This window comes from Bacillus sp. PSXD-155, assembly GCF_049310765.1.
Lineage (GTDB): Bacteria > Bacillota > Bacilli > Bacillales > Bacillaceae_G > Bacillus_A > Bacillus_A cereus.
Genome location: NZ_JBMOWC010000022.1, coordinates 1 through 57,671, shown reverse-complemented (window position 1 = coordinate 57,671; position 57,671 = coordinate 1). Strand labels below are relative to the sequence as shown.

Below are 57,671 nucleotides of genomic sequence, written 5' to 3'. Positions count from 1 at the left end.
AGAGGCTTTAATTATAGAAGTCTCTCCTTCTATTTTATTCCGCATTCATGGTAGATCGACTGATTAAAGTTTTCTTAAGAAGCTTTATTTTCTTGTAATTGCTTAGCGTATTGTACAGCCTTATATGCATTGACTCTACCGTTTTTCCAGTACGTACCTGTACCACTAATTTTATCAGAAGTTGACTCAATAATTTGGCGGATTTGTGTATTACTATATCCTTGATTTGCTAAAAGAGCAGCGACTCCTGCAACATGAGGTGTTGCCATAGATGTACCACTTAATGATTGATACGTGCTTCCTTTATATGTTGAATATATATTTGAACCTGGTGCTGCAACATCTACCCAGCTACCATAAGTAGAAAATGAAGATTTTCTATCTGATTGATCTGTAGAACCAACTGCAATTACTTCGCTGTAATAAGCAGGGTAATTAGCTTTTGTATTTCCAGCATTTCCAGCAGCTGCAACTATAACAGAGCCTTTATTCCATGCATATTGAACGGCTTGTTGTAATGCAGTACCACCATTTGGAGCTCCTAAACTTAAACTAATTACTTTTGCACCCGAATCAGCAGCTTCTCGAATACCTTGCGCTACAGCATCAAGAGTACCACTTCCTTGATTATCTAATACGCGGACAGCATAAATTGAAGTTTGTGGGGCAACACCAGCAATTCCGACGCTGTTATTCGTAAGTGCTCCAGTAATTCCAGCGCAATGTGTACCATGACCATTACCATCATCAGATGTATTGTCGTTATCAACATAGTCATGCCCGTAAATTACTTTCGAAGCCAAATCAGGGTGTGAGCCTTGAACTCCTGTATCAATAATAGCTACTTTTACACCAGGATCACTTCGTTGGCTATCCCAAGCTTGTGGAGCTTGAATCTTTTGTAATCCATATTGATTATTAAAATATGGGTCGTTTGGAGTCCAAAAGGCGTGAACGTAATAATTCGGTTCTGCATATTCCACATCTGGATTATTTTTATAACTCTTTATTTTTTCTTTTACAGTACCTTTTGAAAATTGTACGACTTCAAAACCTAACTTATCATCTTTAGATAAGACATTAGCTCCGACAGATTTATGAAAAGATTGCACATTACTTAAAGATGTATTTTGTTTGAACTTAACGATTAATTGGTTAGGAACGTAATCAGTAGATGATGTTTCAGCACTTGAAGTATTCGTGTTAAAGAAGAAACCACCAATAATAAATGATAAAACAGATAGGAAAACAATGATTTTGTTTTTCAAAAGATTTTTCCTCCCTTTTCTTGGATGAGTTTTTCAGCGACACTTTAATGTCGCATTCCTTTTCAACTATATAGTTAGACCATACGATTTATGACATTTATGTGAAAAACTTTTGGAGGAATAAAAAGGAGTAAACATTGATATAAATATATTTTTAATGATAGTAATTAAGTAAAAGAGGGGATGAAAAAAGGAATGCCCATCATGTATGAGTCATTCCTTTTTTCATAGATTAACTTGCCTGTTTTTTATTATTTTCTTTCAATTTCTCTGCTTGTAAAAAGCGATTCGTTTCAGCAACAACAATACTACTTAATCCAATTAGACCAATTAAGTTTGGAATGGCCATAAGTCCATTTGCAATATCAGCAAATGTCCATACGATTCCTAGCTTTAAATTAGCACCAATTGCAATCATGACGATAAAGATTGCTTTATAATATTTAACAGCACTTTCTCCGAATAAATAAGCTACACATTTTTCTCCATAATACGACCAGCCTAAAATAGTAGAGTAGGCAAATAAAATAATTGCGATACCGAGAATCATACTACCAGCAGTACCAAATACAGATTGGAATGCAAGTGTTGTAGCTTCAACGCCAGTTTTACCAGATTTCCAAGCACCTGTAGTAATTAATACTAGTCCTGTAATTGTACATACAATAAACGTATCTAGAAAAGTACCAGTCATTGAAACTAAAGCTTGTTTTGCAGGGGAATCAGTTTTTGCAGCCGCAGCAGCAATTGGTGCACTCCCTAAACCAGCTTCGTTCGCAAATACACCACGCGCCATTCCGATTTGAATAGCTGATGCAACTGTTGCCCCAATAAAACCACCAGCAGCTGCTGTACCATTAAATGCACCAGAAAAAATAAGTGAAAATGCTTCAGGAATTTGGTCGTAGTGATAGAAAATAATTATAAGACCAGCAATTATATAAAAGAAAGCTTTAATAGGAACGACATATCCCGTCACTTTCCCAATTTTTTTTACACCGCCTAAAATAACAATTGCGATTAAAAATGCCATTAGTATACCAGTTAAAGCAGGAGGGAAAGAGAAATTAATTCGCATTGCCTCTGCAACTGAATTAGATTGCACCATATTACCAATACCGAAAGAAGCAGTTGTACCGAATATAGCGAATAATACTGCTAGCCATTTCTTACCTAAACCACGTTCTAAATAATACATTGGCCCACCTGAATATTCACCATTTTCATTACTAACACGGTATTTCACTGCAAGTATTGCTTCAGCATACTTTGTTGCCATACCGAACAATGCGGTAATCCACATCCAAAATATTGCACCAGGTCCACCTATAGTAACAGCTGTTGCAACGCCAGCTATATTTCCCATACCAATCGTTGCGGCCATAGCTGTCATAAGTGCTTGGAAATGACTAATATCTCCAGAAGAAGAAGTATCTTCTGATTTTTTAAAAGCTAGTTTGTGAGCGTATAATAGTTTACTAAACTGTAAACCTTTCAAACGCACTGTGAGAATGATACCTGTTCCAACGAGTAGCAACAAAGTTGGTAATCCCCACACGTATTGATTCATTTGTTCTAATACTTTACTTACTGTCTCCATCTTTATTCTCCTTTTTTAGAAAAAATAAAAACCACTTCAAGTAAATGAAATGGTCTCTGGAGAAACAAGGGATAGAAAAATAAACCGATACAATCGGCTTTTTCTTTCGCTTGTCTCTGTCCTTTTACCTGAGAGATTATCCGCTAAAGTAGCGGATTTGCTCCTTCGGTGCTCGTTTTCCTCCGCGCTCTATAAAAGCGAGAGGGAGTCTCTCCAGAGATTCGTCCCCATGCAGTTCTACTTGTAACCAAGACCTGAGAGTTTCAAAGTTGGTATAACAACTTTTTGCCCCGTCGGTAGATCAATAGACCTTCTCCTGAATGGTTCATCCGAATTATAAAATTTACAAACACATTGATTGTAAATCAATAAAAACATTATAGACATACAAATTGTGAATTGCAATCATTTTTTATTTTAAAATAGTAAATAGTTTTATTTTTTTGTAAGTCCTAATTTATCTTCAACTTCATTTAAAGTAGATAAAGCAATGACAATATGTTGATCCGCAAGTCCTAAAGCTTGTTTTGTTTTTTCAATAGTTTCATTGGTTGGAGTAGAGTTATTTGCTCCGTCTATAATCAAATTTGCTGCATTTTTCATGAAATTTGATGCGGATTTAAACTGATTTGTGAATTGAAGTAGTTGTTTTTGTATATCTATATTTGTTATGTTTTCTTCAATTTTAAGCGTGTCTATTTCGTTCATAATTGTTTCATACCGCTTGGAAACGGCATTCATTGTAACTAATAGTTTATTTCGATCTACTGAATCTCCATTCGTGTTAATCTCTTCCCAGGCAGGCAACCAATCTTTTTCGATGATGTTATTATAAGTAGTAGTCAATTCATTAATTTTAGGTTGTAATTTCGTTTTGAAAGTTTTTGTATCCGCTGTTTCTACAGGTGCTTTTTCGTTGTTATTTTTAACATTAGTAACGTAGAAAATTGTACTGAAAATGATGAAAATAGAAATAATAACTGTCCATTTAGTAAAAAGTAATTTCTGCAATATGTAACGCCTCCAAAATTTAAAAACTTATAATTATAATATATAACAATAATGTTGTTTGGAGTAGAGAAAATAGGTTGGAAATGATTTAAATTATATCTTTTCTATACATAAATAATTAAAGTTAGTAAAATGATGAAAGTTATATGTGAGAAAAGAGGGTTTTTAGTGAAAATGAATAGAAGAAAACTAGTTTCAAGTATTTCAATGGCTATGTTATTAGTTGGTGTAATTGCATTCATATTTATGAATAAAGAATCTAAAATTAATGGTTTTCCAGTACCAATGTCAGCAATCTATATTAACGATGACAAGGAAGAGGACTATCAATATATAAGTGTAATGCCAATTACAAAGGCGAGTGGATGGGAGAACTTAGGGGAAAACGGGCATACTGTTAGTTTTAAAAAAGGGGAGCGGAAGGTAGCAGTAGTACATTATCCAGGAGACATTACGTATTATTTATTTGAAAAATAATTGATGATAAAAGGGATAGGGAGTAGATGATAATGTAAGATTGTTTACTTTCTATCTTTTTTGGATTTTAATTCTGAATTGTTTGAATTAAAATTATTATGCGTATAGAATAAAATAATATGTTTTATTGAATGATATAGATAATAAGTAATATATAATAATGTTATGTAAACTATAAACAGGGGAAGAAAGCAAATCAAGAGATTTTAATTTTTATATTTTAGATGTATTTTTACACGGTAAGTATTCCAATAATCAACTTACAACATTTACGGAGGGCATCAAACTTTGAATAAGTAATGGAGTTGATAACAAAATAAATTAACGTTTGTGTATATGGAAAAATAGAAAGTATGGCGAGTGGGAAATGTATCGGATCATAAGGGGGAATTAAAAATGTTACTAAAAACAATCTACTGTAAGGTGGAAGAAGAGAAAAAGGAATTGTTTTCAAATGCGCAAGAAAAATGGCGTGATATACAGCACCTAGATGGTTTTCATGGACAATTTGGTGGATGGAATGAAGATGAGGCATGTGTATTTACTTTATGGGAAGATAGAAGTGTATATCAATCATTTATGAATGGTGCTCACGATACAATTTATTTAAATAGTAATCAAGAGGATACGTTTCTTTCATGTGAAATTGAATTATTTCAAACGTTGTATGATATAACTGATATGCATTTGAAAGACGTTGTAATAGAGGGAGCATTCGTAAGAGTTGCTATATGTGATGTAAAGTTGGAAAAGGAAAAGCATTTTTTACATAAGCAAGAAACAATTTGGAATAAAGGAATGGAAAAAGCAAAAGGAATGCTAGGTGGGGTAGTTGGGAAGTCTTTAAAAAATGAAAATCGTTACATAGTGTTAACGTATTGGAAAGATGAAATAGCGCACCAACATTATGTGGAAGAGATTTTCCCAGATTTATATAAATTAGCTAATATTCATGAAGATATAGAAAAGATACAAGGAAAACAAGCTGTATGTAAGGAAGAATGGCTTGTATATTAAACGCTGAAAAAGTGCATAAATGATTGTATAATAACGATATTTTCTTATAAACAAGCAATTAATAGAAGACGTTATATACCCTTTCATGTTAATATATTTAAGTTATAATAGGAGGCTTACCCTTTTGTATTGTACGGTAGAAGCAGTGTGAGCTTGAAATTTTTTTTAGAAAAGGATGTGCCTAATTTGCGTATTAATAAATTTATTAGTGAAGCTGGAAAAGCGTCTCGACGTGGAGCGGATAAACTAATTAATGAGAGAAGAGTAATTATTAACGGTAAGGTTGCAAAAATTGGTGACCAAGTAAATCCAGGTGATGATGTACGAGTAAATGGAGAGCAGCTTCGAATTGCTCGAGATCACGTATATATCGCTTTAAATAAACCAGTAGGTATTACATGTACGAGTGAAAAAGCTGTAAAAGGTAATATTATCGATTTAGTGAACCATCCTTTACGAATTAGTCACATTGGACGTCTTGATAAAGACTCAGACGGTTTAATTTTATTAACGAATGATGGTGATATTGTTAATGAAATTTTACGTGCTGAAAACAAACATGAGAAAGAATATATCGTTTCAGTAGATAAGCCAATTACACCTGATTTCTTAGAGAAAATGGCAGCGGGTGTTAAAATTTTAGGAACAAAAACGCTTCCTTGTGAGGTTACACAGTTATCAAAATATGAGTTCCAAATTATTTTAACACAAGGGCTAAATCGTCAAATTCGCCGTATGTGTGAAGCTTTAGGTTATCAAGTATACACGTTAAAACGTACGAGAATTATGAATATCGAATTGAATAATTTACCAGTTGGGCAGTGGAGAGATTTAACGAAGAAAGAGAAAAGACGTCTATTTGCAGACTTAAATTACGAACCACAAGATTGGTAAAATTGTGAAGTGAAACCAAAAAAATTTGGTTTCACTTTTTTAATTAAATAAATAATTTTTTTAAACACTTGCAAAAATAAAATGAATAAGATATATTAAATAACAATAAATGGATGTTTTACAAAAAGCAAAGAAAAGGACACGAGTTATTTTACCCGGTTATACAGAGAAGGAAGGAAAGCTGAGAACTTCCTAACGCAGAAAAATAACTTACCACCTTAGAGCTGCACTAGGGAAATTAAGTATCTAGTGCCGTGTATGCGACGTTATCGCAAAAGAAGCCATTATGTTTTTTGTGATGGGAATCTGGGTGGAACCACGGATATAAGCATATTCGTCCCTATATTTAGGGATGAATATGCTTTTTTGCATTCAATTTCATAATAAGCGAAGAAAAGGACACGAGTTATTTTACCCGGTTATACAGAGAAGGAAGGAAAGCTGAGAACTTCCTAACGCAGAAAAATAACTTACCACCTTAGAGCTGCACTGGGGAAATTAAGTATCTAGTGCCGTATAAACGACGTTACCGTAAAAGAAGCCATTGCATTTTGTGATGGGAATCTGGGTGGAACCACGGGTATAAGCACGCTCGTCCCTATTTTAGGGATGAGTGTGCTTTTTATTATGAAATGGAGAGATGAAAAATGAAAGAACAAATGATTGAAATTAAATTTCCAGATGGTAGCGTGAAAGAATTTGTAAAAGGAATTACTTTAGAAGAAATTGCGGGATCCATTAGCAGTAGTTTGAAAAAGAAAGCAGTCGCGGGGAAAGTGAATGATGGGTTATATGATTTACGCCGAAATATTGAAGAAAATGCGGAAGTAGAAATCATTACTATAGATTCAAATGAAGGTGTAGAAATTGCAAGACACTCTGCGGCACATATTTTAGCGCAAGCTGTAAAAAGAATGTATGGTGATATAAATCTTGGGGTGGGGCCTGTTATTGAAAATGGATTTTATTATGATATGGATCTTCCAAGTAGTGTAAACATAGAAGATTTACGAAAAATCGAAAAAGAAATGAAAAAGATTATAAATGAAAATATAAAGATAGAACGAGTTGAGGTCTCTCGAGAAGAAGCAGCAAAACTGTTTCAAGAAATGAACGATCGCTTGAAATTAGAACTTTTAGAAGCAATTCCTAGTGGGGAAAGTGTAACACTATATAAACAAGGTGAATTTGTAGATTTATGTAGAGGGCCACATTTACCATCAACAGGTTATTTGAAAGCATTTCAATTAACTCACGTTTCCGGTGCATATTGGCGAGGTGATAGTAATAACCAAGTGCTTCAGCGCATATATGGTGTTGCATTCTCTTCTCAAAAAGAATTAGAAGAGTATTTACATTTCGTTGAAGAAGCAGCAAAAAGAAATCATCGTAAGTTAGGCAATGAGCTTGAGTTATTTATGTTTTCTGAAGAGGCTCCGGGAATGCCGTTTTATTTACCGAAAGGACAAATGATTCGTAACGAATTGGAAGCATTTTTAAGAGAAATTCAAAAAGAGTACAATTATCAAGAAGTACGCACTCCGTTCATGATGAACCAAGAAGTATGGGAGAAATCAGGGCACTGGGGACATTATAAAGATAATATGTATTTCTCTGAAGTAGATAATAAAAGTTTTGCATTAAAACCGATGAACTGTCCAGGGCACATGCTTATGTTTAAAAATAAATTGCATTCTTATCGTGAATTACCGATTCGTATGTGTGAATTCGGTCAAGTACATCGCCATGAATTTAGTGGTGCGTTAAACGGATTATTAAGAGTACGTACTTTCTGCCAAGATGATGCACATTTATTTGTAACTCCAAAACAAATTGAAAATGAAATCAAATCCGTAATGGCGCAAATTGATTACGTATATAAAACTTTTGGATTCGAATATGAAGTAGAGCTTTCTACTCGTCCAGAAGATTCAATGGGTGACGATAAATTATGGGAGCAAGCAGAAGCAGCATTAGAAAATGTATTACAATCGCTAAATTATAAATATAGACTAAATGAAGGTGACAGTGCATTTTACGGGCCGAAAATTGATTTTCATATTAAAGATGCTTTAAATAGAAGTCACCAGTGCGGAACAATCCAGCTTGATTTCCAAATGCCAGAGAAATTTGATTTAAATTATATAGATGAAAATAATGAAAAGAAAAGACCAGTTGTTATTCACAGGGCAGTTTTAGGGTCATTAGATTGCTTCTTAGCAATATTAATTGAGCACTTTGGAGGGGCGTTCCCGGCATGGGTGGCACCAGTTCAAGTGAAAGTAATTCCAGTTTCAAATGCAGTACATGAACAATATGCCAATGAGATTACACTTAAATTAGCACAAGCTGGCGTTCGTGTTGAACAAGATGCACGAGATGAAAAATTAGGATATAAAATAAGAGAAGCACAAATGCAAAAAGTACCGTATGTTCTTGTTATTGGGGATAAGGAAATGGAAAACGGAGCTGTAAATGTACGTAAATATGGAGAAGAGAAGTCAGAAGTTGTTGCGCTAGATGTATTTGTGGCAAGTATTGAAGAAGAAATAAAGAATAGAAAATATTGATTGTAAAGAAAACACACTATTAGAAATTAGTGTGTTTTCTTTTTTTATCTTACAAAAATGTAAGGTAAATGTAAGCGAAATCGAGGGAACGAGTTGTAGAAAAATGAGAATATGAAGTAGGAAATAGGATCATGTTAAGGGTGTAAATCTTATTGGATGAATAATTAAAAAATTCTTAAGAATTTACATGACAAAATAATAAGAAATATGTGAGAAATTGATTTTATACAAAAGGGATGGAGTGAAAGAGATGTCAACAAATGTAGTTACTGTAGAAAGTGTAGAAAAAACGTATGGGAAAAGAAATGAGAATCAGTCAAAAGCATTAAGAGGCGTATCGTTAAGTATTAAAGAAGGAGAATTTGTCGGGATCATGGGGCCTTCTGGATCTGGAAAAACGACATTACTTAATGTGATAAGTACACTTGACCAGGCGACAGGTGGTAGTGTGACGATAGCTGGTACAAATATTACTTCTATGAAAGGTAATGCATTATCAGATTTTCGATCTCAAAAATTAGGTTTTATCTTTCAAGATTTTAACTTACTAGAAAATTTATCAATTTATGAAAATATCGCTTTACCACTTTCTTTGCAAGGCGTCCCATCAAGTGAGATTACTGGAAAGGTAAATGACGTTGCGAAGAAATTAGGCATCACTGAAATTTTAACAAAATATCCGACGGCTGTTTCTGGGGGACAAAAGCAAAGAACAGCGGCGGCAAGAGCTTTAGTACATAATCCAGCAATTGTATTAGCAGATGAACCGACAGGCGCGCTTGATAGTAAAAATGCAAAAAGTTTATTAGAAGCGATGCAAGATTTACATGAAAATCATAATGTAAGTATTTTAATGGTTACACACGATGCATTTAGTGCAAGTTATTGTGAGCGTATTTTATTTATTCAAGATGGTCTTCTTTATAAAGAATTAAATCGTCAAGGCACTCGAGAGAATTTCTATCAAGACATTTTAGGTGTGCTCGCTCATATGGGCTCAGCTGCTGAGTCTAAGTAGGGGGCGAAACTATGTTATTTAAATTATCACGTCATAGTATGAAAAAGATGTTAAAAGATTATATGGTTTTACTTATTGGCCTAGTTATTAGTATTAGTATTTTCTACATGTTCCAAACGATGGCGATGAATAGTGAATTTACGAAAGATAATAGCCTAATTAGTAGTATTAGACTCGTCTTTTGGGTAGGTGCAATACTATTATCTTTCATTACTGTATTTTATATTATATATGCCAACTCTTTCTTACTCACGTTAAGAAGAAAAGAACTCGGTATGTACATGATGCTTGGTGCAAAAAAGAAAAAAGTAGCACAGTTATTATTTATTGAAACATTCGGTATGGGTATTGTCAGTATTATTATCGGTATTTTAGTAGGGATGTTACTTGCAAGTGTAGCAGGAAACTTTTTAATGAATGGAATGGAAATTTCAGCAAAAGGTAGTTATGCATCTGTATACACACCAGCAATTTTAGTTACAGCTATTTTCTTCTTAATACTATTTTTCATTACTGGCTTAATGAACAGTGTCCGATTGTTACGTAAAACTGAACTAGAGTTAATTCGTGAAGATGAAACACTAGATGAAGTGAAGAAAAGTAAAACTCGCATTATTATAATGACAGTACTTGGTGTATTACTAATAAGTACAGGGTACTATTTTATGATCAATGTAAAAATATATGCTGAATTAGGTTTTATTATAGCAACCATCGTTACAACACTTGGAACATATTTTATCTTTAGTTCATTACTCCCGTTTTTTGTGATGAAAATTAAGGGGAATAAAAAACGAAATGAAACGGGCTTAAATAGTTTTACATATGCACAGCTACGCTTTCGAGTAAATAGTTTATCGAGAGTATTAGGTACTGTAGCAATGTTAATTGCATTAGGCGCAGGTGCGATGACGGCAGGTATGGCTTTCCAAAAAAATGTAGGTATTATGACAGACTTTTCTCGTGTATATGATGTTGTAATTCATGATCCGAATGATCAAGACAAAGCTGCCTTAAAAGAAATGGAAATTGTTGAAGAAAGCAAGTACAACTATAAAGTAGATGGAGAAGCGGTTTATTATTTACGTAACGACTTAACTGCGAAACCACCACTTGTTTCAGACCATTTTGATACAAAAACGTTAAAAGAGCCTGTTCGTAAACGTGTGACTGAACCTTTAACTGAACCTGTATATTCAGCTTTAGAGGCTCCTGAATTAGCAAAATTCCCTCAAATGCCAAAGGATTGGGAAGACGCAGTTGTAAGAGAGATACAAATTACGCATAATCAATTTAGCGGAAAACCAGTAAGAATTGCAGACGAAGAGCATTATAAAGGAATTCAAGGAACAGAACACACTGTAACATTAGCAAAAGTAGATGATATGAAAAAATATAAACCGTTATTGATCGAAATAGACAAGAGACAAAAAGCACAAATTGAAAAAGCAACAGGTGAAAAGGTAGACTTATTTACGAAAATGACAATTTATCAGTTTATGAACAGCTTCATGAGCGGAACAATGTTTATGGGATTTTTCCTCGGAATTGCCTTTTTAGCAATGATGGCAAGTTCCCTTATGTTCAAAATATTAACAGGTGCTTCTCGCGACGTACGCCGTTATGAAATGTTACGAAAAATTGGTGTGAGACGCAGTATGTTAACGAAAAGTATATATAAAGAAATTTCATATTTATTTATCTTCCCAGCGATCATTGGCATTTCTCACGTTTTAGTAGGGCTTAACTTATTTAGCTTTATATTAGTTGACCCGTTTGTGAAAGTGTGGGTGCCAATAGGAATTTTCTTAGTCATTTATTTCATTTATTACTGGATAACTGTTCAACTTTATAAAGGTATGGTAATGCCGAAAGAAGAGGTAGCTAAATAGTTTATGAAAAGAGTCCTTGTTTAAAAACAAGGGCTCTTTTTTATTTGTTTTTATAAAAATGTGTATGTGAGATGTTTTTAATCTTTCTGTAATAAATATATAGAAAATTAAGAAAACGTTAAGGTTTTATGTAACGAAAAGTTAAGAAGTGTATGGGAGACTAATAATGTACAAACAAATTAATATTTTTATAAATTAAAAAGAAAGGAAATGTCTTATGAAGAAAATAAGAAAGTAATAAAACTTATTGGAGTCATCACTATACTATTACTAATTGTAGCACTAATATTTCCTAAATGGACCTCGCAAATAAAGGGAAACAACAGTACAAGTAGAGATAAATGGAAGTGATCATGAAATTATGATACGCGGCAAAGATAAGCGGAATCCAGTTATCATCTTTGTCCATGGTGGGCCAGGCTCTTCAGAAATACCATATGCTCAAAAATATCAGGATTTATTGGAAGAGAAATTCACGATTGTTAATTACGATCAAAGAGCAAGTGGGAAATCGTATCATTTCTTTGAAGATTATTCGAATCTTTCATCAGACTTACTCGTAGAGGATTTATTAGCAATGACAGATTATGTTTCAAAACGTCTCGGCAAAGAAAAGGTAATATTAATTGGCCATTCTTACGATACATATATTGGAATGCAAGCGGCCTATAAAGCTCCTGAAAAATATGAAGCATATGTTGGGATAGGACAAATGAGTGATACAGTAGAAAGTGAGATGGATAGTTTAAATTTTGTAATTGACCAAGCGAAAAATGCAGGAAATGAAGATGAAGTTTCCTATTTAAAAGGGCTAACTGAAAAAATCAAAAATGGTGATACATACACTCCGCGAAATTATGTTGCGAAATATGGTGGAACATCAAGAGTCATTAAAAATCCAGATAGTGATAATGTTGGTATGTTATTCATTAATGAATATAACTTGTTAGACGTAATTCGTTATAACGTTGGATTATCACATTCTCAAACTGTCTTATTAGAAAAGGATTTAAAAAATCCATTGCCTACTAAGGTGATTGAAATGAAGCTACCGTTTTATTTCCTTATGGGGAAATATGACTATAACACTTCATTGCATGCAGCAAAAACATATTTTGATACGATAGAAGCAGATCAAAAACAATTTATTACTTTTGAAAAATCAGCTCATTATCCACAATTTGAAGAGAAAGAAAAATTTTATAAGTGGATGTGCGATACATTCATAAAATAAAGTATATCCGAACTTTAGAGAACTAAAATAGTTAGCGAGATGTATAAAGATTTTTAGATGCATAGTATTAACTGAAGCGAAATTAAATAAAAAGACTCTTGATAAAAAATATGAGTCTTAAGTACAACATACTATGAATGACTTTTCTTTTTATAGAGAGATACAAAAATAAAAAAAGATAGCTGAAGACAAATTGTTTTCAGCTATCTTTTTTCGTTTAAAGTGGAGGTAAATCAATCTTACCTTCTTCAAATAATTCTTTTATCATATGCTTCGTATAACCAGCGGCTTGACCAAATGTGATTTTTGCTGGCATTGGTGCTTCGTTAGCATCTACAACTACATCAATAATACACGGTTTATTTTGTTTTACTGCACTTTCGAAAGCGGGAAGTAGTCCATCTAAATTCTCAACACGGTATCCAATACCTCCACACGCCTCTGCATATTTTGCAAAATCAGGGTTCGTTAAATCTGTTTCGAATTCGATATTACCCATAACTTCTTGCTCGAATTTAATCATCGCAATTTTATTATTGTTTAATACAACGACAACGATTGGTAGTTTATATTTTACAGCTGTTACGAAGTCATTCATCGTCATTCCAAATCCGCCATCACCACAAACTGCAAATACTTGTTTATCTGGGAATGCAATTTTTCCAGCAAGAGCACCAGGTAAACCGCAACCAAGTGTTGCGAGCCAGCTAGAAATGACAAATTGCTGGTTTGTCATACGGAAGTGCCTTGCGGTCCATACTGTTACATTTCCGACATCGACTGATAGAATTGCATCATCATGTGCTACTTGCTGCAGAGCATGCATAACGCGTTGTGGTTTAATTGGAATGGAAGAGTCTTCTTCTTGCTCGTGTAATTTTTCTTCCCACTTTTTCATCATTTCTTGATAATGTTCTAAGAAGGAATGGTCTGTGTGTTTTTCAACATTTTCAATTAACCATCGCAATGTTTTATCAGCATCACCAGCTAAACCAATATCTGTCGCGTAACGTTTCCCGATTTGGGCAGGATCTGTATCGATATGAATTGTTTTTGCTTTTTCAGGTAAGAAGCCGGTGAACGGATAAGAAGTACCGACCATAATTAAAGTATCTGCATGCTTCATTGCTTCATAAGAAGGTTTCGTTCCAATTAATCCTAATCCACCAATACAAAGAGGGTGTTCATCAGGAATAATTCCTTTAGCAGGTAATGTAAGTACGATTGGAGCACCAATATGTTCTGCCAATGCAAGTAAAGATTCTCTCGCATGTTTTGTTCCTTTTCCAGCTAAAATCACAGGCTTTTTCGCTTCATTTATTGCGAGTTTCGCTCCATCTAAATCTTCTTTTTGTGGAAACAACTCAGGCAAAGTAAAAGAAGTATTTGTAATACGAGCACCATTTTTCACTTCGAATTTCGGGACATCATCTGGAATTGTAAGAACGGATACACCTTTTTTCGTATAAGCCATTCGAATTGCTTGATTCACTACGGCAGGTAGTTGCTCTGCTGACATAATACGCTGGTTATAAACCGCAACATCATCAAACATTCTTTCTAAATTTACTTCTTGGAAAAAGTCCGTTCCAAGTAAATCGGTTTCTACTTGACCTGAAATTGCTAGAACAGGGGCTTTATCGAGTTTCGCATCATATAAACCATTTAATAAATGAATAGCACCAGGTCCTGCAATTGCCATACAAACGCCAAGTTTTCCTGTTAATTTTGCATAGGCAGCCGCTGCTAATGCACCAGCTTCTTCATGGCGAACTTGAATGAATTTAATTTTATCTTGTTTTTTTCTTAAAGCTTCAATGATAGAATTGATGGAATCTCCAGGCATACCGTATATGTGTTCTACTCCCCAGTCAATTAATAAATCAACTAATGCTTCACCGGCCGTTTTCCCAAACATAATTGTTCCTCCTTAAAAGTAGGTAGATAACATTATGTTTTGGAGAAAGAGGAAAAATATACAAATGATAAAATATATTAGTTTTAATGATGACCAGTAAATAGTGTAAATACTGTTATTAATAAAAATCCACTAGTTGCCCACATTAGAAATGTAAGGAAAGAGAGCTGTTTCTTAGCTTTCCAAAGCATTTCATGAATTGTGACATATCCAAGTGAACCAATAGCACTTCCCATAATGAGGCCTTGCAGGTGAAGAGCTTTTCCTTCCATCAAAATGCCAAAAACTGTGCCAGTACCGAGAATAAGAGAAAGTAATAAAGTCGTTAATAAAAAGGAAATATATTTATGTTTTGTAAAAAGAAATGGAATAATTAAAGCTAATCCTTCTGGAATATGGTGAACGACGATTGCTATTAAAAAGGGAATGGCAGAGTCATTATGATTTATAAAAGCTGTACCTAACGCAAATCCACTCGGTATATTATGAATAAATATAGCGAAAGAGAGAAAAAGAAAGGTTTGCCATGCTTGTTGATCTTTTTTATGTATCATTGGATGGTGACAATAGTTATCTAATAAGCCCATAACTAAAATACCGATAGCTATACCAAGTATAGGTCCAATCATTTCATAGCTTGAAAATGTTTCAGGAATAATTTCAAGTGACAATAACCCAAACAAAATACCGCCACATAATGCGTATAAACGATGCATCTTTTCTTCAATGAGTTGGCGTGTTGCTACTCCAACAGCACCTCCTAAAAGTAATCCACCGAACGAAAAAAATGTTACAATCATTGGAATCCATAAACGTTCCATAGTATCACACTCCGATTCTATTCCCTTATTTTTAGCTTACGAAAAGGAAAGTTAGATTAGTCCAAGTAATTGTGTTTGATTATAGAGAAAAAAGTAGTGATTCGTTATAATTTATATATTAAATTTAAGTGAGAAAATGAAAAGGGGAATTGGTTATGCAACAAATTAAAAAAATAGGAAACTCATTTTGGTATATGACACCTGTTTCTGAAACAGATAGACCTATCTTAGGAATGGTCGTTGGACAAGAAAAAACGTTAATGATTGATGCAGGGAATTCAGAAGAACATGCACAATTATTTTTAGAAATGTTAAAAGAAAAAAATGTATCGAATCCTGATTTTGTAGCACTAACGCATTGGCATTGGGATCATATTTTTGGATTGCCTGTATTACAAAATGCTTTAACTATTGCGCATATTGAAACGAAAAAAGAAATGCAGTCACTAGTATCTTATGAATGGACAGATGAAGCGTTGGATGCACGCGTAAAAGAGGGTACTGAAATTGCATTTTGTGCGGATTGCATAAAAAAAGAGTTTGAAGAAAAAGCGAGAAATATTAACATTATTCCTCCGACCTTAACGTTCCAGAATCAAATTGAATTAGATCTTGGTGAAGTGACATGCGTGTTAAAACATGTGGGCGGAGATCATGCACATGATTCAGTTGTTATTTACGTGAAAGAAGAAAAGATATTATTTTTAGGAGACTGTATATATGCAGATATTTTTTCTTCGAAGTGGAACTATACGACGAAAAGAACGTTTAAATTGATAGATGAATTAGAGAAATTTGATGCTGAGACATATATTCTCTCTCATGGGGAAGCGATAAATCGAGAGGAGTTTTTACAAGAGATTCGTATGTTAAAAACAGTAGGAACTTATACAGAAGCTCATAAAGGTGATGAAGAGAAGATAAAGGCAGCGTATAAACAAGAACTAGATAGAGAATTAAATGAAGATGAGTTAGAAACAATAACTTATTTTGTCAATGGTTATGAAATGAATAATCAATAAGACACTACATTAATCCAATATAATTAAATTGCACAAAAAGAGTATTGAAATTTAATTCAATACTCTTTTCAATAGTTAAATATGTAGTTTCAACCAAATTCTAAATATGGGGGTTCATCGTCTGAAGTGATTTCAATCTATTTATTTTTCGTATAGATAGTGATTCAAGTAGAAGCTTTCTTTGCTAATTCAGTAATATACTCGAAGAAAGTATCATGTTTTACATCGTAAACGACATTTACAGGTCGTCCATTAGCAGTTTCCTCTGTACGTCCTTGGCTTGGTCCGTATGTATGAACGATACTATTAATCGTTTCAGTTTTTGCAAGGCTAGTGTTTCCGACAAGCGCGGTAGTTAGTACATCCCATAAATAGTAGGTAGAGTTCGTTGAGAAGTGAACGAGGGGGGGAACCATTGCATAGCATTGACCAAGGAAATCCATACCAATATACTTTCGTTCTTTTGCCCACTGTTCACGTATGTCTATAGTTAACGGAACTTGGTTTGTACTTTCTAGTGTCACTAAGTCGATTTTAATTTTTGCATCCCATACACGAGCTACTGCTTCAGGGTCCCAAAACGAATTCCACTCAGCTGTTCCATCATGCTCTGGTTCATGTACATTGCCTGCTGTAAGAAATGTACCACCCATCCAAACGAGACATTCAATTTTATCTTCAATTATGGGAGCTTCATATAACGCACGAGCAAGGTCAGTTAGGGGCCCGGTAAATAATAAAGTTGTTTTTCCTTCCGTTTGTAGAAGTGTTTCTATTAAATGGTGATGTGCAGGCTTTGCTGCCATGGGTGTTACAACTTTTCCAGACTCATTTAAAATTGGTAAAGCATCTACATAAAATGCATGCATCCGCCAGTCTTTCGGAAACGGGTTTTGCCCGCGAGAGTTTGAAGCGGCTACTGCAATATTATCTTTGCTGAAGCGATTAATAATTTTACGACTTGCAGACATTGCGGGTTCTAAATAGCAGTCTGCTGGGATAACAGATACACCGGTAAGTTCAACGTTTTCCATTTGAAGTAATAAAAATAATGAAATTAAATCATCTACGCCGCCATCATGATTGAAGTATACTTTTTTCTTCATTGTAATCTCCATCCTATATGATTTAGTTAGAAATTAAATATGAATTGAGGAAAAGTCATCAATAATTTCCACCACTTCAATTTCTCCATTAATCAGTAGCTCAGGAAGCTCATTTCTAATATTTCCTTTCCAATACTTTCTAGCTTGTTCGATTTTTTGAGAAAAAGGAATACCATCTTCTTTCGGTAAAAGATTCCCGTCACCTTCAAAAGAACTTCCGATTACTCGTAGTTTAACAATCTGTAAAACTTCTCGATTGTAAGAATCAAATAATGCTTTCCATTTTAAAGCATCTTCATAGCTTTTTGAAGCGTATAAACAAGATAACCTGGAAGGGTATTCAGGGAATTCTTGTAGTCTAACCATTTCTACAATTGTTTCTCTAACTGCTCTAATTGTTTGATCCATATAACTCATAACTACTTTAGCATTTTCATTATTTATATGTAATTCGTCATTTTTATAGTGATTATTTAAAATTTGTATGCCATCTTCACCATTAGCATTTAATTGTTCTCTTTCAAAAAAGAAGTGATATAGAGTATTTTGTTGATTTTTGTTAAAAGGAATCATTTGTCCAATATGCATTTTTTTCCTTGTTACGATGTGATATGCGTAAAATTCTGCTTCATTCATGGTTATCCTCCTAGTAATAATGTAATGCAATGTTAAATTTAGTAATTCAACATTGAAATATATAAAACCTTTATAAGTAAAAGTGAGAATTTGAGTTGAAAGTAAAGAAAACACATGAAAACGTTTTAAATTTGTTCACAAAATGTTCACTTACGAAGGGGGTTCCAATGTCGATATAATGACAAAGACTCAAAGAGAGAGGATGATGAAATTTGCCAACAACAAGAAAAGAAAACCTCCAATTTGGCATGATGATGTGCCTTGGAATGGTTATCGTAATGACGTTTTACAATTTACTAATGAATGAAATAGGAGGACCAATTTATATTAAAGAGATTGCATTAGAACTATTAATTGGCTTTATTATTGCGCTATTAATTGAAATAAGTATAGTTGGACCTTGTGCGAAAAAAATTGTATTCATGTTGCCATTTGATAAATCTAAGAAAATAAATATTATCGTTGCAATGGCGACAACTATGGTAATCGGAATGGTGTTCTTTATGTCATTTTTCGGTATGGCTATGATGCATTTACATGGTGGACTACAAGGAGATTCATTTGTTTCAATTTATTTTTCGATTTTTATTAAAAATTTCATAATGGCATATCCATTACAATTAATTATTATGGGACCGCTTGTACGTTTCTTATTTGCAAAGTTTGTTATGAAAAAGAAATCTTTTAATGTAGCGTAATTTTATTTATAAAACATTATATACAAATAATTAAAAAACGCATCTCGCATTTTTGAGGTGTGTTTTTTTCATTCCAAGTTATTTTCATAGTGATGTGACATTTGTCCTTTTGCCATTATAGGATGATGGTTTTTAATTAAGTCAGAAATAAAGGATGAGGAGATGATTTTTTGAAAGGTATTCTATTTGCTGTTTTTGCGGGGATATTTATAACACTTCAAGGAACCTTTAATGCGAAACTTAGTTCACATATCGGTATATGGTCGACGAGTATTATAACCCATTTAATTGGATTCATTATTGCAACAACTGTATTTTTGTTAAAGAAAGAAGAGAAAGTAACGGATTTAAAGAGTGTAAAAAAAATATATTTAGTAGCGGGTGCATTTGGTGGATTCATTATTTGTGCAGAAACTATGGCGATATATTCACTAGGAGTTACATTGACAGCTGGCACACTAATGGTTGCTCAATTGTTAACGGCAACAGTTATTGAAATGAAAGGACTGTTTCATATAAAAAAGATACAGATGGAGAGATATCATATTGTGGGAACAATAGTAATGATTATAGGTATTGTTGTATTTAATATGTAAATGAAAGGAGGAAATGAATATGGAGAATAGATCAGGTTTAATTACGCATTATTTGAAAATCAATAAAACGCTCGAGGTTTTTTCAGAAATAGATACAGCATATTTTCAATTAAATCATTTTGAAAAAGGCGAGCTTATTTGCAATATAGATGACGAAATGGATCGTTTATATTTTGTTGTTAAAGGTAAAGTAAAAGTTTATACGATTACACCTGAAGGGAAGAAACTAATCCTTCGCTTTATCAATCCACTCGCAATTGTTGGTGATATTGAATTAATTCAAAATAGCAAAGCACATAATGTCGTTGAAGCTTGTTCAGATGTTGTAGCGATTTCCATTTCTAATACGGTTATTAGAAACAAGTTATTACATGATCCTATATTTATGAAATTCTTACTTGAAAACATTGCGAACACGTTAAAAATATCGACTCGTTTTACTGCTCTTAATTTACTTTATCCTGTAGAAGTACGTGTAGCTAGTTATTTACTTTCAATTTCAACAGATAGTAACGGAAATATGTACAAAGGGGATTTGGATACGACTTCGGTAACGAGTATTGCAGACTTTATAGGGGGAAGTTATAGGCACGTAATTCGGGTATTACAAAGATTTTATAATGAAAAATTAATTGAAAAAAGTAATGGAGTTATTGTCATTAAAGATTTTTCTAGAATGAAGGAAGTCGCTAAAGATAATATATATGAGCAATGAAAGGGAGAGGAAGATTTTGATTGGATTTAGTTTAGCTATATTAGCAGGAATATTAATTAGCTTACAATCTGTTTTTAATGCAAAAGTAAATGAAAATGTAGGACAGTGGTTAACGACTACATGTGTCCTTGGAATAGGTCTCATTAGTTCTATTCTATTTTATATCATTACAGAAAACAGTATTAGCATTAAAGTGTATACTGCAAATTATTTGTTTTATGTAAGTGGACTGTTTGGCATCGGGTTAATTATTTGTATAATGGGTGCAATAAAGAGTTTAGGTCCAGCATATACGGTGCTAATTAGTCTTATTACTCAATTGGTCGTTGCGTTATGTATTGATACATTTGGATTATTTGGAATGGAGAGCATTCCATTACAAATAAATAAATTAGTTGGTATAGGTTTATTAATTGTGGGAGTAGGAATTTTTAAAAATATCTTTTCGAACAAGAAAGCTATTAGAATAACCGAGGATGAGATTAAAAGGTTATAAGGATGTTGATAATCAGATTATAGATGTTTATGTAGTGAGAATACATTTCATATATGTCTCTGTTAGTGAAGGGTCTATATATATTCGAAAAAAACGTGAATTAGCTATTAGTGTAGTTGAAAAGAAGACGTCAATAAGTTGAGGTCTTCTTTATGTATTGTTCTGAAGTTATCAGAACTTAAGTATAAGGGAATGGGAAGTGGTTTAAGTTAAGCAGAATATACCCGAAAATAAAATATTACTTAACATATATAACTAATGAATACAATGTCTTTTTCAGTTATTAAGTTGTAAATCATTTTATGATAAAATCTTTTACATAATTTAATAAAGGGGTAGTATTTAATGGGTTATTTCTCAAATGGTTTATTAGTTTTGTTTGTGCTAATCGTATGCAGTTGTATATTTTTTGGTTGATAATATAATGAGAGTCTTATATAAAAGAAGTTATCTTAAGTGAGATAACTTCTTTTTATTTTATATTGAGAAGGAATTCTATCTTTCTTATTGAAGTTTGTTCTAGTTATTTTTACATCGATCAGATTTGTGTAAAGGAAATTTTATGAAATAAAAACAAGCCTGAGAATAGGGAGTATTGACATGGAAAATAGTATACGCTACACAAGTGAACATCCTACAGATTTTAATGGATTATTATTCTTATACGAATCTTTAGGATGGAATTCTCTTAAATTAACAGTTAATGAATTGGAACAAATGTGTAAACATAGTTGGTATGCAATATATGCATTTAAAGAGGAACAATTAATTGGGATGGGGCGTGTTATATCCGATGGAGTAATAACAGGCGTTATTTGTGGTGTATGTGTATTGCCAAAATATCAGTCCATTGGTATTGGGAAAGAAATAGTGGAACGATTAATCCAGCACTGTGAACAAAACAAGGTTATTCCACAACTTATGTGTGTAGAAAAATTGCAATCTTACTATGAATCTATAGGGTTTGAGGCATTCTCTATTGGTATGACAAAACATATTATAAGATAGAGGAGCTTTATCACGCTATTTGCCGGGTAGTAAAACCCCCACTGATTAAAGTTTCACTTTATATTTTCAGTTTACTCGTACATATTTTCAAACTTTAATATAAAGGAGAATGGCTGTATGGAGATCGCTAAAGGGATAGAAATGTTACAACTTGAATTTCAAGAATTTGTTATTCATCCAATTCTTTTATGGGATAATGAAATGGCAGTATTAATAGATACGGGTTTCCCAGGACAAATTGAAGATATACAAGTAGAGATGGAAAAGGTTGGGGTATCATTTGATAAGTTAAAAGTCGTGATTTTGACGCATCAGGATATTGATCATATAGGTAGTCTTCCGGAGTTGTTGCAGCGCTGTCGAAGTAATATTAAAGTTTATGCGCACGAACTAGATAAGCCATATATCGAGGGGGATTTACCTTTATTGAAGGACGGAAATATAGAGAACCGACCAAAAGGAAAAGTGAGTGATACTGTGATTGACGGGCAAGAACTTCCGTATTGCGGTGGAATACTAATTCTTCATACTCCAGGGCATACTCCGGGTCATATTAGTTTATATTTGAAACAAAGCAAAATTCTTGTCGCTGGAGACTCGATGTATAGTGTGAATGGAGTGTTAGGAGGAATTCATGCCCCAACAACTTTAAATATTATGGAAGCACGGCAGTCTTTGAAGAAGTATTTAAATTTACATATTGAATCTGTAGTTTGTTACCATGGGGGATTAAGTAAGCGGAATATAAAGATTCAACTTCAAAATTTGTAAAAGGTAAAGATAATAATTTTTTAATAATGGATGCTAAAGTGTAGTCTAATTGTTGGTATATAAATAAAACACTTAAATGATAAAAAAGCATGTTTGAAAAAATTCAAACATGCTCTTTTATTAAAGCAAATCAGTTTAATATGAATGACCTAATCCGTTCCAATAAAAAGAAACGATTTCTTGTGCTAATTCATCTATATTTGCAAGAATAGGATTGTGATTTTCATCTTTAAAATTCCCAATTGATAATAAAGATACGAAAGCATGAGCCGCAAATTTAGCGTTTCCTTTCGGAATTTCTCCGATGTGCATCGCATTATCGAGTGCTTTTTCTAGTACTTCATACATATTATCTTCAGCATTTTTCAATTGTTTCAATTGTTCTTCAGATAACGACAGTTTTGCATCTTTCATAAAATTTTTCATATCAATATCCATCGTTGCGTGTAAGTAAACTTTAGCGAAGTCTAATAATCTTTCTTCTAAAGTTTTGTTTGTAGAGAGTATTTGAGACATATTCTCACGTATACGTACCATCATTTCGATCATAGTAGCGGTAAATAAATCGGCTTTTGTTGAATAGTAATAGTAGACAGTTGCTTTCGTAACACCACAAACTTTTGCGACCTCATCCATAGAAACGACTTGATAATTTTGTGTAAGAAATAAGCGGGTTGCTACTTCTAAAATGGTTTCTTTTGTAGATTTTGTATTTTTATTTTGACGCGGCCTTCCGAGAGGACGTTGTTTTTGTTCCAAATACATTCGCTCCTGACATTTATAATTGAGATAATTATAACATAATTTTCAATCATTCTTGATTAATTAACCGACCAGTATATATAATTAATAATGGAGGAAAAAAGGAAGGTGGGTTTTTATGAAAAAGCACCCGTTACATATGTTAGGGAGGCTTGTAGCAGGGAGAAATACGCAGTGGATCACTTTATCGGTGTGGATTCTTATTACATTATTACTTTCATTTACGTTACCACAAGTAAACAGTACGAAAGAACCGAATCCGAAAAATTTACCTGAAACAGCTATGTCACAGCAAGCGGAAGCGCTTATGAAAAAAGAGTTTCCGAATAATGCAGGGAATCCGTTGTTAGTAGTATGGTATAGAGATGGTGGATTACAGTCACAGGATTATAAACTCATACAAGATGTTTATAAGGAGTTAAAAGCTAGTCCTTTAAAAGAACAATCAACGTTACCACCATTTGATACAATCCCAGAGCAAGTATTATCAAAAAGTGCATCAAAAGATGGTACATCATTTGTTACACCGGTATTTTTTAATAAATCTGCTGGTACAGATATATTAAAAGGAAATCTTGAAGAGTTTAGAAAAATAGTGAATAGTAAGGTGGATGAAGATCCATTTAAACAAAAAATAAGTGAATCTGGTTTACATGTTCGATTATCAGGACCTGTAGGTATTCAAACGGATGCAGTTAGTTTATTTAGTCAAGCAGATGTGAAATTGTTAGTGGCTACTGTACTACTAGTGTTAGTTTTGTTAATTTTACTGTATCGTTCACCAATTTTAGCGATTTTACCTATACTTGTTGTTGGCTTTGCATACGGTATTATTAGTCCTACACTCGGTTTTTTAGCTGATCACGGATGGATTAAAGTAGATGCCCAAGCGATATCAATTATGACAGTATTATTGTTTGGCGCTGGAACGGACTATTGTCTATTTTTAATTTCGAGATATAGAGAGTACTTGTTAGAAGAAGAAAGTAAATATAAAGCATTGCAACTTGCGATTAAAGCATCTGGCGGTGCAATAATAATGAGTGCGTTAACTGTTGTACTTGGATTAGGAACATTACTACTTGCTCATTATGGTGCCTTTCATCGATTTGCAGTACCATTTAGTGTTGCTGTATTTATAATGGGAATCGCGGCTTTAACGATTTTACCAGCACTATTATTAATTTTCGGTAGAATTGCATTTTTCCCGTTTATACCGAGAACAACTTCAATGAATGAGGAGTTTGCAAGAAAGAAAAAGAGAGCTGTAAAAGTTGAAAAATCAAAAGGCTCCTTTAGTAAAAAACTTGGAGATATTGTAGTACGAAGACCGTGGACAATAATTATGCTAACTGTATTTGTATTAGGCGGATTGGCTTCATTCGTACCACGTATTCAATACACATATGACTTATTAGAGTCGTTTCCAAAGGATATGCCTTCTCGTGAAGGGTTTACGTTAATTAGTGATCATTTCTCAGCTGGTGAACTAGCACCAGTAAAAGTTGTTGTTGATACGAAAGGCAAAGAGCTTCCTATTAAACAAGAACTAGAGAAATTTTCTTTCGTAAATACAGTGAAAGAGCCAAAAGAGGGAAAAGAAAATAAGCAAATACAAATGTATGAAGTTTCTTTAGCGGAAAATCCATACTCAATTGAAGCGTTAGATCAAATTCCTAAATTGAAAAGTAATGTAGAAAAAGTATTAAAAGATGCTGGGATTAGTAATGCTGAAGAGCAATTGTGGATTGGTGGAGAAACAGCTTCATTATATGATACAAAGCAAATTACGGAACGTGATGAATCAGTAATTATTCCAGTAATGATTAGCATTATCGCTTTACTATTACTTGTCTATTTACGATCGGTTGTTGCGACGATTTATTTAATTGTAACTGTTGTCCTATCATTCTTCTCAGCGTTAGGAGCAGGATGGATATTACTTCATTACGGTATGGGAGCGCCGGCCATTCAAGGTGCGATACCGTTGTACGCATTCGTATTTTTAGTTGCTTTAGGTGAAGATTATAATATCTTTATGGTTTCAGAAATATGGAAAAACAGAAAGACACAAAATCACTTGGATGCAGTAAAAAATGGTGTAATACAAACAGGTAGTGTTATTACATCGGCAGGTTTAATTTTAGCAGGAACTTTTGCTGTGTTAGGTACACTTCCAATTCAAGTATTAGTTCAATTTGGTATTGTAACTGCAATTGGCGTATTACTAGATACGTTTATCGTAAGACCGTTACTTGTACCCGCGATTACAGTAGTTTTAGGTCGATTTGCTTTTTGGCCAGGTAAACTTTCAAGAAAGAGTGAAGAAATACAAAAGGTGGATGCATAGTGAAAAAAGCCAAGGATATTTCCCTTGGCTTTTTTCAATGTAGTTAATTAATTTTTTGAAGTCAAATCATCAGCTGCAGCGTGATCAGCATCTTCAATTGTTGTTTCGGGCATTCCGTATAAGCCGTTCATTGCTTGTTCTTCGATAGTAAGGTTTGCAGTATTATTATTTTGAATAGATGTAGTGTTTTCAGTAACATGTTCTTTTTTATTCATATTTTTGTCATTCATGTATGTATCCTCCAAATTTCATTTGATTTATCTATAGTATGTGGATGGATTTCCAGAAATATGTGAATTGATTCTTACATATGTTATATAAATAAATAATTAGGGTCAAATGTAAACTGTTAGGAGTGAACAATTATGGTGAAAGCAAGGGAATTAGCCTTCTAAAATAAAAAGAAAATTTTAGGAGGCTATTAGAATGAAGTTTCATGTAATTGATAGAGAAGATTGGAATAGAGAGCAGCATTTTGAGCATTATTTAAAGTTGAAATGTACATTTAGTATGACTGTGAATGTTGATATCACGATGTTATTAGGGGAAGTATATCAAAAGGGAATAAAATTTTATCCCGTTTTTATATATTTAATTTCTAGAGTAGTAAATAATCATAAAAAATTTCGAACATGTTTTAACGATGAAGGAGTTGTAGGCTATTGGGAGGAAATGATACCGAGTTATACAATCTTTCATAAAGATGATAAGTCTTTTTCAAGTATATGGACGGATTATTCAAGTGATTTCCGCACTTTCTATAATAATTATGAAGACGATATGAGATGCTATGCTAGTGTTCATGGTCTTTTCACGAAAGAAAATATTCCGCCTAATGTATTTCCGATTTCTAGCATACCTTGGACTAGTTTTACTGGATTTAATCTTAATATTAATAATGATGAAAATTTTCTATTGCCAATTATAACTTGTGGGAAATATTTTAACGATGGAAACAAGGTTATGCTACCAGTTTCATTACAAGTACATCATTCGGTTTGTGATGGATATGATGCGAGTCAATTTATAGAAGATTTACAGCAGTTAAGTAATACTTGCAACGAGTGGCTTAAGTAATATCTAATTTTTAATTATATAAAGTGAAACTTTAATCAGTGGGGTGTCAGCCCCCGCTGATTATTAGCCCGACCCCCACCTAACTTCTTTGCTTTCGCTGAATTTTGAGGTGGGGGTCTTACTGCCCGGCAAATAGCGGGATAAAATTGAAAATGAATAAAAGAAGAGACCATGTTTATATTACATGGTCTCTTTTTATTATTCATTAATACTAAGTAATCGTGGAAAATATAGGGTGATTTGTAGTTTAATAGTAAAGAGGGTGATTAGTGTTAATTTTCTTTGTTTTTAAAAATTTAAGGATATAAATGTTTTAATAGGGGGTAATAAAGTGAAGTTCATAAGCATTGAAAAAGATGAGATCCTAATTGAGAATATGGCAAATTTGTATTGTAAAGTATTTGAGAAAACAAATTTCAATGAAATGATCGAGAGAATGAACAGGCATATAGAATATACAGGTTTTAAAGGTATAGTAGCAATAAATGATGAAAATGAAGTAGTTGGTTTTACTTATGGTTATCGCTCAATCGAGGGACAGTACTATAATCAATTAATGAGAGAAGCGTTACATCTAGAGCAAGTAGACGAATGGTTACAAGATTGTTTTGAATTTGTAGAGTTAGCAGTCCACCCACAATATCAAAATGAAGGTCTTGGAACGAAATTACATAATGAATTATTAGAAGGGATTCCAAATAGAACGAGTGTTTTAACAACACAAATAAACAATGAAAAAGCACGTTCGTTATATGAAAGATTAGATTGGGTAAATGTATTAGAACCATTTCATCCAAGTAAAAATGATGTTCCATATGTAATAATGGGAAAAGCATTAAAAACAAAAGTGAATTGATAATTATGCCATTCACAAAAATGGTTGGTTTGTAATAATGAAGGGGAAAACGAAAATGACGAAAATATCTATAGAAAAAGCTACAATTTTAGATGCTGAGAAATTAACAGAAATAATGAAAAGAACATTTGATGCAGAAGCAAAACAATGGCTATACGGCCAAGATGATGTCATTGATTATAACATTCAACCGCCAGGATATTCTTCAGTTGAAATGATGGAATATTCCATTGAAGAATTGGATTCTTTCAAAGTTGTAATGGATAAAGAAATAATCGGAGGGATAATAGTTACGATTTCTGGTAAGTCGTACGGTCGAATTGATCGTATTTTTGTAGATCCTGTTTATCAAGGAAAAGGAATTGGATCACATGTTATGAAATTAATAGAAAAGGAATATCCGAACATAAAGATTTGGGATCTCGAAACATCTAGTAGACAAATTAACAATCATCACTTTTATAAAAAGATGGGTTACCAAATGATTTTTGAATCGGAAGATGAGTATTGTTACGTGAAAAGAATAAAAACAAGCTCAAACAAAGCGAGTGTAGTTACAAATAAAGATATGAAAAATAGTCAATACGAAAACTGTAATTTAGCAAATACAGAGTATTATCAAGTGAATTTAAAAAACAGTTCATTTGTTGGTAGCATTATAATGAATATGAATATGAGTAATTGTAATGTAAGTCAATCCAAGTTTAGAAATATAAATTTTAGAAGGTCATCATATGCAGATTTAAATCTTTCTGGCAGTAAATTTAATTTGGTGACTTTAGGTGGAGTGCAATTTAAAAATACAAGTCTCGGAGATGAGAAGGAACCTATTGTATTCGATAAATGTGATTTGGAAGGTAGCACTATAAGTAATAGTAATCTGAAAAATATTGAAATAGAAAATTGTGATATAGTCGGCATGAAACTAAATGGTATTCTGATTGAAAATTTGCTTGATTTATATAACAAGGTGAAAAGTTAACCAAATCCATATAGTCGTTAATCTTTTTGGAAATTAAGTATTATATCGAAATAATTATGTAAAAATGACATAAAGAAATACGGACGAGAAGGTCATTCATGAACGTTTCTAGAATACACACAAATATATTGTTATTTATATGGAGGAGAGCAAGATGGAGATCAATGTTAGAGCAGTAGAAATACAAGATGCTAGAGCAAGTCATCGTATATGTATACAGGATGACGTTTTACCGTATATGGTTTTCTTACCTAGCATGCGTGTAGAAGCTATGGAAAATAGAATTCGAAATTTAGCACCAAATCAATTTGAATTTGTTGCAGAATATGATGGAGAAATTGTTGGGTTTGTAGGTTTAACACAAAGTCCGGGACGAAGATCTCATTCAGGCGATTTATTCATTGGGGTTGATAGTGAATATCATAATAAAGGAATTGGGAAAGCACTTCTTACGAAGATGCTTGATTTGGCTGATAATTGGTTAATGTTAGAGAGAGTAGAACTAGGTGTGTTAGAAACGAATCTAAAAGCAAAAGCTTTATATGAAAAATTTGGATTTGTAGAAGAGGGAGTAAAGATAGGGAATTTGAAAGCTCACGGAAAGTTTATTAATGAAATTATGATGAGTCGTTTTAGACCGGATGGTTTAATTGTACATAATTAGTAGTTAAAAGCATGACAGTATACTGTCATGCTTTTTTATTAGAATTTGGCTGCAATAAAAATAATACTAAACCAATAAAAATAACGGTAATTCCTAGTCCTTGTTGTAAAGAAATGGTCTCATGTAATATAAAGTACGCTAGTATACAAGTGCCAATTGTTTCACCTAAAATACTCATTGAAATTACAGTAGCACTTATCCATTTTAATAACCAATTAAAAATGGTTTGTCCTAAAATTGTAGCAATGAAAGCTAATCCAATAAAGCACAACCAAGTTTGTGTAGAGTAATGGATGAAAGATTCTTGTTGCGTGAAAGCAAATATGCCAAGAAAGCCAGCACTACTTCCATAACTAATTACCGAATATGGTATAAGTGACAAATCTTTACGAACGTGTTGGCTAATGAAAAAATAAGCAGTAATGATACCGGCAGCGATAAGTGCTAAAATATCTCCATATAAAGCTTCTCCACTAATTTGGAAATCTTGCCAGCCAATGATGATACTACCTGAAATAGCGATGAGGCAACCAATAACTGCTCCTTTCGTAAATCTCTCCTTAAATAAAAAATAACCACCAATCATTGAGAACAAAGGTTGTAACGTTACGATAACTGTAGAGCTTGCTACAGAAGTATATTGTAATGATTCAAACCATAGTACATAATGTGCAGCTAAAAATAGCCCAGATACGAATCCAAGTGCCCATTGTTTTTTCGTTAAAGTTTTTAGCTCATTTCGACTATTTTTATTAAATAGTAATAACGGTAACAGAATTAGTGTGGCAAAGAATAATCGGTAAAAAGCAATGATTGTCGCAGGAGCATCTGCCAATTTTACAAAAATAGCTGAAGTTGATAAGGCGAATACACCAAAAAATAAGATGCAATATGAAAGAATAGGTGATTTCAAAGTTTGGCCCTCCGATAGAATGTTTATTATAATAAACTTAATACGATATAATGTACAAAGGTAAGTATATAAGTCCCGGAGATAATAGGGAAGGGTTATTTGCCTTTGTTTAGTATGTCAGCACAAAGACAACGAAACATGCATTATGATGGACGAAAGGAAGTTTTACTATGGTACATGATAGGCTTGGACAAACAGTATTAAGTTATCGTAAGAAAAATAATATGACAATTCGTGAATTCGCTGATTATGCAGGGATTAGTACGTCGTTAATTAGCCAAATTGAAAGAGGACATGCTAATCCTTCTTTAAATGTTTTGGAATTAATTGCAAAAGCATTAAATGTACCGCTGTTTACACTTTTTATTAACGATATTGATACAGATTCGCTCATTTCTAAGAAAAAAGATCGAAAAAAAGTATATCGGGAAAACAATGATCACATTGTATATGATGTATTAACACCTGATTTTATGAAAGCACGTATTGAAATGCTAATGATGGATTTAAATAAACAAGCAAACACAACAGAAAGCCATTATTCCCATGAAGATAAGGAAGAGATTGCTGTTATTATGAAAGGGGAAGTGTATGTGGAATTGGAGGGAAAAGAATATTTTTTAGAAGAAGGCGATGTTGTACGTATTCCACCGAATGTGAAGCATCGATTTTTGAATAAAAGTGATGAATCGAATCACATTTTATTTGTCCTGACACCATCTTTAGGATGAAAATATAGTGATTTTTATTAGGGGAGTAAGAAAATGGGAAAAAGTATTTTAAAAGGCGGTCTTTCAATTATTTCTCAATGTAAAAAAGAAACAAATGATATTTGGCATGCACATTTTGGAGCAGCTGCAATTGCTAGTTATTTTTTTATGAAAGATAATAATATTGATGAAGAAGCAGCTCGTAATATGTATTCGCAAACAAGGATGATGCTGAACAAGAAAAAAATTGGTGAGATGATTGATGATAAAAAAGAAATAGATTTTAAAATTGCGGAAAATATGATTATAAAATCTTTAGAACAAACGATTGATGAGCTTCATTGGGTGGGGCATAACGTCATTTATGCGTCATTAAGTTTATTAGCTATGAAAGATCTACAAAAATGGGGTGATAATCAAGCAATTGAAGGGATTACTACTCTTATTTTATCATTTCGAAAAACAATTCCAGGTAGATCGTGGATTGGTTATACGACGAAAGAAGTAAAACAATTAAGTTTTGAAGAGGAGATACAAAGTGAATTGAGTAATCCAACACAAGTATCTCAGTTCATTTTAAATGAGTTATCGAAATTTAATAGTATTTATCGAGCGGAATCACATCATGATTTAATTGGGCATTTGCTTACATACTCCCACGCAATTAATATAATGTACGATTTAGGACATATAGATATATTTCAACGAGGGATACGTCCGCTGTTAAAACTAGTGTACGTACTAAGAGCTAGCCAAAAGCTCAAGCTGAATACGGAAATAACTTTACACTCACCTATAGATCGATTACCTTTAATTCAATCTAAACGTGCAAATATTTTACCAACTGAAAATATATTTTGGATAAAAGACTATAGTGAATTCGATTGGGATTTTGGTCATGTATTTAAATTCTCATATAGTTATTTTAATCATATACAGAGAGCTCCAAATTATAAAGATATCACATTAGAAAAATTCCGTTATGTTATTAATTCTTAATGAACGTTAATGATCTGTAAAAGGATGTTTAATCTAGTTTCTTTTTTTGTTAGTAGTATATTATTTTTTCAAATATGTAAGATTTTACATGCGTATTTTACTTTTACTAATTATGTAAGTAGGCTATACTGAAATACATACATTTTATTTTTGGAGAGATGTAAAACGACATGGAACTAGCGAAATTGGAAAAAGTAATTGAAATAAAAAAAGAAGAACTTTTATATTTAGTATCGGATTATGGAATTCAACATGAAAAAGTATTGGCATTGAGTCAAGAACTAGACAAATTAATCAATTACTTTATGTTTTTAAAATAAAGAGAACTATGACGGGGTTTGTAAATGTTATAGTTCTTTTTTATTAGGTAATTTGAAAATATATTAAAATATATTGTCTAATTTCTTACAGAATGCGCAACTTGCTAGTCGAATATAAGGACTTTTGGTTATAATAAAAAGGAATTATTAATTGTATCGGTTAGGAGCGCAGCACATATGAAAACAGTTGTTGTTATCGGTGGAGGTATAACGGGACTTTCTACTATGTTTTATTTAGAAAAATTAAAAAAGGATTATAATATCGATTTAAATTTAATTCTTATTGAGAAAGAAGAGTATTTAGGTGGTAAAATCCATAGTGTGGAAGAAAAGGATTTCATTATGGAGTCAGGGGCGGATTCAATCGTTGCTCGTAATGAACACGTTATGCCACTTGTAAAAGATTTAAATTTAGAAAATGAAATGGTATATAATGAAACGGGTATTTCTTACATATATTCTGAAAACATGTTACATCCAATTCCTTCTGATACTATATTTGGGATACCGATGAGTGCCCGGTCGTTGTTTAGCAGTACGCTAGTCTCAACGAAGGGGAAAATCGTAGCTTTAAAAGATTTCATAACGAAAAATAAAGAGTTTACGAAAGATACATCACTTGCTCTATTTTTAGAAAGCTTTTTAGGGAAAGAGTTAGTGGAAAGACAAATTGCTCCTGTGCTTTCAGGCGTATATTCTGGTAAATTGAATGAGCTTACAATGGCATCTACATTACCGTATTTACTGGATTATAAAAATAAGTATGGAAGTATTATTAAAGGTTTTGAAGAGAATAAAAAACAATTTCAATCAGCAGGAAATAAAAAATTCGTATCATTTAAGGGTGGACTATCTACGATAATTAATCGCTTAGAAGAAGTGCTGACTGAAACTGTCGTAAAAAAAGGTGCTATAACGATGGCTGTAAGTAAACAAGAAGATCGATATGAGATTTCTTTTGCAAATCATGAAACAATACAAGCAGATTATGTTGTTTTAGCAGCTCCACATGATATAGCGCAAACTTTATTACAGTCTAATGAGTTAAATGAGCAGTTTAATACATTTAAAAACTCATCTCTTATTAGTATTTATTTAGGATTTGACATACTAGATGAACAACTACCAGCTGACGGTACGGGGTTTATTGTAACGGAAAACAGTGATTTACATTGTGATGCTTGTACATGGACAAGTCGAAAGTGGAAACATACATCGGGTAAACAAAAATTATTAGTTAGAATGTTTTATAAGAGTACCAATCCGGTATATGAAACAATCAAGGATTACAATGAAGAAGAATTAGTACGAGTAGCTTTATATGATATTGAAAAGAGTCTCGGAATTAAAGGTGAACCAGAAGTAGTTGAAGTTACAAATTGGAAAGATTTAATGCCGAAATATCATTTAGAACATAATCAAGCGGTTCAAGCATTGCAAGAAAAAATGACAAATCTTTATCCAAATGTATATTTAGCTGGTGCCTCATATTACGGTGTTGGAATTGGTGCGTGTATTGGAAATGGAAAGAATATTGCCAATGAAATAATGGCTACATTAAATAAATAATACTGTAGAATAAATAAAAACTGTTCCTTCAGCAAAATGAAGGAACAGTTTTTATTTATTTTATTTGAATGGAAATTTTATTGTTTTTTACATTGTTTTCTTTTATTGTTAATGTTATTTCTCCAGATTCTTTAAATGAATACGGTGATAGTTGATAAATATCTTTTATATCATGTTTTTCTTGTAATTTACTTATCGGTATTAATACGATATTTGGCTTCCATGTTTCTTGTTTTCCTGAAGGATATTCTATAAGTATTACCGGATTTTTTAACTGCATTTTTTTCCAAGAGACGAAATATAGTTGAACTTCAGTATCTTTTTTTAATAATTCTTCGGAGAAATAACCGAATTCGCCTACATTACCGAAAACAGTGTAGTTTTGATTTTTTAATTTAATATCTAAATAACTAGGTTGATATGTTACTGCATGATAAGTTCCATATGAAAGTGAGAGTATGGCAGCGATTAAAATACCGATTGAAAATGTCTTAAAGCTATTGCCTTTAAAGTTAGTCATCATGAAAGAGTTTGGTGTGAATTTTTTTGCGAATAAAAAAATAAGTAATATGAGTAAGAGGGATAAGCCGATGAATATATACATAGGAAATTTACACCTCCACAATAAAATAATATATTAACTATATTTTACCATAAATGTATGGGGTAGGGTGGTTGTTTGGAAGGAGAAAATGAAGAAACAATTTTTTTTACAGTTCTTGATAATTTGAAATTCGATTTATGGAAATTATAGCGTAATGTTTGAGTAGTAATCAGAAGGTATCCAATTCGTGTATATAGAATAAAGAGGGAATGCGTCATTAGAAATGTTTGATTTATGGAACAATAAGGACTTTAGTAATTATAAATATTTTTTCTGATATAATGAATGAGTAGAGAGAAAGGAGTGATCCTATGGCATTTCCTATATTAGAAACAGAACGCTTACGTTTAGTTGAAATAGAACAATCTTATTGTCAAAAAATATATGAAATCTTTTCATTGGATGAAGTAACGTGTTATTACGGTATGAATTCTTTTACGGAGTTTGGACAAGCTTCACGTATGATCGAATCTTTTTCGAAAAATTACTTTGAGAAAAAGGCAATACGATGGGGAATTGTGTTAAAAGAAACGAACGTTTTAATAGGAACAATTGGACTAAACAATTTACAATTATGGAGTAAACGATCTGAGATTGGATATGACCTGCATCCTCGTTATTGGGGAAATGGTTATGCGTCAGAAGCGTCTCGAGAAATTATTGATTATGGGTTTAAAGATTTGGGTTTGTTTAGAATTGGAGCTATTACATATCCTGAAAATGTTACTTCTTGTAGAATGTTATCTAAAATCGGCTTTCAAAAGGAAGGTCTATTGCGCGGATATATTCATCAAGGAAATAAGCAACACGATGCATTATTGTATTCTATAGTGCGAACTGATATTGAAGACATAAATTTATAATAAAAAAAAACCTCTTAATTAAAAGAGGTTTTTTTTATTATAAATTAACCTAATTTAGGTAATAAACGTTCTCCGCTTTTCATGCTACTTTTACATAAAGGGCATTTAGGCTCTTCTTCAAATGAAAAGTTCTTTCTCATCCATCCTAAACAATCCTCTGATTCACATTCCCAAACAGGGGTTTGTTCTGGTGGTACTTCTGCTACATCGTTCTTTCGATTGCGATACATGTAACCACTCCTTTTATGTAAAAAATTTTAGTTATATATTAAAAAGGTTGTTAACCTTGCTGGTAACAACCTTTTTATTGTTTGAATTATAGCTTTACAACGTTTTTAGCTTGAGGTCCGCGGTTACCTTCTTCAACTTCGAAGCTAACTTCTTGACCTTCGTCAAGAGACTTGAAGCCGTCGCCAGTGATAGCTGAGAAGTGAACGAATACGTCGTTACCGTCTGCAACTTCGATGAAACCGAAACCTTTTTCGCTGTTAAACCATTTTACTTTACCTGTTAATGTCATGGTAATGCCTCCTAAAAGTAGAAAAATTACAATATGATCGGCCTTATTTGAATGAAAATAAAAGTTCACATATTATCAAAAACCCATAAGGAGTACAAAATGTCCCTGATTGATACTTGATAATATGCAAAGAAAATATAGTGTTAAATTGACCTTAATTACTATCTTACAACAAATGGTGGGAAATAGCAAGTGCTGGTAATACCACTGAGTAATCTGGGTGATAATAGTAAAGGCACAAAGGCACCTCTTTTATTTATATATTATTCCTAATTTGGATTTATGCAAAATCATGTAAGAAAAACTTAGAGTAAATATTAATATCGCATTTTTTGTGGTAAAATATGGTTGTTAGCTGTTAGTAGTTAAATATTATAAAAGGAGAAAAGAAAGTGAAAAATAATTCATTTATAATAATTGAAGCAGCAAAAGCAGGGAGAAAAAAGGTGCATCCAGTCTTTGCTGTAATATTAGCCATTATATTTTTGACTTTAGGCGAACTTTTTATGTTATTTATGTTATTTTTACCAAAAGCTGAAACGATATTCATGAAAGGTATTTATGACAATGTTAGAATGGTGTTAACGTTTGGCGGAGCTATATTTATTTTATTTATATGGGTTCGTTTTGTAGAAAAAAGACCTTTTTCATCCATTGGCTTTTGGAAAGAGAAATGGATGAGAAAGTATTTAAAAGGTGCGTTAATAGGGTTTGTATTTATTTCAACGCCAGTTATTCTACTATTATTAATGGGGAGTGTGAAATTGCAAGTACAACATATTACCTCAACAGTAATAGTAGGAATAGTAGGATCTCTAGTTGCATTTTTAATACAAGGGGCAACGGAAGAAATTATTGTACGAGGTTGGTTATTCCCGGTTCTTTCTGTTAGAAGTCGTATATGGGTTGGAATAATTGTAACTTCATTTTTATTTGGATTTCTTCATCTACTTAATCCGGGAATTACAATATTATCTATATCGAATATAATATTAGTGGGTGTTTTCGCAGCTTTATACGTATTGAAAGAAGATGGTCTGTGGGGAATATGTGCATGGCACTCAATTTGGAACTGGGCTCAATATAATGTATATGGCTTTGCAGTTAGTGGCACAACTGTATATTCTACTCCAATTTTTAAGTCTATAACAAATGGACCAGAAACATTGCATGGAGGCACGTTCGGAATTGAAGGTAGTATCATTACAACAATCATGCTCACTATCGCTTCAATTGTTTTATGGAGAAAGTTATGGGGAAGAAAAGCGAAACAACGAAATTTTAGTTAATGAAAGAGGGGGAAACTATGGGGATAATAGCATTTGAGGGAGCAAGCGCTGTTGGTAAAAGTACCACGTGCCGTGAATTAGAAAAGAATTATGGTGCTTATATAATACCTGAAGTGAATTCTTTATTTGAAAGGCCAAAAAATGAACATAGAACATGGTATTTTGAAAAACAAGTTGAGCGCTGGAATATAGCTGTTCAGAAGTCAGAGCAATATGAATTAGTAATACTCGATGGGGATATATATCAACCACTTAGTTATAATTGGTGCTTTCATTTTGATATATTTAATCAGCCATTATCTTTAATAGAAAATTTTTATAAAGAAAAGATGGTAAATAGGGAAATTGGTTTTCCGGATCAATATTTTTATTTATATACGAACGATGAAGAACTTAGAAAGCGGAAAGTATCTGATGAAACGAAAAGAAGGAGAAACTTTGAAAAACATTTACATATATCAAAATCGTTTCAGCGTTATTATGAAAATTTAAATACTGTTACAGATGGGTATTGTAAATTAATTGAGGCGAAAAGTGTAAGAAATAATGAATTAGAAATAGTGAGAAACTCAAAAAATTTGAACGTGTGTGAAGAAAGACGTTTTGATGTTTCGAGGTTAGATGCTATTACGAAATGGTTAAAAGAAAATCGTGCATAAAGTAAAAACAACGAGTGTTGTAGAACGCGCTCGTTGTTTTTTTGTTTCTTTATAAATATAAAGGAAAAATTTGTAGAATATTTTCGTTATTTAACAGAATATTCTTTCAATTTTAAAGAAAAAGAAATACAATATGAGGAAGTATATATAAATAATATGATAGGGGATGCGATATTTTGAATGAAGTAACAGTTTTTATATAAGAAATAATTAGGTAGTCAGAACAGAGATATTTGGGAGGAAACAAGCGAGATGAAAACATTTTTGAAAATAATAGGTGTTATAGCTGGTATGGCGGTAATCGGAGTAGGTTTAACATATGGTATTCTGCATTATTTAAATAATAGTAAACCAGCTGCGAAAAAGACATCACCAGCTGCTCCAGCAGTAGAAGTATTAGCTGATAGTAACGTAAAAGTAGAAGATGCAAAGCTTTTAGAAAATGGCAATTATTCATTGCCAAATAGTGGTTTTAATAAAAATTTTAAATGGACAGATGAGAACATACAGACAGCATTACATGAAATGGCACATCAAAAAGCGAAAGCTGATCAAAAGTGGGGCTATATTTTTATTACACAAGAGCGGATTGAAAGCTTAATTGATATTGTAAAGAGTAATGATCTTGTGCAGGGAAGTACATATGTAGAAATTTTAGAACGATGGAAACAAGGGAAATATGAAAAGGTTGATGCAGATCACAATAAGATTTGGAAATTACAAAGTGGGAATTTAGGAGAAGGAAAAGGAGTAATGTCGGAAGCTGAGCAAAAAGAATTAATTAATCAAGTGTTTATGAACAAAGGTACATATTCAGGTAGTAAATTAATTGCAGGTGGGGGACAGACTAATAAATAGTATACTAATTAATGAAAGAGAGTAATTGCTTATTAGGCAATTACTCTTTTTATATGTACGTCTTAATATTTTAGTCTCGTTCAAGTAAGGAAAGAAACGACTGTAACACCGGGGAAATCCATCTGGATTTATGATAGATTACATGACTTTGAATAACTGTTGGAGTTTCGATAGGCTGAAAACATAGTTGTTCTTTTTGACAACTTTCTTGTACAACGATATAAGGAAGAATTGAAATGCCTAACTCACACATAACGGATTGTTTAATGACTTCAACATTGGAAGTTTCAAATGTTTTATCTGGAATATTCCCGCTTTGACGTAAAAAACGATCTACCATTGGCCTATAGCCGCAGCTTTGTTCTGTAAAAATGAACTGGGTGTCCTGTAATAACTGGAATGGATTTGCATGTGCAGAGGAATAAGCTGGTAAAATCCATCCAAATGTTTCATTACTAAAAGTACGCGTAATAAAATCATTATGTTCTATACTTTCTCCAATTATGAAGACAACGTCTGTTTCTCCTTCACGTAATTTTTGTAATGCTTGTTCATTTGTGTTCGTTTCAAGTACGATATTTACTTTCGGATTTTTCTGTTTGTAAGTACGTAATAATTGTGGTAATCGGTATACCGCTAATGATTCATTAGATGTAATACTTAATGTACCTTCTAAATAATCTGTATTTTGGGGGATTTCTTGCGCTTTTTCATATATTGAAAGTAATTCTAATGCATAAGGATGAAATTGATGACCTGCTTTTGTAAGTAGCACTTTTTTCCCTAACCGATCGAAAAGAGGAATATGTAAATCGTTCTCTAAAGCTTTCATATGTGCTGTAACAGTAGATTGCGCATAACCTAGCGCGTGCGCAGCTTTAGAAAAATTACCATACTTCACAATGGCGCAAAATGTTTTAACATGTCTCATTTCCATAAGCGATCCCTCTTTTATTATCATGATTTGTGAATGATTATATCATGTATTTTAATTTTCCAAATGATTAAATTCTGTATAAAATGAAATTGTAGAAATATTCATTCAGGTGATATTGGAGGAGAAAAGATGATCAAAAAGGGCTATCATGTAGCTGTTGTTGGGGCTACAGGTGCGGTAGGGCAAAAAATTATTGAACTGTTAGAGAATGAAATGAAGTTTAATATAGTTGAAGTTACATTGCTTTCGTCAAAACGATCCGCTGGTAAGAAAGTAAGATTCAAAGGACGAGAGATAATTATACAAGAGGCAAAAACAACTAGCTTTGAAGGTGTAGATATTGCCTTTTTTAGCGCTGGGGGAGAAGTATCTAGACAATTTGTAACTCATGCAGTTTCTAGTGGTGCGATTGTAATTGATAACACAAGTGAGTACCGAATGGCGCAAGATGTACCGCTCGTTGTTCCGGAAGTGAATGCGCACACTTTAAAACAGCATAAAGGTATCATTGCAGTTCCAAATTGTTCAGCATTACAGATGGTAACAGCACTTCAGCCGATTCGAAAATCATTCGGTTTAGAAAGAATTATCGTTTCAACATATCAAGCTGTATCGGGTTCTGGCATTCATGCGATTCATGAATTACAAGAGCAGGCTAAGTCTATACTTGCAGGTGAAGAAGTGAAGAGTGATATATTACCGGTGAAAAAAGATAAAAAACATTATCCAATAGCATTTAATGTACTGCCTCAAGTAGATATATTTACAGACAATGATTTTACTTTTGAAGAAGTCAAAATGATTCAAGAAACGAAGAAAATATTAGAAGATGAAAACCTGAAAATGGCAGCTACTTGTGTACGTGTTCCAGTTGTATCGGGGCATTCAGAATCGGTTTATATAGAACTGGAAAAAGAAGCAAGCGTTGTGGAAATCAAGGAAATACTAATGGATGCACCAGGTGTTATTTTGCAGGATAACCCTAGTGAACAGCTGTATCCAATGCCATTATATGCAGAAGGGAAAATAGATACATTTGTCGGAAGAATACGTAAAGATCCTGATACGCCAAACGGATTCCACCTCTGGATTGTTTCCGATAACCTATTAAAAGGTGCGGCTTGGAATTCAGTTCAAATCGCAGAGACTTTAGTGGAAAAGGGGATACTTTAATATAGTTTAAAAAACTGGGGAATCGTTAATGATTCCCCAGTTTGTATTTCATAATTGTTTTCTTTATTTCGGCCAACTTTAATTAAAATTAGTCGTTATTGAATTTTTATAAATATCTACTTTATGTGCAGTGAAGCGTAAGGTTTTGGATTCTGCATGAATTGTAAGATTAATAATAATCGATAACGGCATTTCGACCGTTTTCACAATATCTTCTATAGCAATATACTCATTTTTTGCTTCCTTATAATAAACAACAGAACGAATTACGGCCTCGTCACCTTCAATATCAATTTCACACATCATAGGGAATTTTTCACCATTATGTAAGAATAATTCGCCTAGTACGATTGAACCGTTTAATTCTTCTGTAAAATTAGTAGTTGCCGCTGGTTTTACCCATGTTTCGTCATGTTCTTCGTTTTCCTCTTCATCTATTGCCCATTCCCAAATGGGGTTTTGTTTTAGGTCCTCAATAGTTAATTTATCAATTGGTTTGCAACTACTCATACATAAATTCTCCTTTTATTTTGATAAATAAGTTTTTTGATTTCATGAATTAGATGATTGCTTATAAGTGGGTTTAACAAAGTATTTTGCTCATTTGATATCCAAACTACTTTATTTTGAAATAAAGCTATTACAGCAATATTAACAAAACTTTAATTGTCTAGTAAATAATTATTAGTGGAGATATTAAAATGGGATGGTGTTAAAGAAAGATAGTAAAAAACATCAAGGATGAATGAAATCCATTTGGTACGATATGGATATATCCAATGTGAGGGGGAGTTTGATGTATCAAGTAAAGGGGTATTTTTCATCATTAAAAGGAAGTTATTATGAGATTGGAAAGCAACAAGGGGAATTCGTGAAACAAAATCCGTATCTCATCCCGCAATTTATACACGAAGAAAATGTAATATCTAATAACCATTGGACAGAATCGAGAAATATACTAAACAAACATTGTCCAGGCATAAATGAAGAAATTGAGGGGTTTTGTGAAGTGTTAAAAATTCCTTCAAAAAATATGATGTATTACTATCAAACACTATTGAAAGCAGGTTGTAGTCATTGTGCAGTATTACCTAAAAAGACCGATTTAGAGCACACATATGTATTAAGGAATTATGATTTGTCACCAGTAATAGATGATATGCGTTTTTGTTCAACTCATGTTGAAGGTGCGTATGCACATAGTGGCTTTTCTACTCAATATTTTGGCCGAACGGAAGGGATAAACGAGCATGGATTAGCTGTTACATTTTCAGCATGTGGTCAACCAGTAGGAAATATTGCAGGTTTAAGAAAGCCAATGGTGGGTGGTTTACAATGTTTTGCGGTAATTCGATTGTTGTTGGAGAAATGTAAAAATGTGCAGGAAGCTAAGTTACTAATAGAAGAAATCCCAATTGCTAGTAATATTAATTTAATAATAGCTGATCCTTTAAATGCAGCATATATTGAAATATTTGACGGTCATAAATCCACAATAACGATTGATGGTGAAAAACAAGCTTTTATTGTATCAACAAACCATGCAGTTAGTTCATCAATTCAGAAATTAAATAATAGGAAATTAGAACAATCAACAAAGAGATATCACCTTTTACATGAGCATTTAAATAGATGTGAACAAGTAAGCATAGAGTCTTTAAAAAAGTTAGTAGAAGAAGAATATCCTGCTGGACTTACTGTGCATAACTATGAAGAATGGTTTGGAACTTTACATTCTGTATTATTCGATTTACATGATCGTACAATGAAGATTTGTTTCGGATCACCACTTTTAAACGACTGGTATTCATTGAAAGTTGGAGGAAGTATGCCGTTTTCTGAGGTGAACGTGAACTTTAAAAATAAAACTTATACTGACTTTTGGAAGGAAGATAAGAATGAATTGATACCTAAAAGATAAATGGGATAAGATGGTGATGTAAAGAGTGCATTTATACTGGAGGGATTATCAATACTAAAAGTTATGTTACCATTTGTTCTTATCTTTTTTCTTGTCATTGCGATGTATATTGCTTATCAAAAGAGAAAAAAGTCTGGGATAAAAGGATTGAAAAGTGCGGTAACTTCTATTTGCTTCTTTTCACTTGCAATCTTAAATATGTTTGCATATTGGTTTCATTTTGGCGGTGCTTTTACTTGGTTATTTTCAATTGTATTATTGCTAGTTGGTGCATATTTTACTAAATATATTCCAATATCTAAAAAGGTACATTAAAGTTTATAAGAGTTAAATATAATGTTTACTTTGTTTTGAAAAGAGATTATTCTACTAAATTGTTGTGAAACGGTTTCATAGGATAATCTCTTTTGCTTAGTTTTGGAAAGAACGTACTGTGATTTTTAGTTGCTCAATAAATTCTCGAGTTGCAGCACACATATATTTATCTTTTCTATAAATTAGCCCTATTTCAATTATTGGAGTAGGGTTTTCTATTTTAATAGCTTGAATGTTTTTATTTTGTAAAAAGTCTATATATGGTTTGGGTAACACTGTAATTCCCATTCCTTTGGAAACCATTTGGATTAAAGATTCCATCGTACTAATTTCTAAAATTGGCCTTGGTTTAAAGTTTAACTTTTGACAATGAGATGTAATTAGTTCGGTTAAAAAGAAATTTTTAGGTAAAAGAATTAAAGGGTAGTTCTGTAATTCAGCAATAGATACATGATTACGTTCAGCTAATCGATGACCAGTGGGCACGACCAATGTAAGATCGCTTTTGTATAGAGGGATGGAGATAATCTCTTTATCTTGCACCGGGAGAAATGTAATTCCAATATCTAGTTCGTTTTGTAATAATTTTTCACGAATATCTCCTGTACGAAGCCCTAATACAGAAAGCTCTATATTAGGATATAAATTATTAAAATTTAAAATAGCTGTTGGTAGTAAATAATTTACGACGGTTAACAAAGCCCCTATTGTTAAGGAACCTTGCTGTAATCCGTTTAGGTCTTGAATAGCTGAACGAGCTTGTTCGACTTCATGAAAAATGGTTTTACTATGTGATAATAAAATCTTCCCTGCTTCAGTTAATGATATTTTTTTACCAATTCGATCGAAAAGTGGCATTCCTACTTCATGCTCTAATGCACGTATTTGTTGACTTAGTGAAGGCTGTGAAATATTTAATTTTTCAGCTGCTTTTGTGAAATGTAATTCTTTTGAAACAGCTAAAAAGTATTCAAGTTGTCGTAATTCGATTGGAATCACCTCAAGTATAATGATAGGTTATACCTATCATTATTATATAAATAATTGAATTGAACAATGATTTTAGAGGTTTTATAATCATCTTTATGTAACAGAGAGGGTTGTAAAAATTAATCGAGAGAAAATACATGTAACACCTTTAAAGGAGGAAATAGAATGGCTAATGAATATCAATTATTATCTTTAAATATAGGATTACCAAAAGAGGTTATATACGGCGGAAAAGTAATTCATACAGGCATAAATAAGAAACAAGTAAAGGAACCGGTATATTTATCCTTTGTAAGATTTAATGGAGATGGACAGGCGGACTTAGTTCATCATGGAGGAGTAGATAAAGCAGTTTGTGTTTATACTGGTGATCACTATCCATACTGGGAAAAAGAATTGAATCAAGATCTTGTATATGGGGCTTTCGGAGAAAATATAACAGTTAGTGGTATGCGCGAAGAGGATGTTTGTATTGGTGATACGTTTGAGCTCGGAGAGGCAATCGTACAGGTAACACAACCAAGGCAACCTTGTTTTAAATTAGCAAAAAAATATAATATTCCAAAGTTACCACTATATTTTCAAGAAACAGGATATACAGGATTTTATTTTCGTGTATTAAAAGAAGGATGGGTATCATCAGTCGATACATTAAAAAGTCTACAGTCTGATCCGAAAGGTGTTTCAATAGCGTTTGCTAATCGTATCATGCATAAGGAAAAACAAAATATTGAAGGGGTAAAAAGAATATTAGAAGTAAATGCACTTTCAAGTAGTTGGAGAAAGTCTTTTGAAAAGCGTATAAGTGGAGAAGAAATTAATACGAAGGAAAGACTTGAAGGGATAAAAGAATAAAAATATTTTATTATAAATAGTGTATTTCTATTAGTAAAAGCTAATTAGAAAGCGCTATTTTTATATAATAAACTAATTAATATCAAGAAATCTTAATATTGTTTTATTCGACTTATTTTCAAATAGTCAAAACATAAAATTAATTAGACTTTTTTTTTATGTTTTATGATAGTATATTGATTGGTAAGACCTCTATTTTTAAGAGTAGGTCATATAAGTATATCTAATTTAATGGAATTTAACATTTGGAGGTACAACATGGGGAATGTTGAAAAATTGGCAAGTCTTCTAATAGAAGAACCGAAAAGAGAGCAGTTATTTCCTTTATTTGAAGAAGTGTTTGGAATTAAAACTCAAACATTGAATGATTTTTCGGATAAAGGATATTGGGATGATACATATAAAGCTTTATCGTTTTTACAAGAAGATAAAGTGATTGCAAATGTTGCGGCATTTTCACTCCCATTATTAATTAATGGTGAAAAAATAAATGCGGCGGGTATTCAATCAGTAATGACACACCCTAATTTCCGTAGACAAGGGTTAATGACACAATTAATGGGTAAAATGATAGAAGAAATCGATAAGAAATGTGAATGTGCATTATTGTTTACGGAAAACCCTGAACTATATACAGCATTTGGATTTAAAGTTGTGCAGGAATATTTGATGACTATACCATATGATAAAAATATTAATAATAACGATTCACTACTTAAAAAGTTAGATTACTATAATATAGAGAATAGACAGTTAATACATGAAACTATTGATAGTAGCCAAAGACTTTCAAATAGTTTTTCAACTTTAAACTTCCATCCTTCATTTTATATGAATATGTATGATTCGGAATGGAATGAGAAATTGTATTATTCAGAGAAACTAGATGCTCTAATCGTTTATGAAGTAGAAAATGAAAAGTTGAAATTATTTGGAGTATTTGCGCCAGTACTTCCGGTTTTAGATGAATTATGTGGAGAAATCAATGAAAGGTTTACGGAAATCGAATTTTATTTTTCTCCGGATCAATTAGGGGTTGAGGATGTACAGTTTACAGAAGTACAGTCTAGCAAGTATTTAATGGTTCGAAGTGATAAAGAGTTAGATTTTAAAGGTTATAAATTCCCAGTATTAGCGGAGTTTTAAATGTCTATATAAATGCTTTATTATGGAGGAGCTATGAATATATCGTATATACCAGAACGTATTGAGCAACTCACTATAATGAATGTACCTGAATATTATAAGATTAATGATAATCATGCGTTTATTGTCCGTTCGAAAGCAGAAACCGATTTTTGGCTTAAAACACATTATGGTTTTGAAGTAATGAATGGTCATGTATTTTATAATGAGATGATGACAGACTTTCAAGCTGAAGTTCAGTTACGTATGAATCCAAATTCAAAATTCGATCAAGCAGGTCTTTTTGTTATGATTTCGGAGAACTGTTGGTTAAAAACATCTTTAGAATATATCCCTGAAGGGCCATCTCACTTAGGTGCTGTCGTAACGAATAATGGATATTCTGACTGGTCAACGCAAGATTATCCAACTGAAGCAGCTAAGCAACAACTTCGTTTTCGAATTATTCGAAAACGCGGTGATTATACAATATATGTGAAAAAGAGCCATCAATGGGAACAAATAAGAATCGCTCATTTAATGGAGGATATAGGGAATGAGCCTATTAAAATAGGTTTTTACACGTGTAGTCCTTCTAAAAATAAGGGATTTGAGACTGAGTTTTTAAATTTTACAATTGAAGAAATATAGATTAAAAACCGTATTCTTTTCATTAAGAATGCGGTTTTTGTATTTACATAATATAAAGCACATTTATTGACCAGAAAGTCATTAATACTTATCATTTAATAATGTTAAATATTAATTTACATAATATAATAGAAGTAATGAAGAAATTACAAAAAATATCGCTTAAATAAGGAGGGATATGAATTATTCAGTGGTAATTTCATGGGAAAAGGAGATTATGTATGAAATCATTTCGTAAGTTATTACAGTATTTAAAACCATACATGTTCTTCGCTATTATTGGGCCGCTATTTATGGTACTTGAGGTTGCGATGGACTTAATTCAACCGACTATTATGCAACATATCATTGATGTTGGGATTGCAAATCGGGATTTAAATTATGTAATAAAAATGGGGCTTCTTATGATAGGAGCAGCAGCACTCGGTTTAGTTGGAGGGCTTGGGTGTATGATGTATTCTACAAAAGCAGCTGTTAATTTCGCTACAGACATACGAAAAGATGTGTTTGCGAAAATAGAAACATTTTCTAGTAATAATCGGGACTCATTTGGAACAGGTAAATTATTAACAATCGTGACAAATGATATCACTTCCATTCAATCGGCAATGACGATGACATTACGTGTTCTCGTTCGTGGTCCACTGTTATTTATCGGAAGTATAATTATTGTTTTTGTAACAGCGCGAGAGTTATTTCCAATATTACTTGTAGTTGTTCCGATTTTATTACTTGCGATTATTTTAATTGCAAGTAAAGCAAGTGGTACATTTAAAAAGGTGCAAGAGGCATTAGACAAAGTGAATACAAAGCTACAAGAAAATTTATCTGGTGTGCGTGTTATAAAAGCGTATGTAAGACAAAAATACGAAATCGCTCAATTTGGAAGTGTAAATACAAATTTAACGAAGATAAATATTCGAGCTGTGCAACTTATTTCTTTAATGATGCCAATCATTATGCTAGTTGTAAGTGGCGGGATTGTCGCAACATTATGGATTGGTGGAGAAAAAGTATTCGATGGAACGCTTCAAGTAGGAGCGATTTTGGCATTTATTAATTACTTGAATATCATTTTAATGTCACTTATGTCGATTAGCATGGTATTTATTCAAATTGCGCGAGCTTTTCCATCTGCGGATCGTGTACAGCAAGTGTTAAATACCGAGGTTGATATTATAAGCGAGGCGAATGCGATCGAACCTGAGAAAATTGAAGGAAATATTGAATTTAAAAATGTTAGTTATAGCTATACGAAAAATAATGAATACGTTTTAAAAGATATTTCGTTTAGCATACAAAAAGGTGAAAAAGTAGGGATTATTGGATCAACTGGAAGTGGTAAATCTACCTTAGCGAAACTGTTACCACGTCTATATGATGTGGATCATGGTGAAATATGTATAGATGGAATAGATGTTAAAACATATGATTTGCAAAAACTTCGTGCTTCAATAGGGTTTGTACCTCAGAAGGCTTTGTTGTTCTCAGGTAGTATAGAAGAGAATTTACGTTATGGTAAAGAAGATGCAACACCTGATGAGCTGGAAGTAGCAGCTGCATCAGCTTGTGCGACTGAGTTTATCAATAAGCTGGAAGAATCTTATCAATATAAGTTAACACAAGGTGCGACAAATCTATCAGGTGGACAAAAACAACGTGTATCAATTGCAAGGGCACTTGTGAGAAAGCCACCGATTCTCATATTAGATGATTCTACATCAGCAGTTGATGCGAAATCAGAGGCTACTATTCAAACAGCTTTAAAAACAAAATATAAAGGCACAACGACTTTATTAATTGCGTCCAAAATTTCTTCCATAATGGATGCGGATAAAATACTTGTATTAGATAATGGTGAATTAGTTGGCAATGGTACACATGAACAATTGTTAGAACGAAGTGAGGTTTATCAGGAAATTTATCTTTCCCAAGGTGGTAATTTGCATAAAGAAGGTGGGGAAGAACATGCGTAATTTTCAAGGGCAATTTGCTAATAAAGGTGGACGAAATACCCCAAAGATGGGAAAAGCTAAAAATGCTCAAGGAACTGTAATGCGGGTATGGAACTATATGGGCTATCAAAAAGCTGCTCTTATGTTTGTTATATTTCTAGTCGTTGTTACTACATTACTTGGATTATTAGGTCCATATCTTATGGGAGTCATTATAGATCAATATATTGTACCGAAAGATTTAAGTGGTACAGCAAGAATGTGTATGTTACTTATCGTGATTTACGGTGTAACTGTACTTTTAACATGGTTACAAACATTTGTCATGATTAACGTTGCATTAAAAACAATTCAAAAAATACGACAAGATATTTTTGAGAAAATCCAAACGCTTTCTTTACGGTTCTTTGATATGCGTTCTCAAGGTGATTTAATGAGCCGTGTGACAAATGATATAGATAATTTGAATCAAGCTTTGACACAAAGTGTTGTACAAATTATTTCATCAGCGTTAACTTTTATAGGTGTAACGATTGCGATGTTCGCTTTAAATTGGATTTTAGCAATTGTAACTTTAATTACAGTACCTATTATGTTTTACGTTACAAAAAAACTAGTTGCATATAGTGGTAAAAACTTTGCGAAGCGTCAAAAAGATTTAGGTGAATTAAATGGATTTATTGAGGAAGCAATTACAGGTGCGGATGTTACAACGTTGTATGGAAAAGAAAAAGAAACTGTACAAAATTTCAATAAAATTAATGAACAGCTAAGAGTTTCAGCTACGAAGGCTGATACATTTTCAGCTTTTATTTTTCCAAGTATGAACTTTATTAATAACTTAGGTATGGGGCTTGTCATTGGGACCGGATCAGTTATGGTCTTAAACGGAATGACAACAGTAGGAGTTATTGCGGCTTTTATTAATTATTCTCGTCAATTCTCAAGGCCGCTAAGTCAATTTGCGACTTTAATGAATACAATTCAAGCGGCAGTTGCTGGTGGAGAACGTGTTTTTGAGATTATGGATGAGGTACCAGAAATTCAAAATAAAAAAGACGCATTTGTTGTACAAAATTTACAAGGGCATGTTGCACTTGAGAATGTTTCATTTGGCTACGCAGAAAATAAAACGATTTTAAAAGAAGTGAGTCTTAAAGCGCAGCCAGGAGAGACAATTGCTTTAGTTGGTCCGACTGGATCAGGGAAAACAACAATCATTAATTTGTTAACTCGCTTTTACGATATACAGCAAGGACAAATTCATATTGATGGAAAAGATATAAAAGATTATGATATTAATTCTTTACGAAGTAAAATAGGAGTAGTTTTACAGGATACGTATTTATTTGCTGGTTCGATTATGGATAATATCCGTTATGGACGCTTAGATGCTACTGATGAAGAAGTTATCACTGCAGCTAAGGCAGCATCTGCACATTCTTTTATTAAGCATTTGCCAAATAAATATGAAACAGAAATTGCTTCAGAAGGATCGAATCTAAGTCAAGGACAAAAACAACTTCTTGCGATTGCACGAGCAATTTTAGCAGATGCAGATATATTAATTCTCGATGAAGCGACATCAAATATTGATACAAGAACAGAATTACAAATACAAGCAGGACTAAATAATTTAATGAGAGGTCGCACAAGTTTTGTGATCGCTCATCGACTTAAAACAATTGAAAAAGCAGATCAAATTCTTGTTATAAAGGATGGAAGAATTTTAGAAAGAGGGGATCACGAATCTCTTATGAAAGATAAAGGATTCTATTTTGATTTGTATACGAGTCAGTTTAAAATATAGTAAAAGCATTGATATGTTGCGGTTTCTCTTGAGAGGAGAAACCGCATTTTTTATATTTGTAAATATTACCATTCAAATGGTCTTTCACTACATATTTTAACAGCATCCTCCTGTATTCCAGGCAAAACATGTGAATAGCGATTTAATGTTATGAACATATCTTTATAACTGAAGTGTTCACTTACAGTCTTTGGATGTATACCTTGTTTCAAAATTAGCGTAGCATGTGTATAATAACGTAAATCATAAAATCGAACCTTAAAAATCGGAATTTAAATAAAAAGAGCGCTGTTAATAGCGCTCTGAGACAAACCATATATTTAGAGAGGAATCAAGATAATATATGGATATTGTGTGAGAATGTTGTAGGTTTTAATTAAAAATAAAGCACACATATAAGTGTGCTTTTATGAACGCTTTAGATTTGTATGACTATATAGTCATACAATAAAATATGCTTGTTTAATATAAATGTGTGTCAAATCTATAAAAAGATATTGTGTATAAGGAACAATAAATGTTAATTAGCCAAGTCTTTTGTTTTTATCCTGCTATTTGCCGGGCAGTAAGACCCCCACCTTAAAATTCAGCGGAAGCAAAGAAGTTAGGTGGGGGCCGGACTGCCCGTAAAAGCCCGATTGGTGAGGGCTGATTAAAGTTTCACTTTATTAACGAATTTGCGAAACTGTTAACGCTGCAGAACGAATATCTACTGTACCTATTACTTCAACGGGGACAATTTGAATTAAATCACCAGGGTTTAAGTTAATTAGAATGACACCACTTGATACATCAACTTCACCAGTTCCGATAATATTAGAACGGACTGCGGTTCCGGATCCTGCAATAACATTAGTCGATGAATTTAATGTCAAGAAAAAGCGTGCTGCTTCCGGGGCTAATGGAACGTTATCAAGGCTAATCGTTAATGTATAGCTAATTTGATAAATACCAGCTACCTGAATTTTAATACCAGTTCCAGTACTAATTGTATCATTGATTACAGGGACAGTAATGTTAGGATTTGGGCCTGTACTAGGTAATAGTAGTGGTGTAAATAATGTTGCAAATTGAGGTGAAGTAGCATTGAAGGCAAAACCTAGGGCAGGTAGTGTACTAGGTGCTTGTGCTTCACAATTAAAATTAGCGAATTTACGAATGGATGAGCGCATATTTTCACTCCTTTCTTGTATTTAGATTTCGTGAGTATTAACTTCACATTTTGGACAAGCATAATACAATATATGAAAATTTATAGTAGATAGTGCACAAGCATTACTATTACGGATAAAGCTATGAATAATAATAAATACTATATGGAAAAAGCAGTTAGCTAATTTAGCTAACTGCTTAGTCGGTTCTCCAAGAGCAAATAGGTGAAAAATTATTGCGCTATATAAAAGATCACTATAGATAAGTGCTCTTTTTGAGAGTGAGTATAAATTTCTATCATTCTATCTAGTATGTGCACTGTATTATGTAGTTGCTACTAAAATTGATGTGAATTTTTAAAATTAGAGGTTTCTTTTAATGAAACCTCTAAAAAGACAACTAAATTTACGTTATAGTAAATTCAATTGCGATAGGAGTGCCTCCATCTAGGACTGCTCCTCCTACAATAGTAGCAGCTGTAGTAGTCACACCAGTAATAGTATCACCTGTTTGAATAACACCATTAATATAAAGTGTTAAAAAGGCATAAGAAACAGGGAATGTTGTTACAGCACCAGTGTCATCAGTGAAGTCTGTGTTAGCAAAAGTTAAATCTGCACCAGCAGCAGTTCCTGTTGCGGCTGTACTTACAAATCGTCTTCCGGCTATAAAAGGTTTAACGATAGGCATCTATATTCACCCCATTTTGAGAATTAACTTAGACAAGTTTTTTGAAAGTTTTGTCCTGTATCGTATATTATGCTGTGCTTCTACTAAGAGATACGGCTTGTATACTAGTAAATAAGTATAATTATTATGCGTTTTATAAGTTAGGTTCTTATAAGTAATTAAGTGGTTAAGGTTGGATTTTGTATATGGTATGTTTATGTTAAAAAAGAGAGCTCTTTTAGAAAGAGCTCTTAATCAAATTGTTATCTTAGTGTTGGAGGGAAACTGGTGGCTTCAGTGACAGATGGTAGAAATAATTTACGTGGTATTGTAATAAATTCAAGCGCAATTTGCTTTGGATAAAAAAGTATTTGAGTTAAATCTAGAGCGTGTATTAATAGTATCATGAAGCTTGTAAGAATGATAAAACTACCCCAAAAGAAACTTTTTGAAGTGTTGCGGAAATCTTTTATTAAAGAAAAGAATGAAAAAAATGCGGTAACAATGAGAATAAAAAATTTATACTTATCAGCCATTGTGATCCTCCTAAAGAACAGTAATTTATATTATACCGTATTTTTCAATATTATTATAAGAAGATTTTAAAGTGAATAATAAGAAAAAAATAAAGCCATAACTTAAAACATTAGTTTAGGTTCTATTGTTGAATTCTTTGTTTTAGAAGGTATAAAATCTGAAATTGAAAATTTTCCAAATGAATTACCATTTTTTATTTCTGATCCAACATCAAGTGCTTAATGAAATGGTATGAAAGATTATAGGCTAGTGATACGAGATTAAATAAGAGGGATTTCTGTGCAGCAAGAGTTCTAGCTCAGATTTCTACTAGAGAAAAGTATTTAGTTGGAGTTGGTATGTTAATAAAAAACGGATGGATGTCGAAACTAAATATTCATGACATTAAGGACAAAGATCAGGAAATATAATTTGGTATTCTGGGAATAACCGGAGATCTGTAGTTAAGGTTGCATAGTATTTGTATTTTTTTTCTAATTTTTCAATTGTTGTTAAGTGATGAGAACCTAATCCGCGTCGTACACTATGTTGAGAAAGAGTCGGCCCGATTTGTAATTTTCGTTTTTTCATTGCATCGTTCCATGGACTATAAAAAAATTTAAAAATAAAAGCAGGTTCCATGTAAATGCTATAAGGATAATGCGAACCATGTCTCCCGACTCTATAGTTCCCGTGCGAATTATTGTGAATTAATCTACCGTTAAGATATAGTTGGTTTGGATTAGGTTGAATTATTATGCCGTGATAACGTTGTTTAACAAGCGGAGAGCTATATCTTGGATTAGTGTAGCCATGAGTCGGTTCATCAATCATCATAATCATTCTTATTGAAAACATATTGCCGCCCATAGTGTTAAGTGATTTGAAAAATTGTTCTTTATTATAACAGCACAGGAATTCTGTCGTATTCAATACCATTTTCCATCCTGTAATTTCTCTTTCAATTTCCATAACTTCTTGATCAACTAAATAAGCATCAAATTCGAGTGATTTTGAGTTTCGTATTTCCCAATTAGGAGCGAATGTTTTACAGATTTCAACTGAACGATCAGTTGATCCACGGTTAATAAGAATGCCATGATCAAATAGCTTTGTATGGTGCATTAACCACCATGGAAGTAAATATTCTTCATTGTAAAAATGAGAAATTAAAGTAGTATTAATCAAAATCACCTCCGTATTTAACCTGTTTCTTATTTAATATGATATGGAAGGAAACCTATTGTTAGAAGGTTTCCTCTTAAAAGTTTTAAACCACATAGGGTATGTGGATGGATTAGTATATAAAATAGTCTGATTGATAAAGAGTGGTATTAAAAAGTACAAAATCTAAAATGAGCATCGAATTAGTGTATAACGATTGAAACGGCACTGAAAACTAATAAAACAGCCATAATGATGTTGAATAATTGGTTATGTTTCACTAATAATTTTTGGAATATTGAACCAAATAGACTCCAACTAAATGTACTCAGTAAACCGACTATACCTAGAAATAATGAGAAAAGCAGAAAACTTGAATATGAATTGTAGTAGGGGAGTATAAAAGTAGAGACTACTGTGAGTCCGAATAATATTCCTTTTGGATTAACAAATTGAATGAAAATACCCACTGTAAATAAGTTTTTATTATTTTTTTCATTGTGATCTGCACCGCCTTTACTAGTGATTATTTTAAAGGCTAAATATAGCATATACGCGACACCTAAAATTTTTAAAGGAAATTCAATTATAGGGATAATATTAATTAATACAATATTAAAGAAACTGCATAAAGAAGTGAGGATGAAAAAACCGAATGATACTCCAAAGCAAAAGTTTATACTTCTCTTTAATCCATGTTGATTTGCGTATGTCATAGCTAAGAAATTGTTGGGACCAGGTGTGAAGCTACTTATAAATACAAATAACAAAAAAGAAAATATAGGCATTTCAAAACCCCCTGTTTTTTGTGTGTTATAATGACCAAAAAGAACAATATAACGTGTGCTTTTTATTATACATAACGGTCGTTATATTGTATACAGTGTAGGAGTGTTTTTTATGGAAGAAATTCAACTTATTCTGGCAAAAAATTTAAAATCAATACGTGAAAAAGAAAAATTAAGTTTAGAAAAGGTCTCTCAATTAACAGGTGTAAGTAAAACAATGATTGGACAAATAGAAAGAGGAGATTCAAGCCCGACACTAACAACAATATGGAAAATTGCTAATGGTTTGAAAGTATCATTTACCTCTTTAATCAATAATCCACAGCCTGATACGAAAGTAGTTTTACGAAATGATGTTCAAGTATTGTCTGAAGACAATGGGAGATATAAGGTGTATCCCTCATTTCCTTTCCAAGATGATAGGAACTTTGAAATCTATATGGTTGAAATTGATACAGAAGGGAAATTAAGTTCAGAAGCGCATAAAGAAGGAACAGAAGAGTTTATAACGGTATTTGAAGGGAAATTGACAATTGACATAAATGATTGTCAATATACGTTAAATAATGGAGACTCAATTCGCTTTAAGGCGGATAGACCGCATACTTATACTAATTCAGGAAGAACATTAACTCGGTTAAGTATGACTATTTATTATCCAGCTTTATAAGCTGGCAATAATATAAAGAGTAAAAGTAAATATGTATTGTTAAAACCATCTATAAGAGATGGTTTTATTTTTTGAATATAAAAAAAGACACTCAATTGAGTGTCAATATAGTATTGCTCTCGCGTATAGGATTGGAGATGTTCCTCAAATACATATTGAGATGGTCTGTAAAGAAGAAACGATCTTCGTCTTTAATGTAACATCGACATGGGGGAAGTGTAAATTGATAATATATATACGGAAAATTTAGTATAGATTTTTTCTACTATGGATATAGTACAATTTATTTTTATTACGTAATCACTATCGTAATATTTATCAATTGAGTATTTAGATTGTTTATTATAAAAAGAATGAATCATTTTTTAATCAATTCGTATAATTGTAAGAGAGGCACCTGTTGATCCACCTCCAACTAAATTCACGACGGATAATATACCAAATAATTGTAGTGAAATTGTATTACCAGCATTTAAATTAGTAATTAAATTATTACTATAATTTGAAGTTGATAAAGCGGGAGAAAAAATAGAGCCAGGAATTGGCGTAGAAGCGTTTAATAGTAGTCTAGTTCCAGCAAGTAGAGCGGTTGTCGTATTAACTTGATAGGTTAAATGATATCTTCCAGTTACAGGAATTGTAAATACGTCATTTGAAGCGTTAACTTTCAAATTACCAAGACTTTGGTTATTTGAAAGTGGAATGTTTGTTCCTCCTAATATGACTGAAACAGGACCACCTGATGTATTATTAGCGAACATAGAGTTTGTTGTAATGATAGACCCAGTACTTCCGGTAGGCCCAGTACTCCCGGTAAGCCCAGTACTTCCAGTAGGCCCCGTAGGTCCAGTAAGCCTGTAAGGGAAAATAATGTCAAGGGCCATTGACATTATTTCTTTTTTTCTAATTTCATTATTATCTTGAATATAAATCACCTCATCTTTTTAAATAAGAATGTAATAGATTTAGTACTTTTTAAATAGAATGATTAATTTATTATATTAATTAAAGCGGTTATAGCAACGGTAAAATGTTTAATATATGTAATAATTCTTTGGGAAGAAAAAAGAGAATAGTTATAAAGTTATTCTTTAATGATAGGGTCATAATGATGTGTATGAATTAAAAAACATGTGGAATGAGGTATTAAATTGAAACGCAATGACAATTTATCATTGAATAAGGGGATGATAGGCCCAGAAAATATTGGACCTACATTTCCGATTCTTCCACCAATTTATATTCCAACAGGAGCAACAGGACCGACTGGAATAACGGGGCCGACCGGAATAACAGGACCAACCGGAATAACGGGGTCGATCGGAGAAACGGGGCCGACCGGAATAACAGGACCGACGGGAGCAATAGGAATAACGGGACCGACTGGAGCAACAGGACCGATCGGAATAACAGGAGCAACCGGAATAACGGGACCGACTGGAGCAACAGGACCGATCGGAATAACAGGAGCAACCGGAATAACGGGACCGACCGGAATAACAGGAGCAACCGGAGAAACGGGACCAACTGGAGTAACCGGAGCAATAGGGATAACAGGACCGACTGGAGCAACAGGTCCTACTGGGGGCATTGGTCCTATAACCACAACCAATTTGTTATATTACACTTTTGCAGATGGAGAGAAACTTATATATACAGATGCTGACGGGATACCTCAATATGGTACAACGAATATTTTGTCTCCTAGTGAAGTTTCTTATATTAATTTGTTTGTTAACGGAATACTGCAACCACAACCATTATATGAAGTGAGTGCTGGTAAATTAACTTTATTGGATACGCAACCACCATCGCAAGGATCTTCAATTATATTACAATTTATCATTATTAATTAAAAGGACAGATCCTTAATGAAAAGGAATCTGTCCTTTTTGTTTTATATTTAAATAGTTAAAATTAAGTAAAGGTACATTCAATTTCTAGCTGTCATAAATGGTTGAATGATAGGGATTTTAACTTCAATCCTTTTCATAGTGTATTGGAATAAAATATAGAATGAATTTTTCAATATATTTTATATGAGAGTTCTCTATAATACAAACGGCTTCATGTTTAAAAAGAGAACACAATCTTAGTAAAGAAATAATGTAAATTTATATGTAAAAAATGGCACCGTTAATTGTTGAGTACATTCAAATTAATATGTGTCTTTGAACCTAAGAGATAAACGTGGAAAAATAAAATAAACTATTAAGT

At 32.7% G+C, this 57,671-nt stretch carries 58 protein-coding genes, 1 pseudogene, 1 riboswitch and 2 other annotated features; of the genes and pseudogenes, 37 read left to right on the top strand and 22 right to left on the bottom strand.

The window, feature by feature from the left end:
- Positions 1-74: 74 nt before the first annotated feature.
- The 3 genes from ACO6VI_RS21525 to ACO6VI_RS21515 all read right to left on the bottom strand — a co-directional run bounded on the left by ACO6VI_RS21525 (position 75) and on the right by ACO6VI_RS21515 (position 3,879).
- Positions 75-1,268: a S8 family peptidase gene (locus ACO6VI_RS21525; protein WP_098818849.1), complete on the bottom strand. Its 1,194-nt coding sequence runs from the start codon at positions 1,266-1,268 to the stop codon at positions 75-77.
- 232 nt (positions 1,269-1,500) lie between these two features.
- On the bottom strand, positions 1,501-2,868 hold the full coding sequence (locus ACO6VI_RS21520) for an alanine/glycine:cation symporter family protein (RefSeq protein WP_078993340.1): 1,368 nt from the start codon (positions 2,866-2,868) through the stop codon (positions 1,501-1,503).
- Between the two features lie 106 nt (positions 2,869-2,974).
- Positions 2,975-3,095, bottom strand: a riboswitch (glycine riboswitch).
- A gap of 208 nt (positions 3,096-3,303) precedes the next feature.
- Positions 3,304-3,879 (bottom strand): hypothetical protein, encoded by a 576-nt coding sequence (locus ACO6VI_RS21515; protein ID WP_097911767.1) that lies wholly within the window; start codon positions 3,877-3,879, stop codon positions 3,304-3,306.
- 132 nt (positions 3,880-4,011) lie between these two features.
- On the opposite strand from ACO6VI_RS21515, the gene ACO6VI_RS21510 reads away from it, so the two are divergent.
- The 7 genes and pseudogenes from ACO6VI_RS21510 to ACO6VI_RS21480 all read left to right on the top strand — a co-directional run bounded on the left by ACO6VI_RS21510 (position 4,012) and on the right by ACO6VI_RS21480 (position 12,981).
- On the top strand, positions 4,012-4,356 hold the full coding sequence (locus ACO6VI_RS21510; protein WP_141505491.1) for a hypothetical protein: 345 nt from the start codon (positions 4,012-4,014) through the stop codon (positions 4,354-4,356).
- A gap of 396 nt (positions 4,357-4,752) precedes the next feature.
- A complete protein-coding gene (locus ACO6VI_RS21505) occupies positions 4,753-5,373 on the top strand; it encodes a YdbC family protein (RefSeq protein ID WP_000925163.1) in 621 nt (206 codons plus the stop codon).
- Between the two features lie 186 nt (positions 5,374-5,559).
- Positions 5,560-6,267, top strand: a complete 708-nt coding sequence (rluF, locus tag ACO6VI_RS21500; protein ID WP_001222162.1) for a 23S rRNA pseudouridine(2604) synthase RluF — start codon at positions 5,560-5,562, stop codon at positions 6,265-6,267.
- Positions 6,268-6,388: 121 nt separating this feature from the next.
- Positions 6,389-6,612, top strand: a binding site (T-box leader).
- A 36-nt stretch (positions 6,613-6,648) separates the two neighbouring features.
- Positions 6,649-6,870, top strand: a binding site (T-box leader).
- 44 nt (positions 6,871-6,914) lie between these two features.
- The gene (gene thrS, locus ACO6VI_RS21495) at positions 6,915-8,837 is read left to right on the top strand and encodes a threonine--tRNA ligase (RefSeq protein ID WP_422424030.1); all 1,923 of its coding nucleotides are present in this window, start codon (positions 6,915-6,917) and stop codon (positions 8,835-8,837) included.
- A gap of 250 nt (positions 8,838-9,087) precedes the next feature.
- Entirely contained in the window at positions 9,088-9,855 is a 768-nt protein-coding gene (locus tag ACO6VI_RS21490; protein ID WP_000106426.1) for an ABC transporter ATP-binding protein, read from the top strand.
- 11 nt (positions 9,856-9,866) lie between these two features.
- Positions 9,867-11,747 (top strand): FtsX-like permease family protein, encoded by a 1,881-nt coding sequence (locus ACO6VI_RS21485; RefSeq protein ID WP_097911760.1) that lies wholly within the window; start codon positions 9,867-9,869, stop codon positions 11,745-11,747.
- A 210-nt stretch (positions 11,748-11,957) separates the two neighbouring features.
- A pseudogene (locus tag ACO6VI_RS21480) lies at positions 11,958-12,981 on the top strand (alpha/beta hydrolase).
- Positions 12,982-13,198: 217 nt separating this feature from the next.
- On the opposite strand, the gene ACO6VI_RS21475 reads toward ACO6VI_RS21480, so the two are convergent.
- Both ACO6VI_RS21475 and ACO6VI_RS21470 read right to left on the bottom strand, forming a co-directional pair.
- Complete coding sequence (locus tag ACO6VI_RS21475; protein WP_063547192.1) at positions 13,199-14,899, bottom strand: pyruvate oxidase; 1,701 nt, start codon at positions 14,897-14,899, stop codon at positions 13,199-13,201.
- Positions 14,900-14,982: 83 nt separating this feature from the next.
- Positions 14,983-15,720: a ZIP family metal transporter gene (locus tag ACO6VI_RS21470; protein ID WP_161520157.1), complete on the bottom strand. Its 738-nt coding sequence runs from the start codon at positions 15,718-15,720 to the stop codon at positions 14,983-14,985.
- Positions 15,721-15,875: 155 nt separating this feature from the next.
- Between ACO6VI_RS21470 and ACO6VI_RS21465 the strand changes: the two genes are divergently transcribed.
- Positions 15,876-16,742 (top strand): MBL fold metallo-hydrolase, encoded by an 867-nt coding sequence (locus tag ACO6VI_RS21465; RefSeq protein ID WP_088020948.1) that lies wholly within the window; start codon positions 15,876-15,878, stop codon positions 16,740-16,742.
- A 164-nt stretch (positions 16,743-16,906) separates the two neighbouring features.
- On the opposite strand, the gene ACO6VI_RS21460 is transcribed toward ACO6VI_RS21465, so the two are convergent.
- Both ACO6VI_RS21460 and ACO6VI_RS21455 read right to left on the bottom strand, forming a co-directional pair.
- Positions 16,907-17,860, bottom strand: coding sequence for a nucleoside hydrolase (locus tag ACO6VI_RS21460; RefSeq protein ID WP_140157196.1), 954 nt, complete (start codon positions 17,858-17,860; stop codon positions 16,907-16,909).
- Between the two features lie 21 nt (positions 17,861-17,881).
- The gene (locus ACO6VI_RS21455) at positions 17,882-18,484 is read right to left on the bottom strand and encodes a DUF2441 domain-containing protein (protein ID WP_088020950.1); all 603 of its coding nucleotides are present in this window, start codon (positions 18,482-18,484) and stop codon (positions 17,882-17,884) included.
- Between the two features lie 212 nt (positions 18,485-18,696).
- Between ACO6VI_RS21455 and ACO6VI_RS21450 the strand changes: the two genes are divergently transcribed.
- The 6 genes from ACO6VI_RS21450 to ACO6VI_RS21425 all read left to right on the top strand — a co-directional run bounded on the left by ACO6VI_RS21450 (position 18,697) and on the right by ACO6VI_RS21425 (position 22,768).
- Positions 18,697-19,182 (top strand): hypothetical protein, encoded by a 486-nt coding sequence (locus ACO6VI_RS21450; protein ID WP_001143402.1) that lies wholly within the window; start codon positions 18,697-18,699, stop codon positions 19,180-19,182.
- A gap of 170 nt (positions 19,183-19,352) precedes the next feature.
- Entirely contained in the window at positions 19,353-19,778 is a 426-nt protein-coding gene (locus ACO6VI_RS21445; RefSeq protein ID WP_000676258.1) for a DMT family transporter, read from the top strand.
- 19 nt (positions 19,779-19,797) lie between these two features.
- A complete protein-coding gene (locus ACO6VI_RS21440; RefSeq protein WP_141435986.1) occupies positions 19,798-20,493 on the top strand; it encodes a Crp/Fnr family transcriptional regulator in 696 nt (231 codons plus the stop codon).
- A gap of 16 nt (positions 20,494-20,509) precedes the next feature.
- Positions 20,510-20,989, top strand: coding sequence for a DMT family transporter (locus tag ACO6VI_RS21435; RefSeq protein ID WP_098033920.1), 480 nt, complete (start codon positions 20,510-20,512; stop codon positions 20,987-20,989).
- Between the two features lie 600 nt (positions 20,990-21,589).
- Positions 21,590-21,997 carry a GNAT family N-acetyltransferase gene (locus ACO6VI_RS21430; protein WP_071730175.1) on the top strand — a complete coding sequence of 136 codons (408 nt, stop codon included), beginning with the start codon at positions 21,590-21,592 and terminating at the stop codon, positions 21,995-21,997.
- Between the two features lie 117 nt (positions 21,998-22,114).
- Positions 22,115-22,768, top strand: coding sequence for an MBL fold metallo-hydrolase (locus ACO6VI_RS21425; RefSeq protein ID WP_088020952.1), 654 nt, complete (start codon positions 22,115-22,117; stop codon positions 22,766-22,768).
- A 135-nt stretch (positions 22,769-22,903) separates the two neighbouring features.
- On the opposite strand, the gene ACO6VI_RS21420 is transcribed toward ACO6VI_RS21425, so the two are convergent.
- Positions 22,904-23,527, bottom strand: coding sequence for a TetR/AcrR family transcriptional regulator (locus ACO6VI_RS21420; protein ID WP_000436025.1), 624 nt, complete (start codon positions 23,525-23,527; stop codon positions 22,904-22,906).
- A 121-nt stretch (positions 23,528-23,648) separates the two neighbouring features.
- On the opposite strand from ACO6VI_RS21420, the gene ACO6VI_RS21415 reads away from it, so the two are divergent.
- Entirely contained in the window at positions 23,649-25,880 is a 2,232-nt protein-coding gene (locus ACO6VI_RS21415; protein WP_000716587.1) for an MMPL family transporter, read from the top strand.
- A 47-nt stretch (positions 25,881-25,927) separates the two neighbouring features.
- Here ACO6VI_RS21415 and ACO6VI_RS21410 read toward each other — a convergent pair whose 3' ends face one another.
- Positions 25,928-26,110, bottom strand: coding sequence for a DUF4021 domain-containing protein (locus ACO6VI_RS21410; protein WP_000998365.1), 183 nt, complete (start codon positions 26,108-26,110; stop codon positions 25,928-25,930).
- 196 nt (positions 26,111-26,306) lie between these two features.
- Here ACO6VI_RS21410 and catA point away from each other — a divergent pair, with 196 nt between their 5' ends.
- The 4 genes from catA (at position 26,307) to ACO6VI_RS21390 (ending at position 29,459) form a co-directional block, all read left to right on the top strand.
- Positions 26,307-26,957, top strand: a complete 651-nt coding sequence (catA, locus tag ACO6VI_RS21405; protein WP_000668526.1) for a type A chloramphenicol O-acetyltransferase — start codon at positions 26,307-26,309, stop codon at positions 26,955-26,957.
- 331 nt (positions 26,958-27,288) lie between these two features.
- Positions 27,289-27,813: a GNAT family N-acetyltransferase gene (locus ACO6VI_RS21400; protein ID WP_000668804.1), complete on the top strand. Its 525-nt coding sequence runs from the start codon at positions 27,289-27,291 to the stop codon at positions 27,811-27,813.
- Between the two features lie 37 nt (positions 27,814-27,850).
- On the top strand, positions 27,851-28,795 hold the full coding sequence (locus ACO6VI_RS21395; RefSeq protein WP_141435982.1) for a GNAT family N-acetyltransferase: 945 nt from the start codon (positions 27,851-27,853) through the stop codon (positions 28,793-28,795).
- 154 nt (positions 28,796-28,949) lie between these two features.
- Positions 28,950-29,459, top strand: coding sequence for a GNAT family N-acetyltransferase (locus ACO6VI_RS21390; protein ID WP_098033917.1), 510 nt, complete (start codon positions 28,950-28,952; stop codon positions 29,457-29,459).
- Between the two features lie 25 nt (positions 29,460-29,484).
- Here the strand turns inward: ACO6VI_RS21390 and ACO6VI_RS21385 are convergent, their stop codons facing one another.
- Positions 29,485-30,372 carry a DMT family transporter gene (locus tag ACO6VI_RS21385; protein ID WP_088020955.1) on the bottom strand — a complete coding sequence of 296 codons (888 nt, stop codon included), beginning with the start codon at positions 30,370-30,372 and terminating at the stop codon, positions 29,485-29,487.
- 170 nt (positions 30,373-30,542) lie between these two features.
- Between ACO6VI_RS21385 and ACO6VI_RS21380 the strand changes: the two genes are divergently transcribed.
- The 4 genes from ACO6VI_RS21380 (at position 30,543) to ACO6VI_RS21365 (ending at position 33,970) form a co-directional block, all read left to right on the top strand.
- Positions 30,543-31,103, top strand: a complete 561-nt coding sequence (locus ACO6VI_RS21380; protein ID WP_053564531.1) for a helix-turn-helix domain-containing protein — start codon at positions 30,543-30,545, stop codon at positions 31,101-31,103.
- A 33-nt stretch (positions 31,104-31,136) separates the two neighbouring features.
- Positions 31,137-32,081: a hypothetical protein gene (locus tag ACO6VI_RS21375; protein ID WP_088020956.1), complete on the top strand. Its 945-nt coding sequence runs from the start codon at positions 31,137-31,139 to the stop codon at positions 32,079-32,081.
- Positions 32,082-32,251: 170 nt separating this feature from the next.
- A complete protein-coding gene (locus ACO6VI_RS21370; RefSeq protein WP_000417698.1) occupies positions 32,252-32,401 on the top strand; it encodes an aspartyl-phosphate phosphatase Spo0E family protein in 150 nt (49 codons plus the stop codon).
- 177 nt (positions 32,402-32,578) lie between these two features.
- Entirely contained in the window at positions 32,579-33,970 is a 1,392-nt protein-coding gene (locus ACO6VI_RS21365) for a protoporphyrinogen oxidase (protein WP_088020957.1), read from the top strand.
- 55 nt (positions 33,971-34,025) lie between these two features.
- Here ACO6VI_RS21365 and ACO6VI_RS21360 read toward each other — a convergent pair whose 3' ends face one another.
- Positions 34,026-34,574: a hypothetical protein gene (locus ACO6VI_RS21360; protein WP_000275232.1), complete on the bottom strand. Its 549-nt coding sequence runs from the start codon at positions 34,572-34,574 to the stop codon at positions 34,026-34,028.
- A 311-nt stretch (positions 34,575-34,885) separates the two neighbouring features.
- Here ACO6VI_RS21360 and ACO6VI_RS21355 point away from each other — a divergent pair, with 311 nt between their 5' ends.
- On the top strand, positions 34,886-35,437 hold the full coding sequence (locus ACO6VI_RS21355; protein ID WP_000885400.1) for a GNAT family N-acetyltransferase: 552 nt from the start codon (positions 34,886-34,888) through the stop codon (positions 35,435-35,437).
- Positions 35,438-35,481: 44 nt separating this feature from the next.
- On the opposite strand, the gene ACO6VI_RS21350 is transcribed toward ACO6VI_RS21355, so the two are convergent.
- Together ACO6VI_RS21350 and cspD are read right to left on the bottom strand one after the other, a co-directional pair.
- Positions 35,482-35,667, bottom strand: coding sequence for a cold-shock protein (locus tag ACO6VI_RS21350; protein WP_000286203.1), 186 nt, complete (start codon positions 35,665-35,667; stop codon positions 35,482-35,484).
- 86 nt (positions 35,668-35,753) lie between these two features.
- A complete protein-coding gene (gene cspD, locus ACO6VI_RS21345; RefSeq protein WP_000176366.1) occupies positions 35,754-35,957 on the bottom strand; it encodes a cold-shock protein CspD in 204 nt (67 codons plus the stop codon).
- A gap of 392 nt (positions 35,958-36,349) precedes the next feature.
- Between cspD and ACO6VI_RS21340 the strand changes: the two genes are divergently transcribed.
- From ACO6VI_RS21340 to ACO6VI_RS21330, 3 genes are all read left to right on the top strand, one after another.
- Positions 36,350-37,246 (top strand): CPBP family intramembrane glutamic endopeptidase, encoded by an 897-nt coding sequence (locus ACO6VI_RS21340; RefSeq protein ID WP_000794822.1) that lies wholly within the window; start codon positions 36,350-36,352, stop codon positions 37,244-37,246.
- On the top strand, positions 37,246-37,905 hold the full coding sequence (locus ACO6VI_RS21335) for an AAA family ATPase (protein WP_140157193.1): 660 nt from the start codon (positions 37,246-37,248) through the stop codon (positions 37,903-37,905). The genes ACO6VI_RS21340 and ACO6VI_RS21335 overlap by 1 nt, the downstream gene beginning before the upstream one ends.
- 252 nt (positions 37,906-38,157) lie before the next feature.
- On the top strand, positions 38,158-38,763 hold the full coding sequence (locus ACO6VI_RS21330) for a PRK06770 family protein (RefSeq protein ID WP_098033849.1): 606 nt from the start codon (positions 38,158-38,160) through the stop codon (positions 38,761-38,763).
- Between the two features lie 70 nt (positions 38,764-38,833).
- Here the strand turns inward: ACO6VI_RS21330 and ACO6VI_RS21325 are convergent, their stop codons facing one another.
- Positions 38,834-39,700 (bottom strand): LysR family transcriptional regulator, encoded by an 867-nt coding sequence (locus ACO6VI_RS21325; RefSeq protein ID WP_098033848.1) that lies wholly within the window; start codon positions 39,698-39,700, stop codon positions 38,834-38,836.
- Between the two features lie 129 nt (positions 39,701-39,829).
- On the opposite strand from ACO6VI_RS21325, the gene ACO6VI_RS21320 reads away from it, so the two are divergent.
- On the top strand, positions 39,830-40,873 hold the full coding sequence (locus ACO6VI_RS21320) for an aspartate-semialdehyde dehydrogenase (protein WP_098033847.1): 1,044 nt from the start codon (positions 39,830-39,832) through the stop codon (positions 40,871-40,873).
- Between the two features lie 78 nt (positions 40,874-40,951).
- Here the strand turns inward: ACO6VI_RS21320 and ACO6VI_RS21315 are convergent, their stop codons facing one another.
- Positions 40,952-41,383, bottom strand: coding sequence for a hypothetical protein (locus ACO6VI_RS21315; protein ID WP_000093107.1), 432 nt, complete (start codon positions 41,381-41,383; stop codon positions 40,952-40,954).
- Between the two features lie 286 nt (positions 41,384-41,669).
- On the opposite strand from ACO6VI_RS21315, the gene ACO6VI_RS21310 reads away from it, so the two are divergent.
- Both ACO6VI_RS21310 and ACO6VI_RS21305 read left to right on the top strand, forming a co-directional pair.
- Positions 41,670-42,794 (top strand): C45 family autoproteolytic acyltransferase/hydolase, encoded by a 1,125-nt coding sequence (locus ACO6VI_RS21310; RefSeq protein ID WP_098033846.1) that lies wholly within the window; start codon positions 41,670-41,672, stop codon positions 42,792-42,794.
- Positions 42,795-42,857: 63 nt separating this feature from the next.
- Positions 42,858-43,109, top strand: a complete 252-nt coding sequence (locus ACO6VI_RS21305) for a hypothetical protein (protein ID WP_000936604.1) — start codon at positions 42,858-42,860, stop codon at positions 43,107-43,109.
- A gap of 96 nt (positions 43,110-43,205) precedes the next feature.
- Here the strand turns inward: ACO6VI_RS21305 and ACO6VI_RS21300 are convergent, their stop codons facing one another.
- The gene (locus ACO6VI_RS21300) at positions 43,206-44,108 is read right to left on the bottom strand and encodes a LysR family transcriptional regulator (RefSeq protein ID WP_065483522.1); all 903 of its coding nucleotides are present in this window, start codon (positions 44,106-44,108) and stop codon (positions 43,206-43,208) included.
- A 156-nt stretch (positions 44,109-44,264) separates the two neighbouring features.
- Between ACO6VI_RS21300 and ACO6VI_RS21295 the strand changes: the two genes are divergently transcribed.
- The 5 genes from ACO6VI_RS21295 (at position 44,265) to ACO6VI_RS21275 (ending at position 50,495) form a co-directional block, all read left to right on the top strand.
- A complete protein-coding gene (locus ACO6VI_RS21295; protein WP_097987769.1) occupies positions 44,265-44,954 on the top strand; it encodes an MOSC domain-containing protein in 690 nt (229 codons plus the stop codon).
- Between the two features lie 258 nt (positions 44,955-45,212).
- A complete protein-coding gene (locus tag ACO6VI_RS21290; protein WP_098356012.1) occupies positions 45,213-46,100 on the top strand; it encodes a GNAT family N-acetyltransferase in 888 nt (295 codons plus the stop codon).
- A gap of 33 nt (positions 46,101-46,133) precedes the next feature.
- Positions 46,134-46,730, top strand: coding sequence for a DUF1349 domain-containing protein (locus tag ACO6VI_RS21285; protein ID WP_016109944.1), 597 nt, complete (start codon positions 46,134-46,136; stop codon positions 46,728-46,730).
- A 221-nt stretch (positions 46,731-46,951) separates the two neighbouring features.
- Positions 46,952-48,706, top strand: coding sequence for an ABC transporter ATP-binding protein (locus tag ACO6VI_RS21280; protein WP_161520160.1), 1,755 nt, complete (start codon positions 46,952-46,954; stop codon positions 48,704-48,706).
- Positions 48,699-50,495: an ABC transporter ATP-binding protein gene (locus ACO6VI_RS21275; protein ID WP_098840583.1), complete on the top strand. Its 1,797-nt coding sequence runs from the start codon at positions 48,699-48,701 to the stop codon at positions 50,493-50,495. Before ACO6VI_RS21280 ends, ACO6VI_RS21275 begins: the two co-directional genes overlap by 8 nt.
- A gap of 668 nt (positions 50,496-51,163) precedes the next feature.
- Here ACO6VI_RS21275 and exsF read toward each other — a convergent pair.
- From exsF to ACO6VI_RS21250, 5 genes are all read right to left on the bottom strand, one after another.
- The gene (gene exsF, locus ACO6VI_RS21270) at positions 51,164-51,667 is read right to left on the bottom strand and encodes an exosporium protein ExsF (RefSeq protein ID WP_097961604.1); all 504 of its coding nucleotides are present in this window, start codon (positions 51,665-51,667) and stop codon (positions 51,164-51,166) included.
- A gap of 385 nt (positions 51,668-52,052) precedes the next feature.
- Positions 52,053-52,337, bottom strand: coding sequence for a DUF4183 domain-containing protein (locus ACO6VI_RS21265; protein WP_098840585.1), 285 nt, complete (start codon positions 52,335-52,337; stop codon positions 52,053-52,055).
- A gap of 242 nt (positions 52,338-52,579) precedes the next feature.
- On the bottom strand, positions 52,580-52,852 hold the full coding sequence (locus ACO6VI_RS21260; protein ID WP_098840586.1) for a hypothetical protein: 273 nt from the start codon (positions 52,850-52,852) through the stop codon (positions 52,580-52,582).
- Positions 52,853-53,237: 385 nt separating this feature from the next.
- Positions 53,238-54,020 carry a glycosyltransferase family 2 protein gene (locus ACO6VI_RS21255; protein WP_142338411.1) on the bottom strand — a complete coding sequence of 261 codons (783 nt, stop codon included), beginning with the start codon at positions 54,018-54,020 and terminating at the stop codon, positions 53,238-53,240.
- A 179-nt stretch (positions 54,021-54,199) separates the two neighbouring features.
- Positions 54,200-54,784, bottom strand: a complete 585-nt coding sequence (locus ACO6VI_RS21250; RefSeq protein WP_098840588.1) for a LysE family transporter — start codon at positions 54,782-54,784, stop codon at positions 54,200-54,202.
- Positions 54,785-54,839: 55 nt separating this feature from the next.
- On the opposite strand from ACO6VI_RS21250, the gene ACO6VI_RS21245 reads away from it, so the two are divergent.
- Complete coding sequence (locus tag ACO6VI_RS21245; protein ID WP_130813712.1) at positions 54,840-55,454, top strand: helix-turn-helix domain-containing protein; 615 nt, start codon at positions 54,840-54,842, stop codon at positions 55,452-55,454.
- Positions 55,455-55,819: 365 nt separating this feature from the next.
- Here the strand turns inward: ACO6VI_RS21245 and ACO6VI_RS21240 are convergent, their stop codons facing one another.
- Positions 55,820-56,389 carry a BclA C-terminal domain-containing protein gene (locus tag ACO6VI_RS21240; protein WP_161520162.1) on the bottom strand — a complete coding sequence of 190 codons (570 nt, stop codon included), beginning with the start codon at positions 56,387-56,389 and terminating at the stop codon, positions 55,820-55,822.
- A 216-nt stretch (positions 56,390-56,605) separates the two neighbouring features.
- On the opposite strand from ACO6VI_RS21240, the gene ACO6VI_RS21235 reads away from it, so the two are divergent.
- Complete coding sequence (locus ACO6VI_RS21235; RefSeq protein WP_161520163.1) at positions 56,606-57,310, top strand: DUF4183 domain-containing protein; 705 nt, start codon at positions 56,606-56,608, stop codon at positions 57,308-57,310.
- The last annotated feature ends 361 nt before the right edge of the window (positions 57,311-57,671 follow it).

Coding starts and splice junctions, on each gene's coding strand:
- ACO6VI_RS21520 (WP_078993340.1), bottom strand. CDS start 2,868: ATGGAGACAGTAAGTAAAGTATTAGAACAAATGAATCAATACGTGTGG.
- ACO6VI_RS21510 (WP_141505491.1), top strand. CDS start 4,012: ATGATGAAAGTTATATGTGAGAAAAGAGGGTTTTTAGTGAAAATGAAT.
- ACO6VI_RS21505 (WP_000925163.1), top strand. CDS start 4,753: ATGTTACTAAAAACAATCTACTGTAAGGTGGAAGAAGAGAAAAAGGAA.
- thrS (WP_422424030.1), top strand. CDS start 6,915: ATGAAAGAACAAATGATTGAAATTAAATTTCCAGATGGTAGCGTGAAA.
- ACO6VI_RS21490 (WP_000106426.1), top strand. CDS start 9,088: ATGTCAACAAATGTAGTTACTGTAGAAAGTGTAGAAAAAACGTATGGG.
- ACO6VI_RS21485 (WP_097911760.1), top strand. CDS start 9,867: ATGTTATTTAAATTATCACGTCATAGTATGAAAAAGATGTTAAAAGAT.
- ACO6VI_RS21475 (WP_063547192.1), bottom strand. CDS start 14,899: ATGTTTGGGAAAACGGCCGGTGAAGCATTAGTTGATTTATTAATTGAC.
- ACO6VI_RS21470 (WP_161520157.1), bottom strand. CDS start 15,720: ATGGAACGTTTATGGATTCCAATGATTGTAACATTTTTTTCGTTCGGT.
- ACO6VI_RS21465 (WP_088020948.1), top strand. CDS start 15,876: ATGCAACAAATTAAAAAAATAGGAAACTCATTTTGGTATATGACACCT.
- ACO6VI_RS21460 (WP_140157196.1), bottom strand. CDS start 17,860: ATGGAGATTACAATGAAGAAAAAAGTATACTTCAATCATGATGGCGGC.
- ACO6VI_RS21455 (WP_088020950.1), bottom strand. CDS start 18,484: ATGAATGAAGCAGAATTTTACGCATATCACATCGTAACAAGGAAAAAA.
- ACO6VI_RS21440 (WP_141435986.1), top strand. CDS start 19,798: ATGGAGAATAGATCAGGTTTAATTACGCATTATTTGAAAATCAATAAA.
- ACO6VI_RS21430 (WP_071730175.1), top strand. CDS start 21,590: ATGGAAAATAGTATACGCTACACAAGTGAACATCCTACAGATTTTAAT.
- ACO6VI_RS21425 (WP_088020952.1), top strand. CDS start 22,115: ATGGAGATCGCTAAAGGGATAGAAATGTTACAACTTGAATTTCAAGAA.
- ACO6VI_RS21415 (WP_000716587.1), top strand. CDS start 23,649: ATGAAAAAGCACCCGTTACATATGTTAGGGAGGCTTGTAGCAGGGAGA.
- ACO6VI_RS21410 (WP_000998365.1), bottom strand. CDS start 26,110: ATGAATGACAAAAATATGAATAAAAAAGAACATGTTACTGAAAACACT.
- catA (WP_000668526.1), top strand. CDS start 26,307: ATGAAGTTTCATGTAATTGATAGAGAAGATTGGAATAGAGAGCAGCAT.
- ACO6VI_RS21395 (WP_141435982.1), top strand. CDS start 27,851: ATGAAGGGGAAAACGAAAATGACGAAAATATCTATAGAAAAAGCTACA.
- ACO6VI_RS21390 (WP_098033917.1), top strand. CDS start 28,950: ATGGAGATCAATGTTAGAGCAGTAGAAATACAAGATGCTAGAGCAAGT.
- ACO6VI_RS21380 (WP_053564531.1), top strand. CDS start 30,543: ATGGTACATGATAGGCTTGGACAAACAGTATTAAGTTATCGTAAGAAA.
- ACO6VI_RS21375 (WP_088020956.1), top strand. CDS start 31,137: ATGGGAAAAAGTATTTTAAAAGGCGGTCTTTCAATTATTTCTCAATGT.
- ACO6VI_RS21370 (WP_000417698.1), top strand. CDS start 32,252: ATGGAACTAGCGAAATTGGAAAAAGTAATTGAAATAAAAAAAGAAGAA.
- ACO6VI_RS21365 (WP_088020957.1), top strand. CDS start 32,579: ATGAAAACAGTTGTTGTTATCGGTGGAGGTATAACGGGACTTTCTACT.
- ACO6VI_RS21360 (WP_000275232.1), bottom strand. CDS start 34,574: ATGTATATATTCATCGGCTTATCCCTCTTACTCATATTACTTATTTTT.
- ACO6VI_RS21355 (WP_000885400.1), top strand. CDS start 34,886: ATGGCATTTCCTATATTAGAAACAGAACGCTTACGTTTAGTTGAAATA.
- ACO6VI_RS21350 (WP_000286203.1), bottom strand. CDS start 35,667: ATGTATCGCAATCGAAAGAACGATGTAGCAGAAGTACCACCAGAACAA.
- cspD (WP_000176366.1), bottom strand. CDS start 35,957: ATGACATTAACAGGTAAAGTAAAATGGTTTAACAGCGAAAAAGGTTTC.
- ACO6VI_RS21335 (WP_140157193.1), top strand. CDS start 37,246: ATGAAAGAGGGGGAAACTATGGGGATAATAGCATTTGAGGGAGCAAGC.
- ACO6VI_RS21330 (WP_098033849.1), top strand. CDS start 38,158: ATGAAAACATTTTTGAAAATAATAGGTGTTATAGCTGGTATGGCGGTA.
- ACO6VI_RS21325 (WP_098033848.1), bottom strand. CDS start 39,700: ATGGAAATGAGACATGTTAAAACATTTTGCGCCATTGTGAAGTATGGT.
- ACO6VI_RS21320 (WP_098033847.1), top strand. CDS start 39,830: ATGATCAAAAAGGGCTATCATGTAGCTGTTGTTGGGGCTACAGGTGCG.
- ACO6VI_RS21315 (WP_000093107.1), bottom strand. CDS start 41,383: ATGAGTAGTTGCAAACCAATTGATAAATTAACTATTGAGGACCTAAAA.
- ACO6VI_RS21310 (WP_098033846.1), top strand. CDS start 41,670: ATGTATCAAGTAAAGGGGTATTTTTCATCATTAAAAGGAAGTTATTAT.
- ACO6VI_RS21305 (WP_000936604.1), top strand. CDS start 42,858: ATGTTACCATTTGTTCTTATCTTTTTTCTTGTCATTGCGATGTATATT.
- ACO6VI_RS21295 (WP_097987769.1), top strand. CDS start 44,265: ATGGCTAATGAATATCAATTATTATCTTTAAATATAGGATTACCAAAA.
- ACO6VI_RS21290 (WP_098356012.1), top strand. CDS start 45,213: ATGGGGAATGTTGAAAAATTGGCAAGTCTTCTAATAGAAGAACCGAAA.
- ACO6VI_RS21285 (WP_016109944.1), top strand. CDS start 46,134: ATGAATATATCGTATATACCAGAACGTATTGAGCAACTCACTATAATG.
- ACO6VI_RS21280 (WP_161520160.1), top strand. CDS start 46,952: ATGAAATCATTTCGTAAGTTATTACAGTATTTAAAACCATACATGTTC.
- ACO6VI_RS21275 (WP_098840583.1), top strand. CDS start 48,699: ATGCGTAATTTTCAAGGGCAATTTGCTAATAAAGGTGGACGAAATACC.
- exsF (WP_097961604.1), bottom strand. CDS start 51,667: ATGCGCTCATCCATTCGTAAATTCGCTAATTTTAATTGTGAAGCACAA.
- ACO6VI_RS21265 (WP_098840585.1), bottom strand. CDS start 52,337: ATGCCTATCGTTAAACCTTTTATAGCCGGAAGACGATTTGTAAGTACA.
- ACO6VI_RS21260 (WP_098840586.1), bottom strand. CDS start 52,852: ATGGCTGATAAGTATAAATTTTTTATTCTCATTGTTACCGCATTTTTT.
- ACO6VI_RS21250 (WP_098840588.1), bottom strand. CDS start 54,784: ATGCCTATATTTTCTTTTTTGTTATTTGTATTTATAAGTAGCTTCACA.